The following is a 57,671-nucleotide window of genomic DNA, read 5'->3' on the forward strand; positions in this document are numbered from 1 at the left end:
AGAGCCGCGCGGCCAACCCCCTGACCTTTCTTCTCTGCAGGGACCGGACAGTGGGCCCTGCTCGCCAGGTCGAGGTTGCGTAACCATCCTCGGCGAGGCGTAGCCGCCGCAGGTGGCGCCCCGGTCCGGATTCACATGCGCCGCTCATTCCCGATCACAGATTTCATGGAGGTGTCGACATGCCGAGACAGTTGGCCATGTCACGGTGGGCCCGGATTCCGACCGCAGTCGCTGTGCCGCTGGCCGGTGTGCTGCTCGCAGCCGGGCTTGGAGTCGCCGTGAGCCCGCCCGCCGCCGCAGCCACCGCGAGTCCTGCCGCCGCGGGACCTCCGGCCGCCGCGACCCCGGCCACCGCGGCTGTTCCCGCTCGGATCACCGGCGCCGCGCAGAAGATCAGCGGCTTCGGCGCCTCGGGCGCCTGGTGGACCAACGACCTGGCAGCCTTCGCCCCGAGCGTGCAGAAGAAGGTCGCGGACCTGCTGTTCACCAGCTCAGGCATCCAGTTGAGCCAGTACCGCTACAACATCGGCGGCGGCGGTGACGGCGTCACCACCCCGGCGCGTGCCCCCCAGGCCTTCCTGACCTCCAGCGGGACCTACGACTGGACCAAGGACCCGGGCGGGCAGGCCTTCCTCAAGTTCGCGGCTGCGGACGGCGTCCCGGATCTCATCGGCTTCGTCAACAGCGCCCCACCGCAGTTCACCACCAACGGCCAGAGCTGCGGCGGTTCGATCTCCACGAGCCAGGACGCCGCGTACGCCGCGTACCTGGCCGCCGTCGACAAGCACTTCAAAGCCCAGGGCGCCGGCTTCAACCAGATCAGCCCGATGAACGAGCCGGACAACTCCTTCAGCTCCTGCGGCCAGGAGGGGATGACCGTCGCCCCCGCCGACCGCGCCGGTGTCATCGACGCGGTCGGGGCCGCGCTCAGGAAGGCGGGCCTGTCGGACACCAAGGTCATCGCCGACGAGTCCAGCCTGACCACTCAACTGCTGTCCGAAGCGCCGACGTGGCTGGCCGACCCGACGGCGCCCTCGTACGTCAGCGCAATCGCGCACCACACCTATGACTTCCCGTCCAATGCGCAGCTCGAACAGACCGCGGCGCTCGGCACCACGGCGGGCAGGCCGACCTGGGCCACCGAGATCTGCTGCCAGGTCAGCGGCGGCGGGTACGGCTCGCAGTACGACCCGACCGTCGCCGGCGCGATGACCATGGCCAACTCCCTGTACAGCGACCTCGCGTACGGCAACGACAGCGCGTTCCAGTGGTGGACCGCCCTGTCCTCCGCCATGGGCTGCGACCCCGCGCAGGGCTCGTGCGCCACCTCGGTGAACTCCAACGGCTGGAACGACGGCCTGATCTACTACGACCCGAACTCCGCCACCGACGGCAACCAGTCGCTGTACGTCTCCAAGCGCTTCTATGCTTTGGGCCAGTACAGCAAGTACGTCAGGCCCGGCGCGGTGCGCTACTCCGTGGCCGGAACGCCGTCAGGCGTGCAGACGCTCGCGTTCTGGCAGAAGGACCACTGGGTCGTCGTCGCGGCGAACACCAACCTCAGCGCCACCCCGCTCAGCCTCGACACCGGCACCCAGTCGCTGACGCCCAGTGGCGCGTACCGGACCAGCGCGACGGAGAACATGGCGAGCGTCGCAGCGCCGAGCATCGCAGGGTCCACGATCACCGCGTCCCTGCCCGCCCAGAGCATCACCACCTACGAGCTCTCCTCCCCGAAGAAGCCCGGCAGCGCCGGCTACGCCCCCAGGAGCTGGTCGGCAGCCAGTCCAGCCGCTGCCTGACCGTCCCCGCCTCCACGGCCGCGGCCGGTACCCAGGTCGCGGTGTCCACCTGCACCGGGGCCAAGGCACAGGAATTCAAGCTCAAGGCCGCCGGCCAGATCGTGGCCGACGCCAGTGGCAGCCAGTGCGTCGAAGCCGGGAGCGGGACCGCGCCCGGCACCGCCGTCGGCGTCGCCGCCTGCTCGTCCTCGCCCGCCCAGAAGTGGGTCCAGCACCCCGACGGCAGCGTCACCAACACCGCCTCCGGGCTGTGCCTGGACGTCGCCGGCCAGAGCACCTCCGACGGCGCGCCGGTCGACGAGTGGACCTGCGACGGCGGCGCCAACCAGCAGTGGACGCTCGCCTCCGGCTCCTCGTCCGCCGCTGCTTCGGCCGGCGCTGCCGCCGGGCAGTTCAATCCCGGTCAGGCCTGGACCGACACCAGCGGCAACGTGCTGCAGATGCACGGCCTGGGCATCATCAAGGCCGGTTCTACCTGGTACGGCTTCGGTGAGGACAAGACCGGCGAGAACGCGAACGACGCCGCGTTCCAGGACATCCCGTGCTACAGCAGCACGAACCTGTCGACCTGGACGTACCGCGGCCGTGCGCTCTCCCGGCAGACGAGCGGCGACCTGGGACCCAATCGCGTGGTCGAGCGGCCGAAGGTCATCTACAACGCCTCGACGAAGAAGTACGTGATGTACATGCACATCGACAGCTCGTCGTACGGCGAGGCCAAGGTCGGCGTGGCCACCAGTGCGACACCGTGCGGCCCGTACACCTACCTGGGCAGCTTCCAGCCGCTCGGCTTCCAGAGCCGCGACATGGGCCTGTTCCAGGACACGGACGGCACCGCGTACCTGCTGAGCGAGGACCGCGCGAACGGTCTGCGCATCGACAGACTGTCTGCGGACTACCTGTCGGTCGTGAGCTCCGTGGCCGTCCTTCCGGACTACGAGGCGCCCGCGATGACGAAGGTCGGGAGCACCTACTACCTGTTCGGGTCACACCTGAGCGGGTGGAGCACGAACGACAACGTCTACGCGACGGCGACCTCACCGGCGGGCCCGTGGTCGGCCTTCCAGGACTTCGCCCACGACAGTACCGACACCTACGACAGTCAGACTGCCAACATCGTCCCCGTCCAGGGAACGGCCGGCACGACGTACGTCTACGCCGGCGACCGCTGGCAGACCTCGAACCTCGGCGCCTCGCAGATGATCTGGCTGCCGCTGACGATCAACGGCACCTCGGTGTCGATGTCCTGGTACAGCCCGTGGACGCTCGACGCGGCGTCCGGGACGTGGTCGCAGCACGCCGTGTCGATCCTCGGAGCGCAGTCCGGGCGCTGCCTCGACGTGACCAACCAGGACGTGCACCCCGGTACCAGCACCGACATCTGGGACTGCAACAGCGGCGCGAACCAGCAGTGGAGCCTGAGCAGCGACGGCAGCATCGAGAGCGTGCAGTCAGGCCTGTGCCTGGATGTCAGCAACCAGTCCACGACACCGGGCGCCGCGGTGGACATGTGGACCTGCAACGGCGGCGCCAACCAGAAGTGGAAGGCCAACTCCGACGGCACCGTCGTCGGAGCGCAGTCGGGCCTCTGCCTCGACGTGGCCGGCCAGGCCACCGGCAACGGCGGCGGCATCGACGTGTGGACCTGCAACGGGGCGAGCAACCAGACATGGTCACTGAAGTGAACCTTCCCAGGTTCGGTGGGGACACGATTTCGTGTAGGGATTCGAGTCATGGCGTATCGGCTCGTCCGAGATCCTGCGCAACTGGGTGCGGCGCGACCAGGTCGACTCCGGGCAGCGCCCGAAGGAAGCCAATCAGGTTCTGACCGACCCGGAGAAGCTCTCAAGCCTGGTCGGCGGCAACGCATGCGGGACCAGTCCCCGCCCGCCACACGTCCAGCTTCTCCCCCGGATCGGGTCGACTGATCCTGGACACGCCGATGCGCCGCCCACCGTGGGGTGGGCGGCACATCGGCGGTTGCCGCCGGAGGCGCCGCCGCCGAGGCCGGGGTCGGGTCAGGAGGCGGGGTCCGGGGGCGGGGGGAAGTGGACGTGGATGAAACCGCCTTCGGCGCCGTCGAGCTCCTCGTTCAGGACGACCTCGACGGTGATGTCATCCAGTGTCAACGGGGCTGCTGCCATGCCTTGTTGACGATCGGCCAGTTCCCCGGCCAGTGCCCTGCGGACTGCTGCGGCCAGGGTGCGGCCCTGGCGGTCGCCCAGCATGAGGGAACGACCGAAGTGCGGGAGTCCGCCCTCCAGCACGACGACGCGACTGGAGACCGTGACCCTGGGCAGCGGGGCACCGGCGCTGCGCCGCTCCAGGCTGAGCGAGGCGATCCGCGCTGCGGCGCCCTGGACCGTTTCACCCTGACCGCTCTCGACCTGGCGCCCGCCGCCCGGGAAGGAGACGACGAGGCCGGGTGCGGGGTCATCCGGCAGGACCGTCGGGAGGCTCGGCTCGGACGGTGTCGCGGAAGGGGTCGAGGAGGACTCAACGGGAGCCGGTCGCCCCCCGTCGACCGCATCGGTCGTCACGGGAATCACGACCCCACGACGGTCCGCGTCGGTGATGAGGGGCTGACGGGTCTGGCGATCGCCCTCCTCGGAGGGGTGCTGCGGCACGGTCGGGGCATCGGAACTCCACGACCGCACCACTGCGGCCTGTGGCTCGACCGTCCGGATCATCGGCGCCGGCGCCGGTGGGAGACGCGTGGGCTCAAAGGCGCCCAGAACCGGCCCCAGCGGTCGGATCACGGGCTCCTCGGTCGAATCCAGTCCGAGGGCCAGGAGCTGAGCCCGCTCGGGTTCCCGCGGGGGCATTCTCGGCGGTTCCGGGCGGACCGCTCTGGGCATGGAGGGCTCGGCGACCGAGGTGGACGCGGCGTCGGAAGGGCGCAGGAACTGAACGTAGCGGCGGGGCGGCTCGTCCAGTCCGCTCCTGGCGTTGCTGAGGTAGCTGCCGAAGAGGGTTTCGTCGTCCGGGTCCTCCTCGTCGAGGAATCTCTCAAGTGCCTTGCTGTGCAGCCGCTCTGAGGCGAGGGGGTCGACCTGGGGGCGCGGGCGCGGCTGTGTGGACGGACCGCCGCCGTTCTGCGGATCGACATCGGCGGGAGCGTTCACGGCCGCAGGGGTGTCACCGGGGTGACTCAGAGGCCCCAGAGGCCCCAGCGCCCTGCCGTCCCGTCGGTCGTCGGAGAAGAGCAGGGTGTCGCCCGGGCCGTGCTGGGCCGCGCCGGTCTCGTTCTCGGGGATGTCGAGGGTGACCGGGACGACGCCGCGTTCCTGCACCTGGCGGCCACCGTCCACGAAGGTGACGGTGACCTCCGCGTAGCCGGTGAACCGGGCCATCGGCGTGTTGAACTTGCCGCTGGCGATGACCCGGCCACCCTGCTCCAGCAACGCGCCCGCGCGCTTGCGGTGCTGGTATCCGCCGGTCAGCAACCCGGTGGCCTCGGCCGAGCCCGCACTGCCCTCGGCCCCGATCTGCAGCTGCCCACCAGTGTTGTGCCAGCTCAGCGCGGTGTGGCGGGTGGTGCCGGAGACCTCGCCGGCCGGGCTGAGCTCGACATTGCGGTCGGTGGACTGGTACTCGAGGTTCAGCACCCGGACCGAGGCCCGGATCTGAGCCCGGTTGGTGAGCAGCCGCAGCCGCCCGGCGGTGGGTGTGGTGATGTCGTCGCCGCGCGTGGACGCGTTGAAGCCGGCCGAGAGTCCGCTGTGGCCGAAGCCCTGCCGGGCGACCACGCTCATCCGCCGCCAGGTGCCGCTGTCGAAGAAGCGCGGGCCACGCATCCGGATGATGTCGCCGATGCCGGAGGAGTCACCGATCCAGCGGGTGACGTCCACGTCGCGCAGACCGTCGGTCCACACCCGCTCCGGGGGCACCCGTACCGTCACTGGCGGGCCGGGCAGGTTGCTGCCCCTGGCCAGTCCCTGGGTCCGGGCGCGCTCCGCCCGGTCGAAGACGTCGCGTTGCGTGGTCTCGGCCGCGTCGGGGCGGGCTACGAAGGCGGGGGGCTCGCCGGTCCGCAACGGGCGGGCCTCGGACTCCAGCAGGGTGGCGTGGAAGCCGACGTCGAGGGCGGCCTGGGCGCGTCGGGGGGCGGCCAGGCGGCGGAGGGTGCGGATGGTGTGGCTGCTGTCCCCGTAGACAACGCTGCGGACGCTCTGGGCGAACATGTGCGGCACGCCGCCGAGGGCGCGCGGGGGCAGCGGGCGACCGCCCGCGATGCTGAGGACCGGCAGGTGCACCTCCTGAGGATTCCCGTTGGCCGCGGGCTTGGTGTAGACCCGGAGGGGGTCGGCGGGGTTGGTGACCCGTTGGCGGAAGGCGGCGGAGGCCGGCTCCGGCACGACCCGCTCGCTGTGCCCCAGCCGGACCAGGGGCTTGCGGGTCATGGTGAAGACGAGCCGGGCCTCGCCCTGCGCGCTCACCGCGGGGTTCTTGCTTTTGGAGGTCATGCCGGTGGACGCGGAGCCGATGGACGCCAGGTGCTCGTCGTGGCCCCAGGAGTGCACCGCACCGCCGCCCGCCAGGACGGAGGTGCCCTCGGGGAACGGGTTGGAGGTACCCAGGACGCTGACGGTGACCACGTTGCCGGGACTGCCGGAACCGCCGTGGTCGTCGTGCTCGGCGAAGGTGCGCTGGGCCCCGGTGCCGGTGTTGAACTCGGTCGTGCCGGTGTTGCCGGTCACTTCGAGCCTGCTGACGTCGGACCTGATCCGAACCTCGCTACGCCCGTGGCGCAGCACGATCTCGCCGCCGGCCATGGCGGGTTTGAGGGCGGGCACAAGACCGTCGCTCTGGATCAGGTCGACGATCTTCTGGCGCATGCCCTCCCAGTCCCCGCCGAGGGTGGCCCGGCCGGTGGGGTTCAGCCGGTCGACCGACTGTTCGACGACCTCGCGGTTGCGTCCCACCGGGACGGGCGCCGCCGCTCCACCACCGCCGACGTGGGCGGCGGCCGGTACCGGGACGTGGGCGGCGGGCTGCAGCATGTGCACGTCAGTGACGATGTCGGAGGAGCCGAGCCGGTGGCTCTGCCGGATCCGGTCCGGCACGGCGGTGCCGGGGCCAGGGGCCGGGGCGCCTGCGGCGGGGTCGGGGGCGTCGCGCAGCGGCACCGCCACCACGGTGTCGGGCAGGGTGACCGGGAACTGGCGGTTGAAGTGCTCCAGGCGCCGGCTCAGGTTGACGTCGACGCTGAAGTCGGCCGGGCCGGTGAAGAGACCGGCATTCTCGACTGTCTTCCCGCGGCTGACTGTTGATCCCGAGCCTTCGGTGGTCATGCTGTCCGAGAAGTCGTAGAGCCGGTTGTAGGAGAGGTTGACGGTGGTGTGCGGGAGCTTGAACTTGAGCGGGATGCCGACGATGTGCCGGACCCGCTGGTCGCGCACGATTCCCAGGGTGGAACGCTGCTGACTGCCGAGCTCGAACTCGAAGTTGTCGACGTCCTCGGTGTGCGTCATCCGGCCCATCCGGGCTCCCACCGAGATGGTGCCGGACCAGCCGCCGGCGTCCACCTTGATGACGATCCGGCCGCCGCGGGTGAGCCGGGAGAGCTGCCCCTTCAGCGCGAACGGGTCGAGCTGCTCCCGTAGTTGCTGGTGCAGCCCGTCCGGCAGAGGCGTGCCGAGCCGGGTCCGCAACTGCTGCTCGACCTGGTCCAGCAGCCGGGTGTCCTGCGGGCCGAGGCTGTGCAGCACGTCGGAGGCGCCCAGCGCGCCCCGGTCGGCGATCCGGGGCGGCGGGTCGTGCCGGGTCGCCGGGGCGGCACGGGGCAGGAACGGGGCGCGCGGCGCGGGAGGCCTGGCCGCGGGTCCGGCCGCGGTGGGCCGCGGCCGGGTGAACACGGCCTCCCCGCGGGCATCCGCCTGGGCAGCGTCGGTGTCCCGGGCGTCCATGCTGAACTCGACCTCCAGCGGCTCCGCGTGCACCCGCACCGGATCGCCCTGCCTGCTGAACCGGAGGTCGATCTCCACCCGGGAGTTGAACAGCGCCTGCGGCTGGCCGTACTTGCCGTTGGCGTAGACCTTGCCGGCCTGCCCGGACCGCCAGCCGATGCGGGTGCGGCGCTGCTGGGCGTAGCTGCCCTGGATGTCCAGCGCCTCGGCGGTCTCCATCTTCGGGGCCGCCTCAGTGTGGCCCGCGCCGGCGTCCTGGCCTGCGGAGGCGGAGGTCTCGCCCGAGCCGGACTGCCCCGAACCCTGCTCGCCCTCGCCGCCCTTGGCCACGACCTGGTGCAGCACCGCCTCGCCGCCGCCGACCGCGCCACCGGCCGTGGTGCGGGAGAAGACGGTGCGGTCGGCCTCGGCCGTGCCGGTCTCGGCGACCGCGTTCAGCTCGGCCTTGGTGTCCAGCCGCTTGTACTCCATCTCGACCACCCGCGCCGTGGCCGACACGTGCAGCCCGTGCCGCCGCAGTGTCTCCCCCAGCGTCCCTGTCTCCAGGGGCAGTCCACGGGTCATCGAGGGCAGGTGGGCAGAGACCATGGCATGGCTGAAGGAGTCGATGACCTCCTCGCGGACCTCCTCCCACACCTCGGGGAAGTGCTGGCGGCCGATGGTGTCCAGCCGGTCGTGGAGGGCGGAGACATCGGCCAGGTCGCGGGTGGTCACCGTGTCGCGCAGGCCGTAGGGGCCGGCCGGAGGGTGCTGTGCGTCCGGTCCGCCCCAGACCGAGTCGGGGGGCCGCGCGACCGGGTCCCCCGGGGTCCGGGTCAGCCGGGGCAGGGGGGTCTTGGCCCCAGCAGCGGTGAAGCGGGTCGGATCGGGCTGGCCGTGCGGCGCCGGCTGCACCTCGTGCGCCTCGCTCTGCTCGACCAGCGCGGTGAAGTTCACCTCCGCGGTGGCCCCGCCGACCCGGTCCTCGTGCAGGTTCTCCACCCGGACGAAGTGGAAGTCGAGTCCGCTGGTCCCGCCGAACACCGCACCGGGGGCCTTCAGCTTGGTGGTCACCGTGACGTCGTGGGACGAACCGCCGATCTCCACCCGCTCCCGGCCGCGCTGCTGGGAGCCGGTGAAGCCGAACATGCCCGGCAGGTACTTCATCACATTGCCGACCACCGGGATCTGCCCCAGATGGCCCCGGTGCACCTGCCGACGCTGCGAACGGTACACACCGGTGCCGACGTTGAACTCGGTGGTGCCGGTGTTGCGCTGGTGCTCCATGGTCCGGACGTGGGCGCCCACCTCGACCACGGCCTTGGACCAGCCGAGGAAGTTGGCCGGCACCTCGATCCGCAGCCGGTCGCCCGCCATCATCCCCTTGAGATCCTGGTGCAGTCCGCCCAGGTCGATCTGGGACTTCAGCTCCGGGCGCACCGTGTTCCGCCAGAGGTCGTTCCCGAAGACCCGCTCCCCCTCGGTGTCCAACTGGTGCAGCACCGCGTCGACACCCTTGAGCTCCTGATGCGACGTCGGGTGGGTCCGGCTGGCGGACACGTCCAGCACGATGTCCGAGCCGCCGAGCCGCCGCGTGTGCACCACCCGGTCCGGTGGGGCGAAGAGCCGGTCCGGGACGGGCACCACGCCGTGCCGGTCCCCGGTCTCCAGTCGTGGCACGGCCACGGTCGCCGCGATGTCCACCGGCACCCGGTGGTTCCCCGGCAGGTGCTTCAGCTCGCCGAACCGGGTGACATCGGAGAAGTCGAGCTCCAGACGGAAGTTGGCGCCGAAGAGGGCGGCCTCCTCGGTGGTCTTGCCACGGGCGATGGTGCGGGCCCCGTCGCCGCGCAGCTTGGTGTTCAGCCGGTCGTAGATGTAGCCGACCTGAGGGGTGAAATCGCCGTTCCCCCACTTGAACTTGCCGGAGAGGTTGGCGAGGTAGCGGTTGCGCCGCTCCCGGGTCCGGCCCACGGTCATGTGCTGCTCGGCGCCGCCCTCGAACTCCAGCTTCTTCGCCTCGGTCAGGTAGAGGGTCTCGTCCACGCGGACCCGCACCTTGAGCTTGCCGGACCACGGCCCCGCCTTGAACGGTGCCTCCCAGGCGTCGCCCCGGGAGAGGGCCGAGAGCCGGGGCTTGAGCCCCGACCCGCCGAAGAACGCGTCCGCGATGGTCCGCCCGGCCGCGTCGTCGCCGAAGGCGGCACCGATGTGCCGCTCGATCCGCCGAACGATGTCCCGCTCCCGGCCGTGCAGGCTCACCAGCAGGTCGGACGCGCCGAGCTGCTGATGGGTCGCGATCCGCGGGGGCGGTCGGCGCTCGACGTCCGGCCCGGGACGCCGTGCCGGGGCGAACGCCGGGTCGTGGAGGCGGTGCCCGTCCCAGGCCGGGTCGGGCACGTGGGGCGCGGGGGTGCGACGGACGGGCGCGGGGGTGCGGGTCTCGGGGGTGCGGGTGAGGGTGTCGGGGGTGAGGGTGTCGGGAGTGCGGGTGTCGGGAGTGCGGGTGTCGGTCGGGGCGGCAGGGCGGCGGCGGGTGGCTGCGCTGCTGGACTCGGCGCGGCTGGACTGCCCCGTGTCCTCGGTGCCCGCCGAACGCCTCCAGCGGAACGGCGAGCGGAAGCCGTTGCCGGAGCGCTCCCCGTCCGGCCAGGTGCGGTCGGGCCGGGGCGGCTTCAGCTCCATCGAGTCCCCCGGCACCTGCGTGCTCTCGCCGCGCAGCGGGCGCGGTGCGGCCAGCGCGGCGGCGGCTTCCTCGCGGCTCGGTGTGACCGAGGGGTCGTCCAGACGCGGTTGCCGGACCGGAATGGTGGCGTGGTCCGTGACCACCGGGACGTCCGTGCCCTCGTCAGGCCGGGAGCGGAGCGCCTCCGGCTCGAGGACGACCGGCGTCACCACCGTCCGACGCGGGGGAGGCAACGGCTGGTCAACCGGCTCCTCAGACCCGCGCTCCAGGCGCGGCGGGACCACCGGTGCGTGCTCGGAAGGCAGCACGGTGGGCGACGCGCCCAAATCCCGGCCTTCCCCACGCACACCTCGGGGCGGCAGCACCGACGGCACGTCCTCGTCCGAGGGCTCCCGAAGCGGCACCAGCAGTTCGCCCCTGTCCGACTCAACCACATGCGCCGACGCCGAACCCCTGCCGAACGGCGGCAGCCCCGTCCGCGACGGATCGGGCATGACCCTGACCGGGTCGTCCCCATCAGTGATCGAAGCAACCGACTCCCCATCACGCTCCGGAACCACCACCTGCTCCTGCGCAGACCCGCGCGGCGGCAACACCGTGGAGTCCGCCTCGGGCTCGTGCAGTGACGGCGCAGGCGAACCCTTCGTCGACAGAGGCTCCACCACCGGCGTCGTACGAGGAGGCTCGGACGACAGGGCTGACGGATCGTCCACGCGGAAGACCGCGGCGGGCGGCTCTGCGCTGTGGTCCGCGACCACATCCTCCTGGGCAGGCAAGTGCGGCGGCGGGACCGTAGGATGCGCCGCCGGTGTCATGGTCGTCGGGTCGTCGGCACTCTGCTCCTGGACGGGAGCAGCACGGGCGGGGTCAGAGACAGGGTCGACCCAGGTGTGCTGACGCTGGATCACCGGGGCCTGGTCGCGGGCCTGCCGCCAAGCGGCATCGTCCCCCGGACCCGACGGCTGGGCCGCACCGGTCTGACTGCTCTCCGCCTCCTGCTGGGTGACATCAGTCGACCCCTCGTCGATGCTGCTGCCGTCGGCGGCCTTGGGCGCGCGCGGGGAGACTTCACCGGCGTGCAGCGGAGTCGGGCCGGGCACTGAACCATCGGCGCTGTCACCCCCGATCAGGGCACCGAGCAGGGCCAGGTGCCGCCCGCGCAGCCCGGACTGCGACAGCCCCGCGACCGCGGGCTGACGGAAGTCACCCAACAGGCTCCCCGTCACATGTGCACGCTGCGGACCTGACGCGTCACGGTACTCGTCGCGCAGACCCAGCTGATGCGCGATCTCATGCGCGTACGCCGCAGGCTCCGCCCCACCGCCCACCTGTGCTGATCCATGTCCCCGCCACGCCCCACCAGATCCACCCTCAGATCCGGACCGTCCCCCTCCCCCACCCGCTCCACCGTCACATGCAACCGCTCACCACCGGGCAGCACATGCCGAGGATCGTTGAAGAACTCCTTGACCCCCTGCCGCACCCGCGACCACGTCGCATCGCCGTCCAGCGAATCACCCGCGCCACGGAACGCCACCCGCACCGACACGTCCGCGAACCGCTGCCCACCCGCCTCGAACCGACGCACCGAGAAACCCGACCGCACCACGAACCGCGGCGACCGATCCACCCGCGACGAGGGCACCTCCCCGGGACCGCGCGGCGGATCGCTCGGAAGCGGGACCTGGCCCTCCCCCTGACCTGCATGCGCAGTCGCCGCCGCGGCCCGGCCCGAGCTTGGCGAGGCGTCAGGGTGGCTGACCACGGACCCCGTTCCTCCGGACCCGGTGGTGGTGGGGACGGGATGCACAGGGGCGTCCGCCGTGCTGGTGACAGGTCGCGGCGCGCGGGGCGAAACGCCCTGGGGCGATGCCTGCGCTGCATCCGGCTGCTGCGTGACGCTTCCGTCGCCGGTCCGTGTGGGCGCCGGGGCTGCGGACTCGACGGGGGCCGGACGCGGTGCGGTGGTCTCGGTGGAAGTCGTGGCCGTGACGGCGCCGCGGCCCGAGGTGGTCGGCAGCGGTGCCTCTGTGTTGACGCGCGGCGCAACGCCATTGGCCGTCTGCTTGGCACCGCCGCCCTCCTGCCGGACGCCGGTGACGCCCTCGGTGGTGACCCGCTGGCCGTCGGTCTGCGCAACACCGAGCCCAGTCTCGGTGCTCGGAGCGCCATGCCCGACGCTGCGGCCGACCTCTTTCGTCGCCGTGCCGCGCTGCCCCGCGCTCTCCGACCGGGTGCGTACGCCACCCGTTCCCCGCTCCACCTTGCCGGGCAGGCCGGACTCCACCGCGGCCGAATGGCCGCTCCCCTGTTCTTTCCCCCGCCGGAGAACCCGTGCGCGTCCGGCCCTCCGGTCCCCGTCCTACCGGTCGTGGCGTGCGTGCCGGCCGTACCAGTCCCGCCCTCGTGCTCCAGGCCGGCCAAACCCTTCTCGCCGAGGCCGTCCCCCCGGCAGGTCCGATGTGAGGTCGGCGGTGAGGTCCAGGTGCAGATCGGGCCTGGACGGGAGCTTGATGTCCCCGTCGATGTGCTCGTGCTCCCCCTCGCCTCCGCCGAAGCGGCGGCGTCCACCGCCTCCGCCCATCGCGCCGATGATGCCGGAGCTGAGCGTCGCACCCCAGTCGCCCTCGCCCCCGAAGATCCCGTCCATCGTGGCTGTGCTGACCACGCCGGTGACCGCGCCGATGGTGCCCTTGCCGATGAGCGAGCCGGTGAACTTAGACCGACCGGCAAATGGATCACTTGAGGCGTCGGGTGGTTGGGCGGCCGTCCCAGCGGTAGCGCTTGGTCGCGCGTCGGATGAGCATACGGAGCGTGACCAGTGCGGCAGCGAGGTGGAGATAGAAGTCGACCGCCTTGCCACTCTTCTCCGTGCAGCGCCGCAGCTTGCCGTAGCCGTTCATCCACGAGTGGCTTCGCTCCACCACCCACCTCTTGCCGGCCTGGATCGGGGCCGGGATGCCCTTGCGGGCGATTTCGGCGGTGAAGCCCAACTCAGCCAGCAGGGAACGGGACTTGGCGCTGTCGTAGCCGCGGTCCAGGTTTACGTTGACGTCCTCGGGCATCGCCCCGACCTGCGTGCGGGCCGCCTCCAGAGTCGGACCGAGCAGGGGTGAGTCGTGCCGGTTGGCTCCGTCGGAGACGATGCCGATCGGAACACCGCAGGCGTCTGTGGCGACCGAGCGCTTCAGCCCCTGCTTGCCCCGGTCCACTGGGGAGCGTCCCGCCTTCTCTCCACCGGACGGGGCCTTGGTGATGCAGCCGTCGACCGAGATCTCGCCCAACCCCAGCCCGATCATCCGGTCGTAGGCCTCGAGCGCCAGGGCGTGCACCTGCTGGGCTATCCCCAGTTCGGCCCACTGTTTGACGCGGCGTCGGATGGTTCGGTCCGAGCATCCGGGGCTCGCGATGCGCTCGTAGCCCGAGCCGTGGACCAGGGCCAACACGACGTGCTCGAAGACCACGCGGTCCGGTATCCGACGGCGGTGGCAGCCCAGCGGATGGCCGGCCGCGTATCCCTCCTGGGCAGGTAGGAGAGCGGCGAACTGGTCCCACAGGGGTTCCAGCAGGCAAAATGGCACCGCAGGCACGGGTCCTCCGTGTGATCACTGAGCGTAGAGAACTCCATGATCACGCAGGATCCGTGCCTGTCTCACGTGCGGCACCCCCAACCGACGCGCAGCCTCACCATTTGCCGGTCACTCTTAGGTGCGAACGCACCGCCCACGCCGTGCAGGATGCCGCCGATGCCACCGGAGATGGCGCCACTCTCGACCGCCGAGAGGGTGAGCGAGGCGTCCCACTTGGTCCGGTCCCCCTTGAGGAACTGGATGGTCTGGATGGCCACGTCCATGCCGACCATGAAGCCGACACCCATGACCACGGACTGGAGCAGCCGCTTCAGGATCATCTGCACGATCAGCCGGGCCGCGGTGATCGCGGCCGGCACCGCCTCCGGGGCCCAGAACGCAAGCTGCACCAACTCGTAGGCCAGCCAGACGAGCTGAGCCAGAATCATGTACTTGGAGTACTCCAGTTGCACGCCCGTGTTGTGGCCGAGCTGGCCCATCTGGCCTGCCGCGTCGGCCATGTCGGGCAGGCTGGACTGAAGCTGGGCGGTGAAGTCGTGGAACTGGTCCGCCACCTGACCCCCGATGCTGTTCAGCACGCCGCTGGTGGCGGGGTCGATGGTCGCGCTGAGGTTCACCAGCTGCTGGGCGGCGTCGTTCCATGCCGCGCCGAGCGCGATCATCTTGTCCTCGTCGCCCTTGGGCCACGCCTGGCCGACGGCCAGACGGGCCACCCAGCCCAGCTCGGGGGCAGGTTGATGCTCACAGGTGGCCGTGCTCCGTCCTCGATCCGCCGGTCGGAACATCCGGCTGGTCGGGGGTGTGCAGCTGCCGGGCGGCGGCGGCGTTCTCCTCTTCCAACTGGGTGAAGCGCAGCGCCATGGTCTGGATGCCGTCCGCGGTGCTGTCGAGCACCTGGCCCACGCCGCTGATGCCTTCCAGCAGCTCGTGGTGCGGGTTCTCGTACTGGTCCAGGAACTCCTTGCCGCTGGCGTCGTCGCCCCAGGGCTCGCCCAGCGCGCCGAGGCGGGCCTCCAGGTTGCTGCCCACCGAGCGGATGTGCTCCGCGAGCTGCCGCACGTAAGGCAGTTGGCGGTGCAGCCCGTCGGTGTCGACCGAGAAGTGTCCGTTGTCCATGGTCGTCCTCATTCCTCTTCCACGTTGGCTCAGCCCGGGCGGTGCAGGCCGTCCGGCCGTCCGTTCTCGACGTACTCGCGCACCTGGTCGGGCATGCCCGGCTGTTCGGGGAGCAGCGCGGCGGGGTCAACCCGGCCCTGGATCAGGTCAGCGACACCGACACCCGACGGCAGGTTCAGCGTGGTCAGTTCGGCCACTTGCTCCAGTGCCTTGGCCCTGGCCTGGGAGAGTGCCGCGAGCAGCGCCTCGGAGAGCTCCTTGGGGGCCATCCGGCGCCACGCCCCGGTGGGGAACTCGATCGCGGTGACCTCACCCTGGGCGGTCACCGTGGCCTTGACGCTCTGCCGGGGCGCGAGGCCGACGCCGGTCACCTCGTTGATCTGCCTCCGGGTTTCGGCGGCCTCCTCACGCTGGCGCTGGTAGAGGGCCAGCAGATCTTCGATCTCCTGGTCGTAGGGAGTGCTCATGCCGGTCCTCCCCAGATGTCGCCGTCCTGGACCAGGAGGTCGGCGATACTGCGGCGCTGCGGTTCCTCCTCCGGTTCCTCCTCGTTCCCCTCTTCCGGATCCTCCTCGGGGACCTCGTCGGTGGAGCGGGCGGTGAGCGCGCCGGTCGCGGCGATCGCGGCGGCCGTCAGACCGCCCGGCGCGGGCGTCTGGTCCGGACGCCAGGTGGTCCAGGTGGGGCCTTCCTCTTCCTCGGCGACCCCGGGGGGCGACCACGGGGTGGGCGCCCCAGGTGCCGTCCTCGGCCGTGGCGTAGCCGGAGGAGAGGACCTCGCGCTCCTCGTCCGGGCCGACCAGTCCCCAGAGCAGCGGCACCAGGGTGTCGCCGCTGGCGTCCCAGGCGGCGGTCTCCTCCGCGTTGCCGGGATCGGCTCCGCCGACCAGGGCCGGGGACGGCTCCGACTCCGCCACGGCCCCGGCCGCCGCCTGCTCCAGCGCCTCGACCTCGGCGATGGCGGCGGTCTCGACCGCCTCCTGCGTCAACAAGGCTTCCTCAGAGGGAGGTTCGGCCGCAGCGGGCTCCTCGCTCCAGGCCACGGCCTCGCCGGCGAGAGCCGGCGGCACGGCGGCCACCGGGTCGCTGTGTTGCTGACCGGTCCGCGCAACGGCCACGGTCGCGGCCACAGCTGCGGCCGACAGCGCAGCCTCGACCACGGCTGCCTCGGCACCCAGTTCCAGGCCTGCGGCCCCTGCCGCCGCGCCCTGCGGGGAGCCGGCCTCGCCGGTGGCGGCCGGTGCGCCCTCCCACGGCTCGCCCTCGCCCTCCAGGAGGCCGGAGGCGTCGCTGCCCTCATTGGCCTGCCCCTGGCCCGAGCCCGAGCCGCCACCCATGCCCGGCAGGTAGGGCATGCCCTCGCCCGTACCGGCTGCCTGCTCGGCCTCGCCGGCCGCCGCCTCGTCCGCTCCGGCGGCCGACCATGCGCCCTCGGGCAGTGCGGCCGCGGTCACCGGCTCCTCGGCTGCCGGCTCGCCCACGGGCGACGCGGCCAGGAGGTCCGCGCCCAGGCCGTGCAGCCCGGGACCGCCCGCGGCCGCGCCGAGCGGCGTGCCGACCTCCTCGGCTGCCTCTGGCAGGCCGGTCCAGGGTTCGGCGTCCCCGCTGAGCAGGCCAGAGGCATCGCTGCGCTCGTTGTTCTGCCCCTGGCTCTGACCAGCGCCGCCGCCCGTGCCTGGCATGTACGGCATGCCGCCCTCGCCCAAGCCCTCTCCCTCACCCAGGCCGTCACCCTGGCTCTCGCCGGAGCCGGGAACCCCGAGGCCGCCGATCCCGTCACCAAGGCTGTCGTCGCCCAGGCCGTCCAGGCCGGGGCCGCCGGCCAGTGCGCCGAGCGGCGAACCCGCTTCTTCGCCGCCCACGTCGGTGGAGCCGGACCAGGGTTCGGCATCGCCGCTGAGCAGACCGGAAGCGTCGCTGCGCTCCAGGTTCTGCCCCTGCCCCTGACCGGCGCCGCCGCCCATGCCCGGCATGTACGGCATGCCGCCCGCACCGAGCCCCTCACCCGCGCCCTCCTCGGAGCCGGCGGCCCCGAGGCCGCTGATGCCGTCACCGAGGCCGTCGCCCAGACCGGAGTCGAGGCCCGTTGCGTCGGGGAGACCGGACTCGGTGGAGAGGCCGCCCGGGAAGGCGGCGGGGTCACCGAGCCCGCCGACGCCGACGCCGCCGCTGGTGCCGAGCCCGCCGACGCCGCCGGTTCCCAGCTCGCCGGGGAAGGAGTCGCCCGCGCCGTCCGTCAGCGGGTCGGTCAACCCGTCCTCACCCGTGCCGACCCGACCGGCCCCCTTGGTGGACGTGCTGAGTGGGAAGGGCGTCGGGGTGAAACTGTCCAGCGGCAGTCCGCCCGGGCCGGTACCCACGTCGGTGCCGCCGGGGAAACGCGCTGGGATCGGCCAACCCACCCGGCCCACCGGTGTCGGTTCCGCCCGGGAACGCGGACGGGTCGGCCAGGGCGCTCGGTCCGCCGGTGTCCGTGCCGCCGGGGAAGGGGGACGGCTCGCCGATCCCCCCGGCGGGGTTGAGGGCGGCATCCATCAGGGCCGGATCCGAGCCGCCGAAGGGCAGGCCGGAGCTGTCGCCGGTGGAGAGGTCGCCGGGGAAGGGAGCGAGCGCGGGGTCCTGACCTGCCTGGAGGTCGCTCAGGTCGGCGGGCTGCAGGCCGGGGTCGGTGATGCCGTCCGTGTCGGAGAGGTCGTCCGGGTTCGGCTCCGGGATGGTGTCCGGGGTGTTGTCGCCCGGCGAGGTGATCGGCTGCGGTGAGCGCACCGAGTCGATGGTGACCTGGTACTCCCCCGCCAGGCTCTTGAGCACGCCCCGCATGTCACTGGTCATCATCTGCACCAGCTGGGGCTTCTGGCTGATCGGGATCAGCCCGTTGCTCATGGGGTGGACACCCATCTGGATCGCCTGGTTGGCATACCAGTTGTCGATCTCGACGATCTTGTTCTTGGCGTTCAGCAGGTTCACCGCGTTGTCGGCGAGCTGCTGCGGGATGGAGTGGGTGCCGGTGGCACCCCCGGAGAGTACGTCCGCGGTGGCCTTCACCTGCCGGGAGAAGGTGGTCATCATGTTGATGAACGAGTCGGCCGCGTCGCCCTTCCACGGCCCGTCGGGTCCGGCCAGCGCCTTGGCCTGGGCATCCAAGCTTTCCGCGATCTCGGAGAGGGTGACCTGCACGGCGTAGAAGGCATTGGCTGCCTTGTTCAACGAATTCGGATCGGAGACCGCGAGGGCGTGCGACTGGTTGTCGGAGTCGTCCACGCCTGCGGACATGCCGCTGATGGCGGCCTCGATCTGCTTCCAGTCCCAGGTGTCGTAGTCGGAGACCGATCCGGGATCGGAGCCCGGATCGCCGAAGATCGCGCCGTCACCGCCCTGGTTGAAGCCGTTGCCGTTGTAGTCGGTGTCACCCATGGTTGCCCCTGCCCTGCTCCGTCTGCCCTGTGTCCTGTGCTGTACGGTTGCCGGGCCCCCGTCAGCCGACGTCCTGGCGGGACGTCGGCGTACGGGGGCCGCGGCTCTCACCCGGCGGGAGGGCCTGTCGTCCCCGAGCCGCCACCGTCGGAGATGAGCGAGGTGAAGTCGGCCTGGGAGAGGTTCATCGCGGTGGCGAAGTCGGTCGCCGTCATATGACCGGCGTCCTCGACCGTCGTGTATGTGTGGCTCAACTGCTTGATGCCGTCCCGCAGATCGGCCAGGCCCTGACCGAGGTCGGCGAGCACCAGCAGGTACTTGGCCTTGAGTCCGTCGTCACCGTTGGCTCCGTTGATGTCGACCCGGATCTTGTTGGCGTGGTAGAACGCGCCCGGTGAGATGCTGACCTCGTCCAGCGTGGTCGAGGCCGTCTGCGTGGGCGTGATCAGCAGGTCGATGTTGCCCGCGAAGACGTCCAGCGCCGAGGTGTTGACCGTGGTGCCGGAGCCGCTGCCGTCGTGTCCGGGCACCGGCGGCACGGCGAACGGATCCGGGTTGTCGAAGGTTCCCTGACCGGGTGTCAGGGTCAGCCCGCCGTTGTACTGCTGGGCCTGGTGGGCGGGCGTGGACGATTGGTTCCGGGTGGCTGGCATCGCGGATCAGCCCCAGAGCTGAACGCCTTGGCGTTCCCCGTTGGAGTAGTACTCGTTGATGTTGCCGAGCATCTGCGTGGCGGCGGCGGCCTTGGCGGTCATGTCCGCCGCGGCGGCGTCCCACTGGGCCTTGACCTGGGCGTAGGTCTCCTGGGCATCGCTGGTCCACTCGGCCAGGTTGACCTTCGACTGGTTGTCGAGGTCGGCCAGGGTCTGGTTGATCTTCTGGGTGATGGAGTTCATCTCGCCGACGATGAAGTCGACCTGCTCCATCTGGACGGTGTAGGTGGCCATGTTCACGGGCTCCAGCTGTGAGGAGGGATGGTCCGTCGGAATGCGGACTGGTTGTGGCAGTGCGGAAGCAGGCAGTGGCTCAGAAGCCGGGCAGGCCGACCGCGCCGGACGAGATGCTCTGGGCCACCTGCTGCGCGACCTGCTGGGTGTCCTCGTGGGTGTTGGCGTAGACGTTGGTGTTGGAGGACAGCTTCTCCAGCATCGTGCGCAGGGCGCCGTTCACCGTGTTGAAGTCCTCCAGCCACTGCTGCATGGCCTGGGTGTAGACGTTGGCCGCATCGCCGCTCCAGCTGGCCTGGAGGCCCTCGATCTGGCCGTCCATCTGGGAGTAGGAGCTGGTGGTCTCGTCCAGGGCGTTCTGGAAGGTGCCCTGGGCGGCGGTCATTCCCTGCAGTTCGACTGAGGTCAGTGCCATGTCGGTGGTCCTTCTCTGCTCGATCGGCGGTTGGGGTGTCAGGAGCGCACCAGCGGTGCGGTCCCGGTCTGGCCGGCCGTCCCGGGGACGGCCTGCGGGGCGGCCGGCTGCACCGGCTGTGGATCAACCGTGCTCCGGCCGTTGGTCGTTGGGGCTTCCTCCGGGTGACGCTGGGCTGACGGCCGGGCGTCGGCCGCGTGCGCCTCCAGCAGCGCCGTCAGCTCGTCCACGCCGACGGTCCGCGAGCGGGCCGCGCCGGCCAGCCGCTCGGCCAGCCAGTGCAGCTCGTGCGCACCGCCAGGGGCGGGGCTCACCTGCTGCTCGGCGGCGAGCCTCCGGGCCGCCTCCTCCCCCAGCCGGAAGCCGAAGGAGCGCAGCCGACGGCTCACCAGCTCCACCGCCTGACCCGGGGTGTACGGGTCCAGTTCGGCGTACACGGCGAAGGTCTCGGCCAGCTCGTCGTACCCGGAGAGCGCCCGGGTCAGCTCCGGTCCGCCGCCGCAGAGCACCAGTACGGCCCCGTGGTCCCGCACCGCGAGCTGGGCCAGCGCGTCCAGCACGGCCCCCCGGTGATCGGCGGGCCGCCGGTCGAAGGCCGCGTCCCAGGCCACGGCCAGCACCCCGCCCTCGGCCTCGGTCAGTGCGGCGGCCAGCCGGTGCAGGGGCTGCTGCGCCCAGCGCACCGGAACGGCGGACAGCTCGATCCGGTGCGGGGCGCCGTGCGGCAGCAGGTCCAGCTCCGCCAGGCAGCGGGCGTACGCCTGGGCCAGCGCCCGGCGTCCGCTGCCGGACGGCCCCTGGAGCACGGCGTGGGCCAAGCCCTCGGTGGAGCGGCCGGCTTCGCGCAGCTGGGCCAGGCTCTCCAGCCGGGTGGCCAGGACCTGGCGGGCACGGTCCAGGCCGATGAGTTCGGCGAGAGCGCGGAGCGGCTCCGCTGGAGGCTTCGCCGAGACGGCGGCGGGAGCCGGGGCCTGTGCCGGAGCGGCGGGGGCGGAGGGTTCCGGGGCCTTCGCCCTCGCGACGGGTTGCGCCCCCGGGGCGGGCTGCACCGGGGGGAGCAGCACGTCCGCGCCGGTCAGGCGGCTCAGCTCGCTGTCGTCCTGCGGCGGACCTGAGGCCAGCCGGGAGGCCTGACCGCTGATCATCTCCTCGAAGACCTGCCGGGCCACGCGCCCGTTTCCGAAGGTGGCCCCCTTGGGCACCAGTTCGAAGTAGCGGTCCAGCGCCTCGAGCGCGCTCTCGTCCAGCTCGTAGTAGTGCTTGGCGCACAGCCCCCGGACGATGGTGACCAGCTCGTCCGGACTGTAGTTGGGGAAGGCCACGCTGCGGGCGAAGCGGGAGGCCATGCCGGGGTTGGACGCCAGGAACTGGTCCATCTGCGCCGAGTAGCCGGCCACGATGACCACGATCTCGTCGCGGTGGTCCTCCATCAGCTTCATCAGGGTCTCGACCGCTTCCTGGCCGAAGTCCGGCCCGGTACCCCGGGACTGGTTGGTCAGGGTGTAGGCCTCGTCGATGAAGAGCACGCCGCCGAGCGCCTTCTGGAAGACCTCGGTGGTCTTGATCGCGGTGCCGCCGATGATCTGGGCGACCAGGTCGGCGCGGGCCACCTCCACGATGTGGCCCTTGCTGAGAATGCCCAGCTCGGCCAGGACCGCGCCGTAGAGCCGGGCCACGGTCGTCTTGCCGGTGCCGGGTGGTCCGGCGAAGACCAGGTGACGGCTCAGCGGTGGCATCGGCAGGCCCATCTCCTGCCGCCGCTGGGCCATCTTGTTGAGGTTGATCAGGCCGGTGACCTCACGCTTGACCGACTCCAGGCCGACCAACGCGTCCAAGTCCGCCAGCGGCCCGGTGCCGGTGTGCCGCAGGCCCTCGGGCCCGCCGGAGGCCCCGGTGGCGGAGCCGGCCGACCCGCCGTCGGCCTTGGTGCCGCCCGCCGCGTCCCGTGCCGCTTCGGAGCCGCCGCCGGTGTCCAGCCGCTCCACGGTGACCGGGCCACCGGGCTTCAGCTCGCGCACCGGGCTGCCGCCGTTGTCGCGGATCTCGCAGTCGTGCACCCGCACCGGCGCGTCGGTGTTGCAGCGCACACCGTCGCCGCCGCTGTCGAAGATCCGGAGCCCGCCCAGGTCGGCCCGGCCGGAGGCCTGCACGTGCACGCCGTTGCGCCGGGCTCCGCCGATCCGGCAGCCGACGGCGGTCAGCAGACCGCCGGCGACCCGGATGCCGTCCGCGTCCGAGCCGGTGAACTCGCTCTCGGAGGCCCGCAGTTCGCTGTCCGCGCCGACCAGTGTCTCACCGCCGTGCACCGAGCTGGAGACGAACTCGGCCTTGGCGCCCCCGCTCAGCGCCAGCGGCGTGCCGCCGGCCGCGGTCAGCCGCACCTGGCAGAGGCGGGCGGTCACCTCGCCGTCCAGCTCCACGCCGAGCGCGCCGGCCGGCACCGCGATCTCGCCGCCGTTCAGGCTGAGCGTCGCCCGGCCCTGGGCGCGGACCGCGACCGCCGCGGCGTCGCGCACGGTCAGGCCGACCGCCTCGGCCGCACCGGCGGCCTCGACCAGCAGCCCGATCGGGGACCCCTCGATCCGGCACTGGTCCAGTACGGCGCGGGCGGCGGCGGCCACCCGCACGCCGCCCACGGCCGCCCCGCTGATCACGCAGCCGCGCAGCAGCGGCGCGGCCCCGGCGCCGACGTGCACCGACTGCCCCGCCGAGCCGGTGAAGACGCAGTCCAGCAGGCTGATCGCGGCGCTGCTGGCGAGGTAGGCGTCCACATGGACGCTGTCGGCCACGGTCACCCCGCGCAGCTCGGCGCGGCCCTGCTGTTCCACCGCGACGGCCGGCTTGCCGCTTCGCTCGATCCGGCTGGACTCGACCACGGCGGCGCCCTCGCCGTTGACGCAGATGCCGTTGCCACGCGCGCCGGAGAGGGTGCAGTCCCGGACGGTGAGCCGCCCCTGCTCCGCCACGACCACGGCGGAGGAGCCGACGTCGCTCACCCGCGAACGCTCCATCACATTGCCGCCGCCGGAGGTGACCACGATGCCCGCGCCCTGGGCATTGGTCACTGTGCAGTCACGGAGCGCGAGTTGGCCCTGCTGCCAGGCCAGTACGGCGGCCCAGGCCTCGCCGGAGACCTGGCAGCCGTCCAGTGCGGCCTGGCCGCGCCGCACGTCCAGCACCGGGGCTCCGGGGTCCGAGCCGGAGAGCAGCAGCCCGGAGAGCTGCACCGCCTCGGCGTCCAGCACGACGGTGCTGCCGGAGGCACTGTGGATGGTCGCCGAGCCGGCCGGGTCGGCGGCCAGCGTCACCGGGCGGGTGATCAGCAGCGACTCCTCGTACCGCCCGGGGGCCAGCGTGATCAGCGTGCCGTCCCGGGCGTCGGCCAGGGCGGCCGCGACGGTCCGGTAGGCGCCGGGGCGGTCGGGCGAGACCGCCAGCATGTGACGGCTCATGGAGCTGCTCCCTCAGGGGCGTGGCCCCGGTCCGCGGCGGGCCGCAGGCGGTCCCGGGCTGTCAGCAGGCCCGGCGGGTTGCCGAGGACGCCTGGTGTCTCCTCGTTCTGCGAACGGCTCTCCAGCCCGAGGGCGGTGACGGAGCGTTCAAGGCTGTCGAGGGCGATCTCGTCCAGCGGCAGCCGCCGGGCGGCCGGGTCCGCGAGTACGGCCGTCCCGGCGTCGGGGTCGGCGGCGGCCTCGGCCGGGGACAACTCGCGCAGCAGCACCACCGGGCGGTCTCCCGACTCGTCGGTGCGCAGCACCTTGAAGGCCGTACCGGGCAGGAACAGCACCCGGTACGGTGCGTGCGGGTCGAGCAGGGCGGTGCGGCGGGCGGTCATGGACCAGATCAGGAAGTCGGTGCCGCCGGCCGGTGCGGGCGGGGGCGCGGTCCATCCGGTGCAGAAGGCCCACTCCACCGCGGTGCGGCCGTCGGTGTACCAGGCGCGGTCGGTGGCGCTGAGGCGGGTGCGCAGCAGGACCGGTCCCCGGTAGGAGGGCAGCCGACGCAGCCCGGCGGTGACGCAGCGGGCCAGCGGAACATGCGGCCCGGCTGCGGCGGCCCGGATCGTCTCGTCCACGGCCGCGCTGTCACCAGAGAGGTAGAGCCGGACGGCGACCAGGTCGGTCAGCGCGTCGGCGGCGTCACTGCGGGAGGCTCCGCGCAGGCCCGGCGACTCGGACATCACCCGCGAGACCGTCCCGGCGATGGCGTTGTAGCGGGAGCTGAACGTACGCCGCACCCACGCCCGCTCCTGCTCCAGCCCGCGCTCCGGCGGCAGCACACTGGCCGCCTGCCCGGGCGTCGTCTGCACCCGCACCCCCACCACCGGCTGCGGCGGCAGCGGCACTGACACCGGCGTGGGCGGAGGCACGGCCACGCTCTCGGGCACCGTCCCGGACTCCATCCGGATCCTGGGCACGGTCGGCGCCGTGTCGGATCCGTCCGCCGATGATGGATCAGTCTCGTTGCGGGAAAGAGGGTTTGGCGCGGTTTCCGGCTCCCCCGCGGGAAGGCCGGGTGGCCCGGCCTCCGGCCGGGGTCCGCCGGCCGTGGGTCGTCCGGCGAGGGCCGCCGCGATGCGGGAGAGGCCCTCGGGGCGGTCCTGGGCCGGGGCGTTCCCGATCGGCTCCGAAGGCGTCCACAGCGTCAGTGGTGTCAGCGGCAGTTGTACCGGTGTCTCCGGGCCGTCCTGCCGAGGTTCGCGTACGTGGTCGTCGCCGTCCGGCCCCGTGGACTGCGCGGGCGCGCCGGGTCGGGGGGCGGCGGGATCGTCGGGTCGGGCCGGGGCGGCCACCACCGTCGCGGTGGTGCTGGTCGCCACAGGGGCTGGTGGCAGCGGGGCAGCACCCTCGGAGTGGAGGGCGTCCAGGCCGGCCGCGCTGCCGGGGGTGGCTTCGGACTCGGTGCGGGGGCGGAGCGGGACGGCGGCTGGGTGGGAGCGGTGGCGGCGCCGGACCACATCCGGGGGCGCTCGGGTGACGGTGGGTCAAGGGTGTCGCCCCGCGCTTCCTCGGCGGCGGGGGCGGACGGCGCGATTGCCGGAGCGCCGGCCTCGGCGCGGGAGATCCACGGGGCCAGGTGCATCGGGCGGCGCTCGGCCGCCCGCGCGGCGGCGACCGCGCGCCAGTCGTCGGCGGTGGGGGGCACCGTCCAGGCGTGGTCGTCTGCGACGGCAGTCAGACCAGGGGCGTCGGCGGGGGCGACCCGGAACGCCTCGCGGCTCTCCGGGTCGAGCCGCCAGAGCATGTCCTGCGCCAGGGCGCGCATCCGCTCGGCGGTGGCGGGGGTGCTGCGGTCGTAGAGGATGACCGGGTGACCGGGCGCGCAGGGCAGGCGGCGGACCTCGTCGGCGCCGGACGGGTCCACGACGGGCCGGATCCAGAGCCCGGAGGAGATCACCTCGAGCACCGCGTCGGCGGCGTACTGGTAGACGCCGGGGCCGAGTTGGCGGACCTCGGTGACCGGGTGCCGGAGTCCGGCCAGGCTGGGCGGCGGGGCCTCGCCGTCGGCGCCGCGCGGGGAGTAGACGAGTTCGGCGGCGAAGGGCGACCAGCCGGGCGAGCCGTCCCCGCGCAGGCCCATGATCCGGACCCGGCCGCTGCCGACCGAGCCGTCACCGGACTCGATCGTGGGCATTCCGGCGTAGAGGACGACCTGTCGGCCGATCGCGTCCGCCAGTTCCTGGCCGACGCTGACTCCGCCCTCGGGCAGGGCCACCGGGCCGAAGTGGATGAAGCGGACCCAGGAGCGCACCGAGTGCATGACGGTGTCCCAGACCCGGACGATGTCGTCGAGCGGAACGGCCGGCCCGCCGGGGCTGCCCAGCACGACGTTCATCAGCTGCGGGTGGCTCGGCACCCGGTCCACCAGGCGGCGCCAGCCGGCCAGCGGCGGGCTGGGACGGGCGCTGCGGACCCAGACGCCGCTGGGCACGGCTTCGACCACACCGTAGGGGCTGCTCTCCCAGGGCTGGTCGCTGGTGGAGAACTCCCACATGGGCTTGGGGAAGCGCAGTGAGTCGCGTTCCAGCGGGCGGCCGGGCCGCATCCGCAGCCAGCCCGCGCCGTAGTCGGCGGGGATGAAGAGGCCGCCGTGGGCCGTGGGCAGCAGTTCGCCGTCGGGGGCGAGCACGGTGCGGCGCAGCCGCTCGGCCAGCAGTCGGCCGACGTGGCGCGACTCCTGGGGGGTGGCCCGGCCGAAGACCAGCCGCAGGCTCGTACCGGGCAGGCCGTCGAGCAGCCGGGCCAGTTGCTGCCAGTGCGGCTCCAGCGCACCGAAGGGCAGGTCCACCACGACCAGGGTGTGCTGGGTGTCGGAGGCCAGCCGTTGCGCGAAGGCGAGGGCCTGCGGGTCGGCACCGCCCTTGGGGTGGACCAGCATGGCGTCGCCGGCCTGCCGGAGCCGGAGCGGCAGCAGGGTCCGGGTGCGGGGGGCCGCCGTGCCGGCGCGCATCGAGGCCATCGGGTTCACCCGCCCTGGACGGTGAGTCGGGCCGCGGCGGTGGAGAGCACCGGCCCCTGCGGCAGGACGGCGAGCAGCGAGGCGGGCAGCGGCACGGGCGCGCCGCCGCCGAGGCCGAGGGTGGCTCGGGCCTGGGCGTCGCCGAGCGGGTAGGCCACGCCCTGGTCGCTGATCAGGTAGGTCTGCGGACTGCCCTGCTGCCGGGCCAGCTGCTCCTGGTCCACCGCCACCACCCCTCCGTCGGGCGGAAGCTGCACTGGTCGGGAGTCGGCGTCGGCCGGGGCCTCGACCGCCACCGTGCTGATCCGCGCCCCGTGGGCCTGCTGGCGCAGGCAGAGAGCGTGGAGCCGGTGGCGCTTTCGGGGCATCCAGCACCTCGGGCAGGTCCGCGCCGGGTGCGGTGGCGGAGACGGGGGCGGCGGCCATGTCGGCGGCGGTGACCTGACGGGTGCTCAACGCGCCGGGACGGGCCGCGAGCAGGGCCGCCTCGGTGGGGCCGATCGGGGCGACGCCGGTGCTGGTCATCACGTACGCGCGGCCGGTTCCGGCGGCACTGGTGCGGAAGGTCTGGCCGACCACGGTGGCCCTGCCCGCCACGGCGGCGGCCGGGTTTCCGCTGCCGATGATCGGGGCGGCGGTCAGCGGGGCGCCCACGGGCAGGGCGGCGAGCCATTCCTTGGGGGCGGCGTGCGGCCGGTCGCCGTCCAGGCCGAGGGCGATCAGGGCGGCGGGGTCGGGCACCGGGTGCAGTACGCCGCGCCAGAGCAGCGAGCGGCTTCCGTCCGGTCCGGTGAGCAGCAGTTGGCGGTCGGCGGGCAGCGGAGTGCTGCCTGCGGCCGGGGCGAAGTCGACACGTTCGGCACCGCTGCCGGCTCCGGTCGCACCCACCCCGGTGGGCGCCAGGCACCGGGTCCAGACGGCGCCGGTGAGCGCGTCGGCGGCGGGCAGGGCGTCGGGCGCTCCGGCGATGCCGACCGGTGCGCCGTGCGGGGTGCGGCCCAGGTCCTTGGCGGAGACCTCGCGCAGGGTGGCGCCCTTGCCGAGGATCAGCAGCGCGGAGGCATAGTTGCGGACCGGGCGCAGGGTGCCGTCGAGGAAGAGGTAGCGGGTACCGGTCTGCCGCTCCATCACGATCGTGCCCGTGGTGCGCCAACTGTCGCTCACGGGTGGGGAGATCAGGCCGTAGACGCCGAACCCGGCGCAGAGCAGCAGCACCGCGCCGGTGCCCAGCACGGTGCCCAGCGCGGCGCGGCGTCCTGGGCGGTCGCCACGTCCCGGGTCGCCGGTGAGCAGCGCGGTGGAGAGGCGGCCCATGGCGAACTGGTAGGCCTGCAGGTGGTCGCGTCGGGTCTGCATGCTCCGTCCCCTCTCAGCCGGCCAGCGAACGGAAGTAGCCGTAGGCGTGCAGGGTCTGCAGCAGCAGCGGCAGCAGCGCCACGGCGGTGGCCGTCTCCAGCAGGTCGCCCGCGTGGCCCCAGATCGGCAGCAGCCGGGCGGTGGGCAGTCGCAGCGCGGCGAGCAGCAGCAGGGCCGCGCCCGCCAGCAGCACGGCGAGCAGGGCCAGCCGGTGGCCGGGGCCGCCGGGTACTGCCCGCACCAGCAGTAGCACGGCCAGGCCGAAGGCCGCGGAGAGCACTGTCGGCGCCCGCTGCGGGATGCGGACCAGGCCGCGTGCACGCAGCAGCACGGCGGCGGCGAGGACCAGCGGCAGTACCCAGCCGATCCAGCCGTGATCGTGCGTCAGATACCAGAAGCCGACGGCGTAGACGAGGCCGGAGCCGAGGCTGAGCACGTCCAGGCAGGCATTGGCGAAGTCGACCCGTTGCTCGACCCGCTCCTGCGGCTCGGGGTCGAGCTCCCGCTGCAGTTCCTCGGCGTTGTGCGGCAGCGCGGGCACCCGGAGCCGGGCGGCGCGCAGGGCCAGCCGGGGGCCGAGGTGTCCGAGCACGAAGAGCCCGCCCGCGACGATGCCGACGGCCTGTGCGCCGTGCCAGTGGGCGGCCTGCATCAGTCCGCCGCCGACTGCGGTGGCCACGGCGGTGAGCAGCGCGGTGCCGGGCAGCAGCGGCGACAGTGCGCGCAGGGCCAGCAGGGCGCCGGCCAGCACGGCGACGCAGCCGGCCGCGGTCAGCACGCCGGGCAGGCCGGGGGCGTAGCCGCCGTGCTGGCCCTGACGGAAGGTCAGCCCGGCCAGGCCGCCGAAGGCCAGCGCGCCGAGGCCCGCCACGGTGGCCACCGAGCGGGTTCCCGCGGCCGTGCGGTCACGGCTGGGCGCGGCAGCGGCGGCGGACGCCCCCAGCAGCACGGCCGTGCTGCCGGCGCCGAGCGCGGTGGCGGCACCAGGACCGCCGCCGAGCAGTCCCACGGCCAGGGCCAGCAGCGCGAGGACGGACAGGGCCAGCGCGAGTCCGCGGGTGGTGCTCGGCTCCCAGCGGCCGGGGCGGGCGCTCACCACATGGGCGACTCCGTCGGCGAGGTCGTCGAAGTGCAGCGCGGGCAGCGGGTCGCCGGCCGGGCGCAGGTGCAGTGTCTCGCCGTGGCGCAGCCGGTGGCTCTCGACGGTGCCGTCCGGGTCCAGCGGGTCCTCGCCGAGGCGCTGGAGCACCCAGGCGGTGCCCGGCTCGACGGCGGGGGCGGGGGCGGGGGCGGGGCCAGGGGCTGCCGTGCTGCCCTGGGTGGGCACCGGAGCGGCGGCCGGGACGGGGGTGCCGAGCCGACGGAGCAGCACCGGCAGCAGCGCGGAGACAGGGGTGGCCACCGGCACGGCCAGGTCGGCGCTGCCACCCGGTCCGACCACGGTGAGCCGGCACACCTCGGTGCCGGTGAGGGTCGGCGCGGTCGCGGTGGGCGGCATGGTGCTCCTGTTCGGGTCGCGGAGGAGGTTCGGGTCTCGGAGGCGGGCCGGCGGGTTGCGGCGGCGCAGCGGGTTGCGGCGGGCCGGCGGGTGACGGCGGCTCGGCGGAGCGGCCGGGGCCGGTGTCGGTGTCGGCGGCGCCGGTCGGGTCGTGGTCACCGGCCCTCCACCAGGCCCGTCTGCACCAGCCGGACCGAGCGCCGGGTGACCAGCTGGGCACGGCCCGCGGGCAGTGTGCGGGGCTTGGCCTCGCCGATGAACTTGCCCTCCTCCTTGGGGTAGGAGAAGAGCAGCGCCGGGTTGCCCAGCTCCCACATGCGGCGCAGCAGCGGGTCGGACATGGCCCGCATCGCGCCGGAGGTGCTGCGGGCCACCACCAGGTGCATGCCGATGTGCGGGCCCTGGGCCAGCAGCGGCAGCAGCGGGGCGAGCGGCGAGGGGGTGCCCGCCGCGCCGCCGAAGAGGTCGTAGTCGTCGACCACCACGAACAGCCGGGGGCCCTGCCACCAGTCGCGGCGGGCCAGTTGCTCAGGGGTGATCTCCGGACCCGGCACCCGCTTGTTCATCGAGACGGCCGCGTTGGTCGCGAGCACGGCCAATGCGTCGCGTTCGACGGCGTAGCCGACCCGGTACTCCTCCGGCACGCTGGCCAGCAGGCCGCGGCCGGGGTCGGCCACCATGATCCGGGCCTGGTCGGGAGTGCAGTGCTCGGTGAGAGCGCGGATGACCAGGCGCAGCGCGTTGGTCTTGCCGGTCTCTCCGTCGCCGAAGGCCATCAGGTGGGCCTGGGCCGAGAAGTCGTGCCGGACGGGTTCGAGCCGCTGTTCGTCCCAGCCTAGGGCGATCTTCAGATCGCCTTCGGGGGGCGGCAGTTGGGCCGCCGTCAACCGGGTGGGCAGCAGTCGCACACTTGGGGCGGTGGGGCCGGTCCAGAAGGTGTCGATCTCGGCGACGGCCGCCTTGGTGGCCTGGGTGAGGTCGGCGGTGGCGGCGGAGCCGTCCAGCCGGGGCAGGGCGGAGAGGAAGTGGTGGCTGCCGGAGGTGATGCCGCGGCCGGGGCGGTGCGGGACGGCCTGGGCGACCCGCGAGGCGACCTCGGACTCCATCGGGTCGCCGAGCCGCAGCTCGAACTTGGTGCCGAGCAGGTCGCGCAGCCGGGGCCGCAGCTCGGACCAGCGCACGGCGGAGGCGATCACGTGGATGCCGAAGGAGAGGCCGCGCGCGGCCAGCTCGATGACCCTGGGCTCCAGGTCCTCGTAGTCCTGACGGAGCGTGAACCAGCCGTCCACGACCAGGAAGACATCGCCGTAGAGGTCCTCGACGCCGCCCCGGGCGCGCTGCGCGCGGTAGGCCGTCATGGACTCCAGGCCCAGGTCGGCGAAAGCCTGCTCGCGTCGCTCCAGCAGCTGGCTGAGCTCGGCGACGGTGCGCAGCACCCGGTCCCGGTCGAGCCGGGAGGCCACCGAGCCGACGTGTGGCAGCCCGGACGTGGAGGCCAGGCCGCCGCCGCCGAAGTCCAGGCAGTAGAACTGGATCTCCTCCGGGGTGTGCGTCAGCGCCAGCGAGAGGATCAGCGTGCGCAGCAGCGTGGACTTGCCGGTCTGCGGGGCGCCGACCAGGCCGACGTGGCCGGCGGCGCCGGAGAGGTCGGCCACCAGCAGTTCCCGCAACTGCTCGTAGGGGCGGTCCACCATGCCCAGGGCGACCCGCAGCGAGCCGGGCCCGGCCGGGCCCGGCGCGGACATGCCGCGGGCCGGGTCAGGGACGATGCCGGGCAGCAGTTCGTCCAGACTGGGTGAGGAGTTGAGCGGGGCGAGCCAGACCTGGCGGGCCGGCGGGCCGGCCTCCTCCAGTCGGCCGACCAGCAGTTCGAGCAGGCTCTCCCTTGGCTCGGCGGGTTCGGAGGTGTTCACGGCCGGCCGCTCCTGCTGCTGCTCGCGGGTGGCGGTCAGCTCCTCGATCCGCTCGGAGAACAGCCGCCCCTGCCGGGCCAGGGCGAACGGGACGACCTCGAGTCCGGCGTCGGCCCCGGCGCTCTCGACGGTGACGCCCTCGACCCGCTCCGGGGCGGGACCGGAGACGTAGGCGGCCTTGAACCGGACCAGGTTGGTGGTGTCGATCTTGAGGAAGCCGTTGCCCGGGGCGGAGGGCAGCTCGTAGGCGCTGGCCACACCGATCACCGAGCGGGACTCCATGGCGGAGAAGGTGCGCAGGGCCAGCCGGTAGGACAGGTGGCCCTCCACCTTGTGGATACGGCTCTCGTCCAGCCGCTGTGAGGCCAGCAGCAGGTGCACGCCGAGGCTGCGCCCGAGGCGGCCGATGGAGACGAAGAGGTCGACGAACTCCGGCTTGCTGGCCAGCAGCTCGGAGAACTCGTCGACGATGACGAGCAGCGAGGGCAGCGGGGCCAGGTCCGCGCCGCCGCCGCGCGCCTTCTCGTAGTCGTAGAGGGAGGAGTACCCGGCGGTGCGCAGCAGCTCCTGACGGCGGATCATCTCGCCGTTGATGGAGTCGCGCATCCGGTCGACCAGGTGGATCTCGTCGGCCAGGTTGGTGATCACGGCGGAGGTGTGCGGCAGCCGGTCCATGCCGAGGAAGGTGGCGCCGCCCTTGAAGTCCACCAGCACCAGGTTGAGCACCTCGGAGGAGTGCGTGACGGCCAGACCGGTGACCAGGGTGCGCAGCAGTTCGCTCTTGCCCGAGCCGGTGGCCCCGATCAGCAGGCCGTGCGGGCCCATGCCGCCCTGCGCCGACTCCTTCAGGTCCAGCTCGACGACCTCGCCCTCGTCGGTGACGCCGAGCGGCACCTTGAGCCGGGCCGACTGCTCCAGCCGCGGGCGCCACTTGGCGGCCACGTCGAAACCGTGCGGGTCGCGGATGCCGAGCAGCGCGGAGAGGTCGAGGTCGGACTCCAGCGCCCGGTCGGCCAGGTCCACACTGCCGCCGGTGCGGAACGGGGCCAGAGTGCGGGCGAGGGTCTCCGCCCCGGCGGCGCTCAGCGCGTCCGCCTCGGCGGTGACGGTCGACTCCCCGCTGGGGAACTCCACCGTGCCGCCGCGCAGTGCCAGCCGGAGCACCTTGGGTCCGCCGGTCATCGCGCCGGTGGCGTCCAGCAGCAGCACATTGCGCAGGCCGCCGGTCAGCAGCCGGGAGGAGCCCGGCAGCGGCAGGCCCTGGGCGAGGATGACGACGTAGGGCTCGGCGGTGCTCGGCGATGCGGCCGGGTCGTGGTCGGGCCGGTCGCGCACCTCGGAGCCGAGCAGGTCCAGCAGCGCGTCGTGGTCGTCCGCAGCCAGCCGCAGCGGCCCGGCGTCGTCCTCCTCACTGCGGTGGGAGTTGTGCGGCAGCCACTTGAGCCAGTCCCAGTCGGCCTGCGCCGTGGGACCGCCGAGCAGCGCGACGCGCAGTTCCTCCGGCGAGTGCAACGCGACCAGTTGACCGATGACGGCGCGGGCCAGCGCGAGCGCGTCGGCGCCGGAGCCGACCAGTTCGACAGCGGTGAACCGCCGCCGCAGTGAGACCGGGATCGGCAGCCGGGGCACCACCTGATGGGCCTTGGTGAAGCGGCGCAGCGAGACCGCCGCGAGCGGCTCCAGGTCCTCCACCGGGCGGGTCTGCGGGGGCAGGAACTCCATGGCCGCACGGCGTGGTCCGAGCCCTATCCGCACCCGGGCGAAGTCCTCGTGCCCGGGCCTCCGCTCCCACAGGCGCGGTCCCTGCACGAAGGCGGTCAGCCGGACCGGGTCGGGGTTGTCCCAGAGCAGTGCGGCCCGCTGCGCGTCCGCGGCCTGGCGCGCCTGACGGCGCTTCTGGCCGAGGTAGCGCAGGTAGTCGCGGCGCTCGGCGTGCATCCGGCGGCGGCGCTCGCCGCCGGAGCGGCCGAGCTGCGTCAGCGTCATGCTGACCATGGCCACGCCCATCATCCCGGACATCATGTAGGTACTCGGCCCAGCACTGCGCATGGAGAACATCAGCGCCATCGCGCCGACACCGAGCCCCATCGGCAGGTAGAGGAGCGCGGAGCCGAGGTCCGCCGAGGCGGGCTCGCCCAGCACGGGCGGCTCGGCCAAACTCCGCCTCGCCCTCGGGCATGGCCGGGCCCTCGACCCGCGGGCTGCGCTTGACCTGAACAGTGCTCACGGCGCAACGCTCGCTTTCCGCATCGCTCCGGCCTGCGGCCGGGCCGCGGGCTTTCGGGTCTGGTTCGCCCGAACGGGCCAAGCTTGTCCGGTGAGTTGGATCGTTGGGTAGTGCTACCAACCCCAGGACCAGGTAATTTGACGAATGGTCACCTCGGGTACGCGCGGCGTCCAACTGCGGAGGTGCCCTGGTTCGCTTCCCCCTCTCCCTCGACGGCGGCCGAGCGCCCCACTCCTGCCAGCCGCAGCCCAAGTGTCGCGCGAGAGCCGAGGAGAGCACTCACGGCGGTGCCGCTGCCCCGCACCCCGTCCGGGGCGGATCCGGCGACTCGACACCTGCGGATTCGGTTGAATATCCCTGGCAGTCAAGGGACCTGATTAAGCAGATGCTGGCAGACTGGTGGGGCCGATCGAGAGGATGCTGATCTCATGCCGGACGGGCCGACTGCTGACCTGTCGAAGGAGAGGCTGGAGCCGAGGATCGTCGGGCTCGGCTCGCTGGCGCCCGACGGCGTACAGGCCGTGCGGTCCTTCCCCTACTTCTCGAATCCGGAGATCGAGGAGCACAAAGGACGCTCGCTGAACCTGGGCTATCAGCCGACGCCTGCTCACGTCCTGGTCAAGGGCGCACTTCGGTTGGGCTCCGTCTACGGCGGGGACGCAGCCAAGATCGCCTGGGCGCGACGGCAACTGCCGAAGTACCTGGAGGAGGTGACCGCGTTCTGCCTCGGGCCCCAGGGCGGCGGCGTCGCGGCGCTGGAGTCCCAGTCGCCGGGCTGGACCGCAGTGTTCGAGAAGGTCCACCAGGTCCTCGAACCGCGTCCTGCCGCCGGCTTCGTCGACAGCGGGGCGTACGACTACGCCCGGGAGATCGCAGCCGCCTCCGCGGGGGTCCAGGACTTCCTCCTGGCCAACTACCGGGCCTATCCGCAGACCCCCGCGGTCCGAACGGTGACGGGGATGTTCCGGTGGACGGTACGCATATCCGACGAGGTCAACAGCAAGGCCTACACTGCCTACCTCACCGGGGTCGCCGCGTCGCGGAACCCCGCATCACGGTCCAGCACACCGGGGGCGACGACGACGCCCTCGATGCCGCGCTCAAGACCCGGCTTCCCGCCATTGCCGACGCACTGGACGAGGCTCGCGCGCAACAGGGTCGGTCAGCGGCGATCCGCGCGCGTACGGATCTGAGTGCGGCCGATCTTGCCGCCGCTCTCAATGCCTGCCGTCCCGCGCTCACTGCGGTGCTCACGAAGATCAGTACAGGTGTACGTGCTGCCTTCGACGGGGCAGAGATCTGAGCGGACGGCGACTCCCTCCATGCCTCAGGCCCCGCCGCCGGTCACGGTGCCGTCGGTCGTGCCGGTTCTTTCGTGCGCAGGTGCTCCAGGTAGTGGTGGGGTCCGGCCCGTGGCCTGGTCCTGGGCTCCACGGCGGATGTGAGTCAGGGTTGCGTCGGGTGCGATGCGCAGCATGGTGGTGGCGGCGTGGGGGGCGTCGATGTCGCGCAAGGCGTCCCCGTCGAGGACCGGAACAGCGGGGCCGAACATCGTCGCCGCTGCTGCGGCGGACGCGACGGGTGGCTGCCCCGTGCGGTTGGCGCTGCTGACGTACAGGCGTGGGAAGCGCGTCAGCAGGGGGGACAGCGGCTGCCAGTGTGCGCCGAACAGCAGGAGGTGTCCTGCGCGCAGGGCCGGCGCCGCCCACTGCGGCAGCGGAGCGCGCGGGCGTACGGGGACCAGAAGGGTGACCAGTTCCGTGCGCAGCAGGGTGAGTGCCTGGCGCGCGGCGGCGGGTGACAGTTCGAGGGAATTTGCGAGCTCGCCCCAGACTGCGTCGTCGTGCGCCCACAGGGCCACGTCCTGGTCGGCGGGTCGGCCCTTGGCGGTGTTGACGGCTGCGGGACGGTCGCGGCGGCGACGTAGGTCAGCGGGCTGGGGTTGGGCAGGATGACGGCGCGTCCGGTGCTCAGGGCCTCGGCTGCGGCGGTGGTGTCCAGGGTCGTGACGGTGGGCATGATTCTTCCGTTCAGGTCGCGTCGGGTCACGTCAGGCCGAGGGCGCCCCGGCGGTGAGGCCGTCCAGGTAGGCGGCGAAGTCGGCGTCGGCGACGACGGCCTGCCCCAGCCGGTAGGCGCGCTCCTTGACCCAGGTCAGGGCGACGCCGACCTGGGCGGCGTCCAACTGGTGACCCAGCCGCTCAGCGAACCGCGCGCAAGACGCGGCGGCTGGCCAGGTGGGTGAGCACCACTGTGGGCGCTACTCCCAGGTGCTGCTGGGGTCGTAGGGCTGAAAGGTCTGCGGGTGCGTGAATGGGTGCCGGTGGAGATCGTGGCCACCCCGGTGCCCACGATGGGCGTGGTGACGGTGAGGGGCACGCCGGTCTCGGCGGACACCATCCGCGCGATCCCCGGCAGCCGGGTCAGGTCCGGCGCCGTCCACCACGGCTCGCAATCCGGGCCGAGGACCTGCGCGGCCTTGGCACGGTCGTGGGCAAGCAGGAACAGCAGTTGCTCGGTGGCCGCCATGCCGCTGCGCTCGGCCATGCCCAACCAGGAGCAGGCAGCCACGCGGACTCCGCTCTCCAGTGCGGCCAGAGTGTTGGCCAGGCCCAGGCCGAGGTCGTTGTGCAGGTGCGAGACCAGAACCGCCTCCGGCCCCGCTCCGACTGCGACCCGCTCGAACAGGGTGCGGGTCTGGCCCGGGAGCAGGTCGCCGACGGTGTCGGCCAGCACGATCGTTCCCGCGCCCTGCGCCGTCATCGCCCCCGCGTACTCCGCCACCAGGGCGTGGTCCGCACGTGGTGCGTCCACCAGGCACACGTCCACCGCGACACCGTCCGCCAGGTCCACCGCCGCCTTGACCACATCCAGGCCGCCGGCCAGCGCGACCCGGGCATCGCTGTGCACCAGGGCGCGCGCCGTCGCCTCCGAGGCCGCCACGATCACCATGATCCGCGCGTGCGCCGCACCCCGGACCGCGCTCAGCGCCAGCCGCACGTCCTGCACGGTGCCTCGGCAGATCGCCGCCGGACTGACCGAATCCTGTGCCTCCAGGGCGACCTGACGCGTCGCTTCGAACTCCTGCGCGCACACCGAGGGGAAACCTGCCGCGAACACTACATGCCGCGGCCCGTCCACCCCGAACACCGCTCCCTGCTCCTGCGCCAGCCACACCCGGAAGCCGGCACTCATCAATGTCTTGGCCTGCGCCCCGTCCCGCGCGGACTCCTCGAACAGCACGACCCGGCCAGCCAGGGCCGACTCCCGCACCACGTCCACTGCCGCCACTTCTCAACCCCGTCTCAGCGCGGCAGCCATGCACCTGATCGGCGCGACCCCGCTCGTGGAGCCTAGAAGGCCTAGGCAACAGCAGCGTCAACAGGGGTGCAAATCAGCCACATTGGGACCATCCAACCACTTCTTCCCTGAGGCGGCGCCGTGCGGCCGTATGCGGCCCAGCAGGCGTCGGCCGTACGCATCTCGGACCTCTGGTGCTGAACGCGCACCCACCGCACCGAGTAGGGCGGCAGCACCGGACTCCCTCGCGGAGCGGCGCCCCTTTCGGGACCGTGCCGCGGCTGCAAAGCTGGGGGTGGACGTGGGGGTGTGATGGTGTGGTGGAACGGTACGAACTTCACGACGGACGGCCACGAGCCGAGTACGGCGCAGGAGTACTTCGGTCTGGGCCAGTACTGCTGGAGCAGATCCGAGCACCGGTCGGGGGCGGCGTTCTTTCTGAGGCCTGCGGCCGATGCGGGGCATGAGGCGGCGATCGAGCTGTTGGGGCACGTGCTGTTCGTGCAGGGGGACTTCGTCGGTGCGGCACCCTGGCTGCTGAAGAGCACGGGATCGGGCCGCGCCGCCTACTACCTGGGCGTTCTCCACCAGCGGGGGTGTTCCGAGGCGGGGATCGCAAAGTCCTTCGCCGCAGCCGTCGCCCGGTACCGGAGGGCTGCACAGCTGGGTGAGCCGGAGGCGATGCTGGTACTCGGGGACCTCCACAGTGACCGGCTCCTGCCGGTCACCCGCTCGCCGTTGGAGCACGCCCTGGAGTTCTACCTGCAGGCGTCGCGGCTCGGTCACCCTTACGGCCAATACCTGGCGGCGGAGGTCTACCGCAACGACTACGGCGACCTTAACCGCGCGGCCGTCCAGTACGAGCTGTGCCTGGCCAATGCCAGCAGGGCCGGGCACTCCCTGGCGGGCCTGATGACCCAGCGCAGCCAGGCCGCGCTGCGCGACATCGGCTGGACCCTCTCACAGCAAGAGCTGCAGCGGATCCGGGACGAAGTCCATCCGCCGCACCCGGAGCGGCCGAACTACTGAGCAACCACTCACACCCGCACTACGCGGCACCGGTCGCGGGCTGTGTCGGAGACGTTCTGGCGGCGCTGTTCAGCACCAGAACGCGATCCAGAACCTCGCGGCGTACAGTGCCGATCAGCGTTCGCAGCAGGCGTTCATCCGGGGCGCTCCGGGGGCGCTCAGCAGGACGACCATGTCTTCGGCCTCGAAGACGGCGTCGTAGTCGGCATCTTTCGCCATGTCCCGACGCAAGCGGCTGTCTCCGGCCCGATCAGCCGTGCATCGCCACGCGACAGAAAGCCGCAAGCGCGTCGTCGACGGGGTGAGGCTGCGGCTTGCCGGAGGAGTCGAGCCTGTTCCACCTCTGCAGGTTCACGGCGACCGCCATCTGCCGCCTGCCGTCGGCACGGGTCATGGCCAGCGTTCCACCACCCCAGACCGTGCCCCCATGGCCCCAGAAGACGCCCCGGCCGGGAACCTCCATCGGGTGCAGGCCGAGGCCGTAGTCGATCGTCCTCCCCTCTTGGGAGACGACCGGGACAGTGCGTTGCATCTGCGCCAGCGACGATGGGCTGACGATCTCCCCGGCCAGCAGCACGCCGTAGAAGCGGTTGAGGTCCGCGACGGTTGATATCAGCGAGGCCGCCGGCCCCACCCATGACATGTCGTAGACGCTGTAGTCGCGCGGCGGGTCGATCATGCCGAACCACGCCTCGTAGAGCTGCGAGTGCGGCCCGTCAACGTCAGGTCCGGCGGGGAATTCGGTGTCCCGGAGCCCGGCGCGCTCGATGACGTTACGGGTGATGTACTGCTCGGCCGTAGTGCCGGTCACCCATTCCAGGAGTGCCCCGAGGAGCAGGTAGTTGGTGTTGGAGTACACCCCCGGCGTACCGCCCGGGGTGCCGACGGCGGGCGCGGCGACCCCCATCTGGATCAATTCAGTGGGGTGGAACCGCGTGAGCCGGTGGTCCTCCAGACTCTGCGGTCCGGTGTCCGCGAGGGCGGGGAACGCCCGGAGGGAGGGATAGGCGTACGGGAGGTACTCGGCCAGGCCGCTGGAGTGGTTGATCAGCATCCGTACGGTGATCGTGTCACCGCGTTCTCCGGGGACCAGCCCCGGGAGGTACCGGCCGATCGGCGTGTCGAGACCGATCCGACCGCTCTCGACCTGTTGCAGGACCGCGGCGGCGGTGAAGGTCTTGGTGATGCTGCCGACCCGGTGCCGCATGTCGGCGGTGACGGGGCGGCCGGTGGCTACATCGGCGACCCCGGCGGCGCCGTGCCAGACCTGGTCGCCGTCGCAGACCTCGGCGAACAGGCCAGGCATTCCGGCGCGGTGGACGTTGTCGATGGCCTCGTCCAGCGCCGCGGAATCCAGTGGGTCCTTCACGTCATGCGTCCTTTCGTATTGCCCGGGGCGAGCTCCGCATCGGTCGCCGGACCCGGACATCGGGGCACGAGCGGCACGCCGGCCCGCCTCCTGCAGGTCGCCCGGCATGCCCTTGTCCTCATTATGCACGCGGTGCGTGCAACGCCAAGTGCATAGGTTAGGCTGAGATCCGGCGAGAGGAGCAAGATGGCAGGCCGAAGACGCTGGTCGACCGAAGAGATCCTGGATGCGGCGGCGGAGCTGCTGCGCACGAGCGACGCGGATTCGTTCAGCGTGCGCAAGCTGGCCGCGGTCCTCGGGACCGATTCCTCCAGCCTCTACCGGCACTTCCGCAGCAAGACCGAACTGCTGCGCGCGGTCGCCGACCGGATTCTTCTCGCGGCCATGGACGGCTACCACCCCGAGGGCGACTGGAAGCAGCGCATCACGGCCCTGGCCCTGCGCGTGAGAGAGGCCTTCGGCCAGCAGCCCCAGCTCGCCGCGGTCTGGGGACGCTACGCGTCAAGCGGCACCGGTTCCCGGCTGGTCATGGAAGAGGCGCTGCAGGCTCTGCGCGCGTCGGGACTGCCCGACGAGCAGATCCCGGCGCGCTACCACCGGATCGCGGTCCTCATCGCCGCGTTGATCGCCTCCGAGGCCGCGGTCAGCACCGTCACCCCCGAAGAATACGAACAGGGCATGGAGCTGTTCCGCGTCGCGGTACTCGGCGCCGACCCCGAACGCTTCCCGGCCCTGGCCCACTTCGCCCGCGACGTCCGCCCCCTCGGGGTGGACCGCCGCGCGGTGTTCGAGGAGCTCCTCACCGCCCAACTCGCCCACATCGAGGCTGCAGTCCGCCCGAGGTAGAAGGCCGATACCGCCCTCGGTGCCGCCGTCAGGGAACGCTTCGGCCGCACAGTACGAGTGGAGGCGATCGTCCGGACCTACGCGGACTTCCCTCGACTTTTCAAGGTCGGGGCTCGGCTGTGGTCCCAACCAAGCCCCGCACCATGCGATTTCCCTCTTCCGCAGGTCGGGACGATCAGCCGGAAGACGGTACGGCGGTTGCTCGGTGCAGTGGGCCGCACGCGGTACGAAGCGCGACTACCGGGAACCACAGACCGCCGACGCCGGGCCAGGGTGCCTCCGACCTCCCGTCACATGTGGGCGAAGCGGAATTCCGGCGAGTTGTCAGGTCGAGCGGGACGCCATGGCCGTCACCCCCCCCCGCGAGGCCCGCCTCGCGACCGCGTTCACCGAACTGGCCGACACCCTCGTCGACGACTTCGACTTCCTCCGCACTCTGACGGCGAAAACCCAGGCAGGCAACTGCCGACCCACGAACACCACAGGTCACACATACGCCCACGGACTGAAGCCCCGGGTTCGGTGGGGACTCGATTTCGTGTAAGGATTCGAGTCATGGCACGTCCCTCTTCCTATCCTCCTGAGCTGCGCCGTCGTGCGGTGCGCATGGTCGCCGAGGTCCGCGGCGACTACCCGGAAGTATCAGCCGCGCTGCGGGCGGTCGCGCAACTGGGTGCGGCGCGACCAGGTCGACTCCGGGCAGCGCCCAGGCACGACCTCGGCTGAAGCGCGCCAACGAGATCCTCAAGGCCGCGGCGAGTTTCTTCGCGGCCGAGCTCGACCGGCCACACCTGCGCACGCAAGGTCTGGCGCGAGCTCAACCGCCGGGGCAGGACGTGGCCCACTGCACCATCGAGCGGCTGATGCGCGACCTCGGGATCACCGACGCGGTCCGCGGCAAGCGCGCCGTCACCACCGTTGCCGACGCCTCCGCCGCGCGGGCGCCGGACCTGGTCGACACGGTGAGACAGGCCACGTTCCACCCGTCGAATACGAGACTACTTACTACCTCACAGCCACAAAACCACAGGTCACAACCACAACTTGAGATCTCCACCGAATCCGGGGCGGTTCACTGTTCGGTGCTCCGAGCGGGTGGGAGGGCGGCGGCAAGAATGGTCGCCGCCTCGTGCAGACAGAGCGAGAAGGCGCGTGCGGGCTGTTCGGTGCATTCCTTGAAGGCGGTCTGAAAGAGTTCGACGCCGACTCGCGCGAAGAGGTTCGCCACTGCGGCCTCGGCTCCTCTTTGCCGCAGTGCCCGCTCGGCGGACTCGGCTACAGCGGTGAACTTGGTGCGCTCACGCTCCTGCAGTTCGGGGCTGGCTGAAATGACCGCACGGCGCTCGGCGGCCCGCGTTACGCGGGCGACGAGCTGGTCTCCTGTGTCCGCGAGCGCCGCCAAGAGGGCCTCGAAGGGCGGCAGGGCGCTGTCAGCGTGCAGGATGGCGTCACCCAGGACTGCCGGGAGCTGCTCGGAGCCGGCGAAGAGCACATCCCGCTTGTCAGTGAAGTATCGGGAGAACGTGCGGCGCGTGAGCCTGGCCCGCTCGGTGATCTCCTGCACGACGACGTTCTCATAGCCGTATTCGAGGAACAGGTCCAGGGCCGCATTGCGCAGGCGCTCTTCGGCTTGGGGATCCCATCGTGGCATGGGCCAAGCATACAGATGATGTCTCATCGAGACATCAGGAGTAGGGTGATGTCACAGTGAGTCATCAAAGGCTGCGTGTACGCCTCTCCATCGTGGCCAGAGCAGTCCGCACCCAGACACGGAGGAAGCATCATGAACCTGAGCAATCAGAGCGTCGTCGTCATCGGCGGCAGTTCCGGAATGGGGCTGGCCGCCGCGCATGCCGCAGCCCAGGCCGGCGCGAACGTCACCATCGCCGGGCGCAACCGCGAGCAGCTTGATTCCGCGCTCGCCACGCTGCCGGCCGCGTGCGAGGCAATCCAGACCGACGCAACCCGGGAAGACGAGATCGCCGCCCTCTTCCACCACGTCGGCGCGCTGGACCACCTCATCTACACCGCCAGCGCGGGGCCGACCCCGCAGTCGGTCGTGGACCTGGAGCTCGACGGTGCCCGGCGAGGCTTCGACGTGATCTTCTGGGGCGTGTCGCCGCCGTCAAACACGCGGCGCCCAGGATCCGACAAGGCGGCTCCATCACCCTGACCTCCGGCACGCTCGCACTGCGGCCCACCCACGGGTTCGCCCTCGCCAGCGCCGGTACCTCGGCCATCGAGGGCCTGACCCGCGGCCTGGCCCGCGACCTCGCCCCGGTCCGGTCAATGCGATCCGACCGGGCACGGTCCGCACCCCGATGTACGACGCCATCCCCGAAGAACAGCGCGAAGCACTCTTCACCGCCATCGCCGAACGCAACCTGACCCACACGATCGGCGAGCCCGAACAGATCGCACAATCCCACCTGTATCTGATGGGCAACCCCTACGTCACCGGCACCGTACTGACCATCGACGGCGGCTCGCTACTGAGCTGACCCGCACCGGCACACACCAGTACCGGGTGGGGGCCTTTCACCGGGAGGGTGCCCCAATCATCGGCAAGGACGGTGCATCGGCAATCGCCACTCTCGTCGAACGCACCACCCGCCACATCATGCTCGTTCATCTGCCCGACGGACGCAGTGCAGAGCTGGTCCGCGACGCTCCGGTGAACACCCTCCAGGGCCTGGGCCGACCGAGGCTGATCCCACCACGGCGGCCAAGCCGGTGATACCTACCAGGCCTCGGGAACCGGCCCCCTCAAGCTGACCCGACTCCCCCGCACGAGCACGGCAGCCTTCCTGCCCCAACCGCCAGAGCCCGGCGCTCCGCGGTCTGGCAAGCGTGTGCTGCTGCGGTCCGGCAGCACTATGACGACCACCCTGTCCCTTTGACGTGCGGCATTGGCCCCTTCCTGCCACCGGCCCCAAATCGTGGCTCCAGGAAGGATGTTGCGGGCTGAACGGGCTCATTCACCCATTGTTGAGTTGACGTTGACACAGCCGTGGACATCGCCAGGTCGTGCAGTTAACCTACTTTACACATTGGTCATGGATATGATCGCAGTTCATATACATGACCTTCCCTTCTTCGTTCAGGGACCCCCATGCCCCGTAGAAGCAACCCCGCTCTCCTCGGCTCAGCCCTCGCTGTCGGCATCGCACTCGCCGCCGGTTCGCTCACCGTGGCCCTGGCGTCCACCGGCCCCGCTGCCGCCGCCGCTCTCCCGGGCGACCTGGCCTGCGGACGGCCCACGACGGCCACCGCCACGGCCGCCGGGACGCCGCTCGCCGCGACCGACTGCAACACGGTGACTGCTTGGCAGAGCACCACAGCCCACCCCCAGGAGCTCATCGTCGACCTGGGCGCGATCGATGCCGTCGACCACGTCACCGTGGCCTGGGGCGCCAGTTACGCGACCTCGTTCAAGGTCCGGACCTCCCCCGACGGCACGCAGTGGCACACCCAGAACGCCAGCACCAGCGGCACGGGCGGGACGAGCACGGTGCAGCTCCCGGCCGGGGTGTCCACCCGCTACATCGAGCTCTACCTGCAGCAGTTCAGCGGCAGCGGATTCCAGGTCAACGAGTTCGAGGTCTACGGAACGGCCGGCACCCCGACGGCCACGCCTACTCCCACCCACACAGCCACACATACTCCCACACCGACGCCGACTCCCACGCCGACACCCACAGGGACGGGCACCCCGAGCGGCCCCACCGTGCCGGTCTCCACCGCGGCGCAGCTCACCGCGGCGCTCGCCTCCGCCAAACCGGGGCAGACCATCCAGCTGGCCCCGGGGACCTACTCCGGTGTCTTCCTGGCCACCACCAGTGGAACCGCAGCAGCGCCGATCACGCTCAGCGGTCCGACCTCGGCGATCCTCACCAACCCGGACACCACCGGCGACCTCGGCGCCGGCTACGGGCTGCACCTGGAGACCGACCACTGGAAACTGACCGGCTTCAGCGTGGCGAAACTCGGCCAAGGGCGTCGTGCTCGACCACGCGAACAGCGACGTGCTCGACGGCCTCACCGTGTACAACACCGCCGACGAGGGCATCCACCTGCGGGAGTTCAGCTCCGATGACGTGGTCGAGCACTCGACCATCCACGACACCGGCCTCAAGGCCCCCGGCTACGGGGAAGGCGTCTACATCGGGACCGCCAACAGCAACTGGGACACCTACACCAACGGCCTGCCGGACCTGAGCAACGACGACCAGATCCTGAACAACACCTTCGGGCCGAACATCGCGGCCGAGAACATCGACGCCAAGGAGGCCACGGTCGGCGGTCTGATCAGCGGAAACACCTTCAGCGGCAAGGGCGAGAGCGGAGCCAACTCCGCCACCGACGTGGTCGCCGTCAAGGGCAACAACTACACGGTCACGGGCAACACCATGAGCAACGGGCTCGTCGACGGCTTCCGAGGTCGAGCAGCTCTGGCCCGACACCGGCTGCGGCAACACCTTCACCAAGAACACCATCACTCTGAACGCCTCCGGTTACGGCTTCAACGTCAAGGACCAGAGCGACTGCACGACGGATCCCAACGTCGTCGGTACATCCAACACCGTCACCGGAGCTGCCAAGGGCGCTTCCAAGATCCCGGAGACACCTGGCCTCTGAGCCCCGCACCGGCCCTGTGGTCGCCGGCTTCCCCAGCGGGCGACCACGCACCGAAACGTCGCAGAGCCGGATTTTTAGTTAGGAAACTTTTCCTTACGAGAACTCTTGACGGCCACAGTGGGCGAGAGTTAACTCTCGGACGAAAGCTTTACGGAGCGTCTTCCGGCCGTTGCGGCTTCCGTGCTACGAGGCATACCCGGCCCTCAGCACGGGCTCGGCCCATGCTCCCTCAGCCGCCTAACACGGCGGCAGCCTCTTCGGCGCGTCGATCCCCCAGCTGTCAGACGGCCTGCCCGCACTCCCGGCACCATGCCCGGCCGTGCGGTGTGCGACCCCCACCCCTGCCCCCTTCATGTTGGGACAATCTGATGCCATCGACCAAGAGACGCCGGTTAGCGTTCGGCGCAACCCTCGCCCTGCTGCTGGCCAGTGGTGTCGTGGCGACCGGCTTGACTGCCGGCGCCGCTGTCACCACCACGACCACTGCCACCCCTGCGTCCGCTGTGCCCCCGGGGGTCACCCCTGCGCCCGTGCTGCGGGCACTGGACCTGTCGGCTGCCAACCGCCGCGCCCCGCTGCCCGGCCTGCCCGACTGGAGCAAGGCCGGCTACCGCGGCGGCCAGCCGCTGCCCGACGCCTCCGACATCAACCCATCGGCGTCCTGTCAGATCACGCCGTCCCAACTGGCCTCCACGTACGGCGTGGTGCCGAATGACGGCAAGGACGACACCAACGGCATCCAGGCCGCCATCGACAAGCTCAAGAGCACCTGTTCGCCGACCAACTCGTACACCAAACTGTCACTGATCACGTTCCCGGCCGGCGTCCTCAACGTCACCCACGAGATCGAAGTGGACGCCAACTACACGATCCTGCGCGGCTCCGGAAGCGATCCGACCACCGGCACCTCGTTCGAGTACCGCCCGGACGCCAACACCCTCTACGACACCCTGACCCCGGACGGCACGGACTCCGACGGGGACAACATGACCTCGGGTGACGGCACCATGGGCTGGGCCTGGCCCGGCACCGGGCTGTTCCGGGTCAGTTCCCGGACCGTCGACCCGTCCTACCAGTCGGAGTACAACGCCGCGCCGGCCAACCGCAAGGAGATCTTCCTCGGCTCGATCAACCAGCACTGGAAGGCCGGCGTCAAACTGCGGGCCAAGCCGGGCGAGACCACGTTCGCCGCCCGGCAGGGCGACACCGTGATCTACCTGGCGAACAACGCCGCCATGACCAACTTCAAGGTCGGCGGTTTCGTCAAACATGATGGCTGCCAACTCGCAGAAGTTCTACCAGTCGATGGACGCGGTCAGCACGGCGAACCCCGAAGAGAACCTGCAGATGCGGCAGCAGATCTTCACGATCAGCGCGGTCGACACCACCAACCACACGGTCACGATCGACAAGCCGCTCGAGTACGACATGCCGATCGACTCCACCTCGGACGGCTCGGCGCCGATCGACGGCACGGTCTACGCCAGCCAGGCCTCGCCGATCGTCGAACCGGTCGTCGGGGTCGGCCTCGAGAACTTCTACATGACCCAGCCGATGTCGAACCTCAACCAGGCCGACTCGGTCCAGAACTACGGCAACATGGACCCGCACGCCGAGATGAACGGCATCGTCCTCAAGTGGGCGGTGAACGACTGGGTGCAGGGGATCCGGAGCTACATGACCGGCTCCCACCCGATCGTCACCGAGGAGGCCAAGAACGTCCAGATCCAGGACAACTTCCTGGACGGGTCGTGGAACAAGGGCGCCGGCGGCCGGGGCTACTTCCGCGGCTCACGGGTCTGGGACTCGCTCTACGCCGACAACGTCACCCGCAATCTCCGGCACTTCACGTTCCAGTGGTCGGCGTCGGACAACGTGGCCATCGGCAACGACATCGACTCCGACTTCAACCTGCACGGCGGCTACGAGCGCCGGAACCTGATCGAACTCAAACACCCAGGCCGTGCCGTACGACCACCGCGCTGGCAACTGCAAATCCAACTGCGGCGACGACGGCGGCGCCACGACCGCACCCGACACCTCCAACTGGTTCCCGATCTACTGGACCGCGGGTCAGAAGGGTGTCGAGTGGTCCGGCGCGTCCGGACCACAGAACGTCTTCTTCGACAACACGATGACCAAAGCAGCTGTCCACCGGCGGGCCCTACCAGCCGTACTACCCGCTGACGAACACCATCTACCAGTTCGGCGTGGCCGGCCCGTCCGGCGGCGTCTACCACCCGCTCGACGTGGGCGGCACGCCGATCGCCGACTGGGCCAAGAACGAGCAGAACGACTACACCGGCGGACACGGCGTCGACGCGTCCCGAACCGACACCGGACAGTCGCTCTTCCTCAAAGACAGTCGCCCCCGTCATCAGCGGACCGACCACCTCCCCGACACCCACGCCCACCCCAACGCCGACCTCGACCTCGACGTCAACGCCGACGTCAACGCCACCGAGCAGCACTCCGCCCACCTCCCCGGGGAAGTCCTACGAGGCGGAGAAGGCCACCCTGGGCACCGGCACCACGGTGACCAGCTGCGCGCACTGCTCCGGCGGTAAGAAGATCAGCTTCCTGGGCAGCGCCACCTTCTCGGTGACCGCGCCCACCGCGGCACCTACCCGATGACCATCTACTTCATGAGCGTCGGCAGCGTCCACACGGCGGACCGTGAGCGCAGGCGGCGTCACCCAGACCGTGAACTTCCCGTCGACGCCGGACTACAACACCGTCGTCACCCTGAAGGTCCCGGTGTCCCTCAAGGCCGGCACCAACACCGTCGCCATCGCCAACACGGCGGGCACCGGCCCCAACCTCGACCGCATCGTCGTCTGAGGAACAACCCCCGGTCACGACCGGCGGTCGCGACCACCACAGCAAAGGCACCGGCACCGGACCCAGGCCCCGCCACGAGGCCTGGGTCCGAACCACGGGCACGCAACGGTTGCCCGGGACCGCGGCCAGCGCTTGATCCACACACTCGAAGACTGACTGCACGTCAAGAATCGCGCACCGCTCTCGAATTTACGTAAAACAGGTTAACGAGATGATTGCGCGTCAGGGTCACAGGTGCTTCGATTAGTTAATCAGTCTTACTAACAGAATCAACGGAGGCCCCCACCCCCATGTCATCGACCCGTACCCGCCTCGCCATAGGCATCGCCGCAGCCCTCGCGCTCGCCACCCCGCTGGCCATCGCGAACGCCGACGCCGCCACGACCCTCACCACCGCCACGGCAGCTGCTGCTCCCGCGGCCGCTGCCGCACCGAACGCCACCACGTACACCGCCGCGCAGGTGCTGGCCGCCATCCAGCAGCATTCGACGTCCGCGACCCAGGTCAACACCCTGCCCCACATCAACACCCAGACCCGGGCCAAGAACGTCAACGTCTACCAGCCCGCCAGCGGCGTCTTCGTCTACACCTCCAGCATGGCCACGACGACGACGGCAGCGACCCCGACCCCGATCCCGACCACCAGGGCGACACGACCTTCCAGGACAGCAACGGCGCGCAGCTGGCCGCGCACCACGTGCCGTTCTACGTGCTGGGCGACGACTGCTGGGACAAGAAGACCCCCTGCCCCCACTTCTTCTACAAGGAGCACGGCATCTCGGGCCGCCAGTTCGCCCTGGTCTTCTACAACGGCAAGGCCATCGGCGCGATCTTCGGCGACACCCAGACCGGGAACTCCCAGACCACCTCGGACAACGACTCCCGCGAACTGGGCGAGGCGTCCGTCAAGGCAGCCAGCCTGCTCGGCATCCCCAGCAGCGGCACCACCGGCGGCGTCGACAACGGCGTCACCGTCGCCATCTTCTCCGGCCCCTCCTGGGTCGTCAACGGCACCAACGCCAACCTCAGCAACAACGCCCAAGCCCTGGTCCAGAACGCCCTCAACACCCTCGGCACCAGCCTCGCCGGCGGCACCACCACCCCGCCGCCCAGCAGCCCCCCGCCGTCGAGCCCGCCGCCGTCGACGACTCCGCCCACCGGTGGGAACAAGTCCTACGAGGCCGAGGCCGCGAGCCTGGCCGGCGGCACCACCATCACCAGCTGCGCGCACTGCTCCGGCGGCAAGAAGCTCAGCTACCTCGGCAACGGCGGCACCGCCACCTTCAACAACATCACCGAACCGACCGCCGGCAGCTACACCATGACAGTCTCCTTCATGAGCGTCGGCCAGGCCCGCACCGCGACCGTCACCGTCAACGGCGTCAACCAGACCGTCAGCTTCCCCGAAACCCCCGACTACAACACCGTCGTCACCAAGAACGTCACCGTCCAACTCAAGGCCGGCAACAACACCATCGAATTCTCCAACCCCTCCGCCGGCGCTCCCAACCTCGACCGCATCGTCGTCTGAGGAACAACCCCCGGTTCACGACCGGCGCCAGGCCTACTGGCGCCGGTCGTGACCGGCATCTCTGCACCGTCCGGCCGTCCGTCCGCGGCCGGCCCTGACCCCCAGGCCGGCTGGAGTGTCCATGCGGGTTCGTGAGCGGTCCCGTGTGGCGGGCAGACTGGGTACTGTGACGACACAAAGCTGTGCAGGTGTGTTCGAGGACGCCCGACGGGACCCGGGTCGGTCCGGCGGGGCAGCGCGAGGGTGATCCCGGTGTACGTGAGCCGTCCCGGTGTCGCGGTGCCGCCGTACCGGGTGACCACCGCTGAGATCGCCGCGGACCTGCGCCGCGCGCACCAGGGGCGGCCGGACACGGAGGCGCTGACGCGACTCGCGGGCCGGGTGGGTGTGGACGTGCGGCACCTGTCGCGTCCGTTGGAGCAGCTCGGACTCGGCGAGCCGATCGAGGCCCGCAACGCCTGGACGGTGCAGGCCGTCTACACGCTGGGCGCCGCTGCCGCGCACCAGGCCCTGGACCGGGCCGGGCTCCGACCGGGTGACGTGGACTGCCTGATTACCGCCCACGCCACCGGCATCGCCATGCCCGGCCTGGACGTCCATCTGCACAACGCCCTGGGGATGCGGCCGGACGTGCTGCACCTGCCGGTCACCCAGGCCGGGTGTCTGGGCACCGCGCTGTGCCTGTCCCTGGCCGCCCAACTGGTGGCCGCCGACCCCGCGCGCCGGGTGCTGGTGGTGCTCTCGGAGGCGTTCAGCACGCTCTACCGGCACAGCAGCACGCCCGACGAGCGCGAGGACCGCAGCGAGGCCGACGAGCGCAAGGCCCGCCGGGTCCGCGCCATGTACCAGGCATTGTTCGGTGACGGGGCGAGCGCCTGTGTGGTGACCGCCCTGCCGCTGGGCCCGGGGATGTGCGTCGAGGCCTGCCGCTCGCATCTGCTGTCGGAGTCCGCCGACCGCTACGGGGCCGGTCTGGGCCCGGCCGGCCAGGTCTGGGACTCGACCCCCGCGGCGCTGACCGCCGTGGACCAGTGCCTGCCCCCGCTGCGGCAGTGGCTGGAGCAGGCGGGTCCGCAGGCGTGGCCGTCGTGGGTGGTCGCCCACCCCGGCGGCCCGCGCATCCTGGACGCCGTCGCGGCCGGCCTGCCCGTACCCGAGCCCGCACTGCGGCACGCCCGCGAGAGCCTGCGCATGCGGGGCAACACCGGCGGCCCCAGCGCCCTGGACGTGCTGGAGCGCACCTACCAGGACGCCCCGCCGCACGGCGAGCCCGGGCTCCTGGTGGCGTTCGGCCCGGGTTTCACGGGGTCACTGCTGCGGGGCCGGTGGAGCGACGGCGCCGCCCTGTGACCAGACCCGGTCCAGCTGCATGCTGTCGTCCACGGGCACGAGCATGGTCCAGCGCCAGCTCAGGTCACCGTAGGGTGAGTACGCCATGATCCGCACGGAGACCGGATCCGGGGAGACCAGGGGCAGGTAGATGGCGCGAAGGTCGCCGTAGGGGGTGGCCTTCGCCGTGGTGGAGCTCTGCCACAGGACCTCCGCCCCGGGCAGCTCCCGGACGCTGGACACCACCTCCGCCAGGCGCCTGTTGTCGGGCCACCGCTGCCAGGCCATCCGCAGCTGGCCGATCATAGGCACCGCCCAGTCCCGTTCCCAGTCCACGAGCTCGTGCCGCGCCCGCGCGGACAGCGCCCATTCCATGATGTTGGCACCGGGCCGCGCCAGCCAGGGCAGGTGCAGGAGGGCGGTGGCGCCGTACGAGACCACGTCCCACGCCTGGTCCGCGATGTAGGAGATGCACCGCTGCTGGTGCATCAGGGCGACCATCACCGCGTCCGGCTGGGCATGCGGGCGGTCCTGCGGCGGCTGGTGACCGGTGCCCAGATACAGCGCCGCCGCACGGTCGCGGTCCAGATCCAGGATGTCGACCACCCCGGCGATCATGGCCGCGCTGTACCGGCGGTCCGCACCGCGCTCCAGCCCCGCGTACCAGCCCTCCGTGACCCCCAGCAGGGTGGCCATGTCCAGCTGCGTCAGATAGGGGCGCAGGACATCGACCACGCCCGGCACCAGTGAGGGATCACGCGCCATCCGCCACGCGCGCACCAGCGCCCCGAGGTCCGCCCGTGAGTCCATGGTCGTGCCATCCCGTTCCCGTAGGTAAAGCGGCAGTAAAACTCTGCCTTCGCCACGTTGTCACCTTGGGTGATATTACCGGTTACACCTGGATATCGATGCAGGCCGGAGTCGGTGCCCTGCCGTGTGACCGGACCCGCACTGGCCAGTACCGGTACTGGCCAGTGCGGGCCAACGCGGTCCGAACCCGCGCAAGGTGAGGAGCGCGTCGGCCGCGTCGAGCATCGAGGCGGCCCCGAGCCGGGAGAACCTGCATGGCCACCGCGTCACTGCTCCGCCCCGCGATCGCCCGCACCCCACTGCCCCGGGACCCCGTCAGTCCCCGCCGCGCCCGCCTCTGGACCAGGGCCACCCTGTGCCGCTGGGGCATCACCGGGCCACCCGCCGACGAGGTGGTACTGGTCGTCTCCGAGCTGGTCACCAACGCCTATCAGCACGCCTGCGGCCCCATTCACATCTCCGTCGCACACCTGCCGGACGGATCACTGCAGGTCACCGTCCGGGACCAGGGTCCCGCCCGCCGACTGCAGCCGCAGCCGCAGCCGCAGTCGCAGCCCGGAGCACCCGAGGAGCACGGCCGCGGCCTCCTGATCACGGCGGCACTCGCCACCGCCTGCGGCCACAGCCTCGACGAGCAGGGGCACCGCACCGTGTGGGCGACCCTCGGCAGCCGGCCCCCGGACCGTGGAGACGGCGCCGGCCTCGGTGCGACCTGAGCCACACAGGAGGTTTCCCGACACCGGGGCGCGCACGGCCCTGCGGTCCCTAGAGTCGGTAGGCATGAGCGATCCTGTGCCGATGGACCTGCAGGCGTACGACCGGAGTCTGGCACGCAAGCGGATGGGCGCCGGCGCGTGCTGTTCTTCGACGCCGGCGGGCGGGTGCTGCTGGTGGATCCCGTCTACAAGGACACCTGGGAGATCCCCGGGGGTACCGTCGACGCCGACGAGTCCCCCCGGCCGGGCCGCCGTCCGCGAGGTCCGGGAGGAACTCGGGCTCGAACTCCCCCTGGGCCGGCTGCTCGTCGTCGACTGGGTTCCGCCCGACCCGCGGTACAGCGCGGACCGCCTGATGAGCGAGGGCGTGATGACGGTCTTCGACGGCGGGGTCCTGACCGCGGAGCAGATCGCGGCCATCGTGCCGCAGCGCGAGGAACTACGCGGCTACGCCTTCGTACCCCCCGAACGCCTGCACGAGTTCCTCAACGACCGACTGACCCGCCGGGTCCGCGCCTGCCTACGGGCCCGCGACACCGGGACGGCGCTGTACATCGAGAACGGCAGCGACCCCGGCCCGACCTGACACCCGAATCGTGCCTGGCGCCGGCAGTGGTGGTACCGGTGTTCCGCAGCGTCACCGCGGACAGCGGCACCGTCGACCTCGTTCACGTTCCTGGGGCGGCGGGACGCGCCACGGACTGTCGAATCGCCGGTCGTGGGCGAATTGCGTTGGAATTCCATCACCGTTCGATAACGCCGGGTCGACCCTCCTTGCCGCAGAACGTTGATGACAGTTCGTCATATGCGCTTGAGCAAGAAGGGTAAATTGGACTTATGAGTTTCATGAGTGACTCTGCGCGATAAAAGTCGCCTACGGACGAACTGGGTCGCCGAGGCCCCCACGCTGCCAATGTGCCTGTGGAGCAGCTGAAGGAGAGGTCACCTGCCATGATCACGCGCTGGCTGTGATCGCACTGTGCTCGCACAGTGCGTGACCGAAGCCCTCCATGGCTTGAGAAAGGTAAGTGCGAAGTGATACCAGGTAAGTCCACTCATGGGTCGGCGCATCCGTCGGCCCGGCGATGGGTGTCGGCGGCGGTGACGGCCGCGCTCGTGGCGGGAGGCGTCGCCGCAGCCGCCCCCGCCGATGCGACCGCCCCGGACGTTCCCACGAAGACGTCGGCCGTCCAGGCTTCCAACGAAGCGTCGGCGCTGCTGGCCGCGCGGTTGCAGGGGCATCGGATCGAGGTGCTGGACGCGCGCACGGACGCGTCGCAGACGTTTGCGAATCCTGACGGGTCATTGACGTACGAGACCTCGACCGATCCGCGGTGGGTCAAGCGGGGCGGGACGTGGACGGCTCTGGATGCGGCGCTCGTGGCGTCGGCGGACGGGTCGTTCTCACCGAAGGCGTCCGAGTCGCCGCTGGTGCTCTCGGGCGGCGGCTCGCGTGCTCTTGCGGTGATGACGGTGGACGGCAAGCAGCTCTCGCTGTCGTGGCCGACCGCGCTGCCCAAGCCCACGGTCTCCGGGGCCACGCTGACGTATCCGAATGTGCTCGTCTCCGGGGTGGACCTGCAGGTCACCGCAACGGCAGCGGGTGGCGCCGAGGAGACGCTGGTCGTCAAGAACGCTTCCGCGGCAACGGATCCGGCGCTCGCGGACCTGGTGCAGGCGGTGAACACCGCCAGCGGGACCACTGCGGCCACCGACGCGGGCGGGAACCTGACGGTCACCGACGCCCACGGCAACGCGCTGCTCACCTCGCCCGCTCCGGTGATGTGGGACTCAGCCACCGAAGCCGGCGCCACTGCTGCCCCGGCCGCTGCCGCCGGGGGCGTCAACGCTGCGGTAGCGAACCGGGTGGAGGTCGCCCACAGCGCGGCCGCAGGCACCCGCTCCACCTCGCACACTCCCGGCAGCCACGCGCACCAGGCCCGGGTGAAGGCCGGGCTGAGGGACCACAAGCTGCACCTGGCAGCTGACCGGGGCCTGCTCACGGCCAGGAGCACCGTCTTCCCGGTCTTCATCGACCCCGCCTATGTGCCGCACCCTGCCTCCGGCAGCACACTGCACTACGACCAGGTCCAGCAGGCCTATCCGACCACGTCGAACTACGACGCCGCCCCGGGCAGCGGACTGGCGGTGGGCTACCAGGGCTTCTCCTCGCCCACCGGTATCGAGCGCACGTACTACTCGATGAGCGTGCCCACCGCGGTCTACGGGTCGACGATCCTGTCGGCGACGTTCAACACGAAGGTCACCTACGCGGCGGCCGGCGGGTCGAACTCCACCACCGTCAACGCGTTCTCGATGGGCTCGATCACCTCGGCGACGACCTGGAACAAGCAGCCCGCCAAGGACACCGCGGCGAACCCGAACTACCCCAACCCCAACGCATCGGCGACGTTCACCACCACCAGTTCCTCGCCGAACCAGGCCGTGTCGTTCAATGTCACCTCGGGTATGCAGAAGATCGCGGACCTCAGCAACGCGGGCTGGACGCTGGGGCTGTTCAACGCCACCGAGACGAACGACGTGGACCTGGTCCGCTTCTCGGCCAACCCGACGTTCTCGATCACCTACGACCGCAACCCGGCCACGGTGGCCTACGCGGGCACGGTCACCCCCTCCGGCTCCGGCTACCCGCAGCACAGTGCGACGACGACGCCGACCCTGGCCAACACGCCCACCGACCCGGACAGCGACACGGTGCGCCTCGACTTCCAGGTCCTGTCCGGCAGCACCGTGGTGGCCTCGGGCTCATCGGCGTTCGTCAACTCCGGTTCGACGGCCTCCTGGAAGGTCACCCCGGCGCTTGCGGACGGCAGTTACACCTGGAAGGCCCGTCCCTACGACGGTCACCAGTACGGCGCCTGGACCGGTGCCTACGCCTTCTCCGTGGACACCAAGGCCCCCGCCGGCACCACCGTGGCCTCCACCGACTTCCCGGCCGCCCAGTGGTCCGGCACACCTGACCCGGACGGGACCTTCGACGGCGAGTTCACGCTGACCCCGCCGACGGCCGACACCAGCTCGGTGTCGTGGCAGCTCGACAGCGGCACCTGGACGAGCGTGGCCACCACCGGCACACCGGTGACGGTGGACACCACCTTCACCGCCGGCAAGCACACGCTGGCCGCCAAGACGGTGGACGCGGCAGGCAACCCCTCCGCGGTCACCTCGTACGTCTTCTACGCCGGTTCGGGCGCGGCACTGACCGCCCCGGGACCCGGTGAGCGCCCTGCGCGCCGGGTGGGGCTGACGGCCCAGGGCCAGTCCTCCTACACGGCCGTCACCTACCAGTACCGCATCGGCGCCACCGACTCCTGGCACAACGTGCCCACCGCCAACGTCACCAGGAATGCCGACGGCAGCGCCCTCGCCGCCTGGCCGGTGGCACTCACCGCCGGCGTCCCGGCCCCGCTGACCTGGAACATCACCGACACCTTCACAGCTGACGGCCCGGTGGACGTGCGAGCGCTGTTCACCGACGGCACCAGCACCGCCGGATCGCCGTTCAGCACCGTCACCGTGGACCGCAAGGCGGGCACCGCGCCCAGCGTGCCGGTCGGCCCCGCGGATGTGAACGTCCTGACCGGCGACGCGTCCCTGTCGGCCACCGACGCCACCGCGTTCGGACTGACCGTCACCCGGTCCTCCTCCTCCCGCAATCCGGCCGACGGCGCCTCGCAGACCGGCCAGGCGGCGATCTTCGGCCCGCAGTGGACCGCCGGCACCACCGCCGACGCCACCGAGTCGTCCTGGTCCTACCTGAAGCAGACCTCGCCGACCTCGGTGTCGCTGGTGGACGTGGACGGTGACGCGACCGGGTTCACCGCTGCCGCCGGCGGCGGCTGGACCCCCGAGCCGGGAGCTGAGGACCTGGCCCTGACCGGTGCGCTCACCGGCTCGTTCACCCTCAAGGACACCGACGGCATCACCACGGTGTTCGGCAAGCCCGCCGGGGCGAGTACCTGGCAGGTCACCAGCACCTACCTGCCCACCGACAACTCCACCACCACCGTCGTCCCGCAGACCGTGGTCGTGGGCGGCAGCACCCTGGTGGAGCCGCACTACGTGATCGCCCCCACCAGTGCGGTCACCGCAGCGACGTGCCAGACCACGCCGTCGACCAAGGGCTGCCGGATACTGGAGTACGTCTACGCGCCCACCACCACCGCCACCGCCGGCACACCGGGCGACTACGCGGGCCAGGTCAGCCAGATCAAACTCTGGGCCACAACCCCCGGCGCCGCCGGCTCCACCGCCACCGTGATCGCCCAGTACGACTACGACACCCTCGGCCAACTGCGCGACGTCTGGGATCCACGCACCAGCCCGGCGCTGAAGACCAGCTACGGCTATGACAGCGCAGGCAGGATCACCGCCCAGACCGACCCCGGTCAGCTGCCGTGGACCTTCCGCTACGGCAAGGTCGGCACCTCGGCCGTCGCCGGTGACGGCATGCTGCTGTCCGCCTCACGCCCGACCCTGACCCAGGGCAGCAACACCGCCACCGACGGCGGAACCGCGACCACCTCCGTGGTCTACAACGTGCCCCTGACCGGACCCGGCGCGCCCAACGCCATGGGCCCGACCGACACCGCCGCCTGGGCCCAGAGCGACGCACCCACCGACGCCACCGCGGTCTTCCCCGCCGACCAGGTCCCCGCCTCCAACGACGGGTCGACCCTCGGCGCGAGCGGCTTCGGCCACGCGACGATCACCTACACCGACGCCTCCGGACGCCAGGTCAACACCGCCGCCCCCGGCGGCCACATCAGCACGACCCAGTACGACCGTTACGGCAAGACCGTCCTCCAGCTCAGCGCCGTCAACCGCGAGCTGGCCCTGGGAACGGCGGCCTGGCAGGTCACCCAGCAGCAGGCCCTGGACATCGACCAGGACACCACCGCGCAGCGTGCCCAACTCCTGGCCACCACCTCGCTCTACAACACCACCAGCGTCGTCGCCGACACCGGCACCGACAAGGACACCGACCCGATGACGGTCGGCCAGCGGCTGAAGCAGCAGTACGGGCCGATCCACCTGGTCACCCTGGACCACGACACGCCCTACCCCGGCGGAACCCTGCCGGCCGGCACCCAGGTGCCCTCGCGCCAGCACACCCTGAACACCTACGACCAGGGCCGCCCCAACGACGGGACCGCCACCACCAGCAACCAGATCACCACCAGCCAGACCGGCGCCGTGGTCTCCGGCGCGCCCGACGGTGACACCACGACCACGACCACGACCTTCGACTGGGTCAAGGGGCTGGCCACCAAGAACACCACCGACCCGGCCGGCCTGAAGATCACCAGCACCACCGGCTACGACAGCCAGGGACGAGTGACCTCGACCAGCCTTCCCAGGTCCACCGGCGCTGACGCGGGCACCACGGTGACCTCCTACTGGTCCGCCACCGGCACCGGCACCTGCCAGGGCCGACCCGAATGGGCCGACCAGGTCTGCTCGGTGGGACCCGCCGCAACCGTCACCGGCGGCGGCGCCAACCCCTCCCAGCTGCCCACCAGCACCACCACCTACGACCGCTGGGGCAACCCCGCCACCGTCACCGAGACCGCCAACGGCGTCACCCGCACCACCACCGACACCTACGACGCCGCCGGACGTCCCACCCTGGTCCAGATCACCGGCGGGGTCGGAGCCGCCGTGCCCGACACCGCCATCACCTACGACCCGGCCACCGGCAACAAGGCCACCGTCACCGCGGCCGGCCAGACCATCAGCTACACCTACGACGTGCTGGGCCGACAGACCCAGTACACCGACGGCAGCGGCGGCGGGGCCAACACCGGCTACGATGCGCTGAACCGGCCGGTGAAGGTCACCGACACGGTGCCCTCGACCACCACGTACAGTTACAACGCCCTCGGACTGGTCGACTCGCTGACCGACTCGGTCGCCGGGACGACCACCGC

At 71.4% G+C, this 57,671-nt stretch carries 39 protein-coding genes and 2 pseudogenes (1 of these 41 only partly in view); 18 read left to right on the forward strand and 23 right to left on the reverse strand.

Features of this window, described 5'->3' with window-relative positions:
- Window positions 1-179 precede the first annotated feature (179 nt).
- Complete coding sequence (locus tag ACXKR8_RS02650) at window positions 180-1,802, forward strand: glycoside hydrolase (protein ID WP_462100262.1); 1,623 nt, start codon at window positions 180-182, stop codon at window positions 1,800-1,802.
- Window positions 1,799-3,487 (forward strand): ricin-type beta-trefoil lectin domain protein, encoded by a 1,689-nt coding sequence (locus ACXKR8_RS02655; RefSeq protein ID WP_462100750.1) that lies wholly within the window; start codon window positions 1,799-1,801, stop codon window positions 3,485-3,487. Before ACXKR8_RS02650 ends, ACXKR8_RS02655 begins: the two co-directional genes overlap by 4 nt.
- Before the next feature lie 333 nt (window positions 3,488-3,820).
- Here ACXKR8_RS02655 and ACXKR8_RS02660 read toward each other — a convergent pair whose 3' ends face one another.
- From ACXKR8_RS02660 to eccCa, 16 genes are all read right to left on the reverse strand, one after another.
- Window positions 3,821-11,587: a hypothetical protein gene (locus tag ACXKR8_RS02660; RefSeq protein WP_462100263.1), complete on the reverse strand. Its 7,767-nt coding sequence runs from the start codon at window positions 11,585-11,587 to the stop codon at window positions 3,821-3,823.
- 11 nt (window positions 11,588-11,598) lie between these two features.
- Complete coding sequence (locus tag ACXKR8_RS02665) at window positions 11,599-12,663, reverse strand: hypothetical protein (RefSeq protein ID WP_462100264.1); 1,065 nt, start codon at window positions 12,661-12,663, stop codon at window positions 11,599-11,601.
- Between the two features lie 75 nt (window positions 12,664-12,738).
- The gene (locus tag ACXKR8_RS02670) at window positions 12,739-13,044 is read right to left on the reverse strand and encodes a hypothetical protein (protein ID WP_462100265.1); all 306 of its coding nucleotides are present in this window, start codon (window positions 13,042-13,044) and stop codon (window positions 12,739-12,741) included.
- Window positions 13,045-13,114: 70 nt separating this feature from the next.
- Window positions 13,115-13,966, reverse strand: coding sequence for an IS5 family transposase (locus ACXKR8_RS02675; protein ID WP_458271275.1), 852 nt, complete (start codon window positions 13,964-13,966; stop codon window positions 13,115-13,117).
- Between the two features lie 62 nt (window positions 13,967-14,028).
- On the reverse strand, window positions 14,029-14,751 hold the full coding sequence (locus tag ACXKR8_RS02680) for a WXG100-like domain-containing protein (RefSeq protein WP_462100266.1): 723 nt from the start codon (window positions 14,749-14,751) through the stop codon (window positions 14,029-14,031).
- Complete coding sequence (locus ACXKR8_RS02685; protein ID WP_458271277.1) at window positions 14,708-15,082, reverse strand: WXG100 family type VII secretion target; 375 nt, start codon at window positions 15,080-15,082, stop codon at window positions 14,708-14,710. The genes ACXKR8_RS02680 and ACXKR8_RS02685 overlap by 44 nt, the downstream gene beginning before the upstream one ends.
- Before the next feature lie 29 nt (window positions 15,083-15,111).
- Window positions 15,112-17,442: a YbaB/EbfC family nucleoid-associated protein gene (locus ACXKR8_RS02690; RefSeq protein WP_462100267.1), complete on the reverse strand. Its 2,331-nt coding sequence runs from the start codon at window positions 17,440-17,442 to the stop codon at window positions 15,112-15,114.
- A complete protein-coding gene (locus ACXKR8_RS02695; protein WP_462100268.1) occupies window positions 17,342-18,496 on the reverse strand; it encodes a WXG100 family type VII secretion target in 1,155 nt (384 codons plus the stop codon). The genes ACXKR8_RS02690 and ACXKR8_RS02695 overlap by 101 nt, the downstream gene beginning before the upstream one ends.
- Before the next feature lie 107 nt (window positions 18,497-18,603).
- A complete protein-coding gene (locus ACXKR8_RS02700) occupies window positions 18,604-19,149 on the reverse strand; it encodes a hypothetical protein (RefSeq protein WP_458271280.1) in 546 nt (181 codons plus the stop codon).
- Between the two features lie 6 nt (window positions 19,150-19,155).
- Window positions 19,156-19,443 (reverse strand): WXG100 family type VII secretion target, encoded by a 288-nt coding sequence (locus ACXKR8_RS02705; protein WP_458271281.1) that lies wholly within the window; start codon window positions 19,441-19,443, stop codon window positions 19,156-19,158.
- Window positions 19,444-19,522: 79 nt separating this feature from the next.
- Window positions 19,523-19,858: a WXG100 family type VII secretion target gene (locus tag ACXKR8_RS02710; RefSeq protein ID WP_458271282.1), complete on the reverse strand. Its 336-nt coding sequence runs from the start codon at window positions 19,856-19,858 to the stop codon at window positions 19,523-19,525.
- Window positions 19,859-19,896: 38 nt separating this feature from the next.
- Window positions 19,897-23,310 (reverse strand): right-handed parallel beta-helix repeat-containing protein, encoded by a 3,414-nt coding sequence (locus ACXKR8_RS02715; RefSeq protein ID WP_458271283.1) that lies wholly within the window; start codon window positions 23,308-23,310, stop codon window positions 19,897-19,899.
- On the reverse strand, window positions 23,307-24,260 hold the full coding sequence (locus ACXKR8_RS02720) for a hypothetical protein (protein ID WP_462100269.1): 954 nt from the start codon (window positions 24,258-24,260) through the stop codon (window positions 23,307-23,309). Before ACXKR8_RS02720 ends, ACXKR8_RS02715 begins: the two co-directional genes overlap by 4 nt.
- A 251-nt stretch (window positions 24,261-24,511) precedes the next feature.
- Window positions 24,512-27,673 carry a type VII secretion protein EccB gene (gene eccB / locus ACXKR8_RS02725; RefSeq protein ID WP_462100270.1) on the reverse strand — a complete coding sequence of 1,054 codons (3,162 nt, stop codon included), beginning with the start codon at window positions 27,671-27,673 and terminating at the stop codon, window positions 24,512-24,514.
- A gap of 13 nt (window positions 27,674-27,686) precedes the next feature.
- A complete protein-coding gene (gene eccD, locus ACXKR8_RS02730; RefSeq protein WP_458271286.1) occupies window positions 27,687-29,330 on the reverse strand; it encodes a type VII secretion integral membrane protein EccD in 1,644 nt (547 codons plus the stop codon).
- Window positions 29,327-33,241 carry a type VII secretion protein EccCa gene (gene eccCa / locus ACXKR8_RS02735; RefSeq protein WP_462100271.1) on the reverse strand — a complete coding sequence of 1,305 codons (3,915 nt, stop codon included), beginning with the start codon at window positions 33,239-33,241 and terminating at the stop codon, window positions 29,327-29,329. Before eccCa ends, eccD begins: the two co-directional genes overlap by 4 nt.
- 498 nt (window positions 33,242-33,739) lie before the next feature.
- Between eccCa and ACXKR8_RS02740 the strand changes: the two genes are divergently transcribed.
- A complete protein-coding gene (locus ACXKR8_RS02740; protein ID WP_462100272.1) occupies window positions 33,740-34,504 on the forward strand; it encodes a hypothetical protein in 765 nt (254 codons plus the stop codon).
- Between the two features lie 134 nt (window positions 34,505-34,638).
- Here ACXKR8_RS02740 and ACXKR8_RS02745 read toward each other — a convergent pair whose 3' ends face one another.
- From ACXKR8_RS02745 to ACXKR8_RS02755, 3 genes are all read right to left on the reverse strand, one after another.
- Complete coding sequence (locus ACXKR8_RS02745) at window positions 34,639-35,172, reverse strand: hypothetical protein (protein ID WP_462100273.1); 534 nt, start codon at window positions 35,170-35,172, stop codon at window positions 34,639-34,641.
- A 189-nt stretch (window positions 35,173-35,361) separates the two neighbouring features.
- Window positions 35,362-35,496, reverse strand: a complete 135-nt coding sequence (locus ACXKR8_RS02750; RefSeq protein WP_462100274.1) for a hypothetical protein — start codon at window positions 35,494-35,496, stop codon at window positions 35,362-35,364.
- Window positions 35,466-36,602, reverse strand: a complete 1,137-nt coding sequence (locus ACXKR8_RS02755; RefSeq protein ID WP_462100275.1) for a 2-isopropylmalate synthase — start codon at window positions 36,600-36,602, stop codon at window positions 35,466-35,468. The genes ACXKR8_RS02750 and ACXKR8_RS02755 overlap by 31 nt, the downstream gene beginning before the upstream one ends.
- 321 nt (window positions 36,603-36,923) lie before the next feature.
- On the opposite strand from ACXKR8_RS02755, the gene ACXKR8_RS02760 reads away from it, so the two are divergent.
- A complete protein-coding gene (locus ACXKR8_RS02760) occupies window positions 36,924-37,640 on the forward strand; it encodes an SEL1-like repeat protein (protein ID WP_458271291.1) in 717 nt (238 codons plus the stop codon).
- 250 nt (window positions 37,641-37,890) lie between these two features.
- Here ACXKR8_RS02760 and ACXKR8_RS02765 read toward each other — a convergent pair whose 3' ends face one another.
- A complete protein-coding gene (locus ACXKR8_RS02765; protein ID WP_458271292.1) occupies window positions 37,891-39,009 on the reverse strand; it encodes a serine hydrolase domain-containing protein in 1,119 nt (372 codons plus the stop codon).
- 186 nt (window positions 39,010-39,195) lie between these two features.
- Between ACXKR8_RS02765 and ACXKR8_RS02770 the strand changes: the two genes are divergently transcribed.
- Window positions 39,196-39,855, forward strand: a complete 660-nt coding sequence (locus ACXKR8_RS02770) for a TetR/AcrR family transcriptional regulator (protein ID WP_458271293.1) — start codon at window positions 39,196-39,198, stop codon at window positions 39,853-39,855.
- Between the two features lie 555 nt (window positions 39,856-40,410).
- Window positions 40,411-40,660 (forward strand): annotated as a pseudogene (locus ACXKR8_RS02775) (IS3-like element ISMyma3 family transposase); the annotation flags it as partial.
- Window positions 40,661-40,927: 267 nt separating this feature from the next.
- Here ACXKR8_RS02775 and ACXKR8_RS02780 read toward each other — a convergent pair.
- Window positions 40,928-41,506: a TetR/AcrR family transcriptional regulator gene (locus tag ACXKR8_RS02780; protein ID WP_458271294.1), complete on the reverse strand. Its 579-nt coding sequence runs from the start codon at window positions 41,504-41,506 to the stop codon at window positions 40,928-40,930.
- Between the two features lie 132 nt (window positions 41,507-41,638).
- On the opposite strand from ACXKR8_RS02780, the gene ACXKR8_RS02785 reads away from it, so the two are divergent.
- The 4 genes and pseudogenes from ACXKR8_RS02785 to ACXKR8_RS02800 all read left to right on the forward strand — a co-directional run bounded on the left by ACXKR8_RS02785 (window position 41,639) and on the right by ACXKR8_RS02800 (window position 43,951).
- Window positions 41,639-42,028: an SDR family NAD(P)-dependent oxidoreductase gene (locus tag ACXKR8_RS02785; protein WP_462100276.1), complete on the forward strand. Its 390-nt coding sequence runs from the start codon at window positions 41,639-41,641 to the stop codon at window positions 42,026-42,028.
- A 121-nt stretch (window positions 42,029-42,149) separates the two neighbouring features.
- The gene (locus tag ACXKR8_RS02790) at window positions 42,150-42,356 is read left to right on the forward strand and encodes an SDR family oxidoreductase (RefSeq protein ID WP_462100751.1); all 207 of its coding nucleotides are present in this window, start codon (window positions 42,150-42,152) and stop codon (window positions 42,354-42,356) included.
- Window positions 42,357-42,394: 38 nt separating this feature from the next.
- A pseudogene (locus tag ACXKR8_RS02795) lies at window positions 42,395-42,550 on the forward strand (IS30 family transposase); the annotation flags it as partial.
- A 417-nt stretch (window positions 42,551-42,967) separates the two neighbouring features.
- Entirely contained in the window at window positions 42,968-43,951 is a 984-nt protein-coding gene (locus ACXKR8_RS02800; RefSeq protein ID WP_462100277.1) for a discoidin domain-containing protein, read from the forward strand.
- A 1,206-nt stretch (window positions 43,952-45,157) separates the two neighbouring features.
- Here the strand turns inward: ACXKR8_RS02800 and ACXKR8_RS02805 are convergent.
- Window positions 45,158-45,304, reverse strand: coding sequence for a hypothetical protein (locus ACXKR8_RS02805; protein WP_462100278.1), 147 nt, complete (start codon window positions 45,302-45,304; stop codon window positions 45,158-45,160).
- A 458-nt stretch (window positions 45,305-45,762) separates the two neighbouring features.
- On the opposite strand from ACXKR8_RS02805, the gene ACXKR8_RS02810 reads away from it, so the two are divergent.
- The 5 genes from ACXKR8_RS02810 to ACXKR8_RS02830 all read left to right on the forward strand — a co-directional run bounded on the left by ACXKR8_RS02810 (window position 45,763) and on the right by ACXKR8_RS02830 (window position 50,215).
- Window positions 45,763-46,680: a hypothetical protein gene (locus ACXKR8_RS02810; RefSeq protein WP_462100279.1), complete on the forward strand. Its 918-nt coding sequence runs from the start codon at window positions 45,763-45,765 to the stop codon at window positions 46,678-46,680.
- 23 nt (window positions 46,681-46,703) lie between these two features.
- The gene (locus ACXKR8_RS02815) at window positions 46,704-47,060 is read left to right on the forward strand and encodes a hypothetical protein (protein ID WP_462100280.1); all 357 of its coding nucleotides are present in this window, start codon (window positions 46,704-46,706) and stop codon (window positions 47,058-47,060) included.
- Window positions 47,061-47,169: 109 nt separating this feature from the next.
- The gene (locus tag ACXKR8_RS02820; protein ID WP_462100281.1) at window positions 47,170-47,334 is read left to right on the forward strand and encodes a carbohydrate-binding protein; all 165 of its coding nucleotides are present in this window, start codon (window positions 47,170-47,172) and stop codon (window positions 47,332-47,334) included.
- A gap of 295 nt (window positions 47,335-47,629) precedes the next feature.
- Window positions 47,630-48,865, forward strand: coding sequence for a glycoside hydrolase family 75 protein (locus ACXKR8_RS02825; RefSeq protein WP_462100752.1), 1,236 nt, complete (start codon window positions 47,630-47,632; stop codon window positions 48,863-48,865).
- Window positions 48,866-49,123: 258 nt separating this feature from the next.
- A complete protein-coding gene (locus tag ACXKR8_RS02830; protein ID WP_458271300.1) occupies window positions 49,124-50,215 on the forward strand; it encodes a PhlD in 1,092 nt (363 codons plus the stop codon).
- On the opposite strand, the gene ACXKR8_RS02835 is transcribed toward ACXKR8_RS02830, so the two are convergent.
- Window positions 50,174-51,004, reverse strand: coding sequence for a helix-turn-helix domain-containing protein (locus ACXKR8_RS02835; protein ID WP_458271301.1), 831 nt, complete (start codon window positions 51,002-51,004; stop codon window positions 50,174-50,176). The two genes, ACXKR8_RS02830 and ACXKR8_RS02835, sit on opposite strands and share 42 nt — an antisense overlap.
- Before the next feature lie 254 nt (window positions 51,005-51,258).
- Here ACXKR8_RS02835 and ACXKR8_RS02840 point away from each other — a divergent pair, with 254 nt between their 5' ends.
- The 3 genes from ACXKR8_RS02840 to ACXKR8_RS02850 all read left to right on the forward strand — a co-directional run.
- Entirely contained in the window at window positions 51,259-51,720 is a 462-nt protein-coding gene (locus tag ACXKR8_RS02840) for an ATP-binding protein (RefSeq protein ID WP_458271302.1), read from the forward strand.
- Between the two features lie 64 nt (window positions 51,721-51,784).
- Window positions 51,785-52,306, forward strand: coding sequence for an NUDIX domain-containing protein (locus ACXKR8_RS02845; RefSeq protein WP_462100282.1), 522 nt, complete (start codon window positions 51,785-51,787; stop codon window positions 52,304-52,306).
- 515 nt (window positions 52,307-52,821) lie between these two features.
- Window positions 52,822-57,671: the 5' portion of an RHS repeat domain-containing protein gene (locus ACXKR8_RS02850; RefSeq protein ID WP_458271304.1), read on the forward strand. The gene runs 1,456 nt beyond the window's last position; the window shows 4,850 of its 6,306 coding nt (coding positions 1-4,850); it begins with the start codon at window positions 52,822-52,824; its stop codon lies off the right edge, out of view.

This window comes from Streptacidiphilus sp. PAMC 29251 (assembly GCF_054208735.2).

Excerpts from the sequence above, each read along its gene's own strand:
- ACXKR8_RS02650 (WP_462100262.1), top strand. The coding sequence starts at position 180 with ATGCCGAGACAGTTGGCCATGTCACGGTGGGCCCGGATTCCGACCGCA.
- ACXKR8_RS02680 (WP_462100266.1), bottom strand. The coding sequence starts at position 14,751 with ATGTTCCGACCGGCGGATCGAGGACGGAGCACGGCCACCTGTGAGCAT.
- ACXKR8_RS02685 (WP_458271277.1), bottom strand. The coding sequence starts at position 15,082 with ATGGACAACGGACACTTCTCGGTCGACACCGACGGGCTGCACCGCCAA.
- ACXKR8_RS02695 (WP_462100268.1), bottom strand. The coding sequence starts at position 18,496 with ATGGGTGACACCGACTACAACGGCAACGGCTTCAACCAGGGCGGTGAC.
- ACXKR8_RS02700 (WP_458271280.1), bottom strand. The coding sequence starts at position 19,149 with ATGCCAGCCACCCGGAACCAATCGTCCACGCCCGCCCACCAGGCCCAG.
- ACXKR8_RS02705 (WP_458271281.1), bottom strand. The coding sequence starts at position 19,443 with ATGGCCACCTACACCGTCCAGATGGAGCAGGTCGACTTCATCGTCGGC.
- ACXKR8_RS02710 (WP_458271282.1), bottom strand. The coding sequence starts at position 19,858 with ATGGCACTGACCTCAGTCGAACTGCAGGGAATGACCGCCGCCCAGGGC.
- ACXKR8_RS02715 (WP_458271283.1), bottom strand. The coding sequence starts at position 23,310 with ATGAGCCGTCACATGCTGGCGGTCTCGCCCGACCGCCCCGGCGCCTAC.
- ACXKR8_RS02720 (WP_462100269.1), bottom strand. The coding sequence starts at position 24,260 with ATGGAGTCCGGGACGGTGCCCGAGAGCGTGGCCGTGCCTCCGCCCACG.
- eccB (WP_462100270.1), bottom strand. The coding sequence starts at position 27,673 with ATGCAGACCCGACGCGACCACCTGCAGGCCTACCAGTTCGCCATGGGC.
- ACXKR8_RS02740 (WP_462100272.1), top strand. The coding sequence starts at position 33,740 with ATGCCGGACGGGCCGACTGCTGACCTGTCGAAGGAGAGGCTGGAGCCG.
- ACXKR8_RS02760 (WP_458271291.1), top strand. The coding sequence starts at position 36,924 with ATGGTGTGGTGGAACGGTACGAACTTCACGACGGACGGCCACGAGCCG.
- ACXKR8_RS02770 (WP_458271293.1), top strand. The coding sequence starts at position 39,196 with ATGGCAGGCCGAAGACGCTGGTCGACCGAAGAGATCCTGGATGCGGCG.
- ACXKR8_RS02780 (WP_458271294.1), bottom strand. The coding sequence starts at position 41,506 with ATGCCACGATGGGATCCCCAAGCCGAAGAGCGCCTGCGCAATGCGGCC.
- ACXKR8_RS02785 (WP_462100276.1), top strand. The coding sequence starts at position 41,639 with ATGAACCTGAGCAATCAGAGCGTCGTCGTCATCGGCGGCAGTTCCGGA.
- ACXKR8_RS02800 (WP_462100277.1), top strand. The coding sequence starts at position 42,968 with ATGCCCCGTAGAAGCAACCCCGCTCTCCTCGGCTCAGCCCTCGCTGTC.
- ACXKR8_RS02810 (WP_462100279.1), top strand. The coding sequence starts at position 45,763 with ATGATGGCTGCCAACTCGCAGAAGTTCTACCAGTCGATGGACGCGGTC.
- ACXKR8_RS02835 (WP_458271301.1), bottom strand. The coding sequence starts at position 51,004 with ATGGACTCACGGGCGGACCTCGGGGCGCTGGTGCGCGCGTGGCGGATG.
- ACXKR8_RS02840 (WP_458271302.1), top strand. The coding sequence starts at position 51,259 with ATGGCCACCGCGTCACTGCTCCGCCCCGCGATCGCCCGCACCCCACTG.
- ACXKR8_RS02845 (WP_462100282.1), top strand. The coding sequence starts at position 51,785 with ATGAGCGATCCTGTGCCGATGGACCTGCAGGCGTACGACCGGAGTCTG.